This is a genomic window from Microvirga terricola, from assembly GCF_011777495.1.
GTDB classification, from domain to species: Bacteria; Pseudomonadota; Alphaproteobacteria; order Rhizobiales; family Beijerinckiaceae; genus Microvirga; species Microvirga terricola.
This window is the reverse complement of the sequence record NZ_JAATJS010000001.1, coordinates 562,907-618,506: the sequence shown is the minus strand read 5'-3', so window position 1 is coordinate 618,506 and position 55,600 is coordinate 562,907. Positions and strand designations below refer to the sequence as shown.

Annotated in this window: 61 protein-coding genes (1 of these 61 only partly in view); 18 read left to right on the top strand and 43 right to left on the bottom strand. The window is 63.7% G+C overall.

The annotated features are described in order from the left end of the window. The 5 genes from murJ to HB375_RS02985 all read left to right on the top strand — a co-directional run. A protein-coding gene (gene murJ / locus HB375_RS03005) for a murein biosynthesis integral membrane protein MurJ (RefSeq protein ID WP_167671458.1) crosses the window boundary here: on the top strand, positions 1–1,251 show its 3' portion. Its footprint begins 387 nt before the window's first position; the window shows 1,251 of its 1,638 coding nt (coding positions 388–1,638); the start codon falls outside the window, past its left edge; it ends in the stop codon at positions 1,249–1,251. Between the two features lie 69 nt (positions 1,252–1,320). After that, positions 1,321–2,361, top strand: coding sequence for a tryptophan--tRNA ligase (gene trpS, locus HB375_RS03000; RefSeq protein WP_167671457.1), 1,041 nt, complete (start codon positions 1,321–1,323; stop codon positions 2,359–2,361). A 67-nt stretch (positions 2,362–2,428) separates the two neighbouring features. After that, complete coding sequence (locus tag HB375_RS02995; protein ID WP_167671456.1) at positions 2,429–2,944, top strand: universal stress protein; 516 nt, start codon at positions 2,429–2,431, stop codon at positions 2,942–2,944. Between the two features lie 284 nt (positions 2,945–3,228). Next, complete coding sequence (locus HB375_RS02990) at positions 3,229–3,789, top strand: NifU family protein (protein ID WP_167671455.1); 561 nt, start codon at positions 3,229–3,231, stop codon at positions 3,787–3,789. A 65-nt stretch (positions 3,790–3,854) separates the two neighbouring features. Beyond that, positions 3,855–4,442 carry a malonic semialdehyde reductase gene (locus HB375_RS02985; protein ID WP_167671454.1) on the top strand — a complete coding sequence of 196 codons (588 nt, stop codon included), beginning with the start codon at positions 3,855–3,857 and terminating at the stop codon, positions 4,440–4,442. Here HB375_RS02985 and coaA read toward each other — a convergent pair whose 3' ends face one another. The 7 genes from coaA to hisB form a co-directional block, all read right to left on the bottom strand. Further along, entirely contained in the window at positions 4,443–5,420 is a 978-nt protein-coding gene (gene coaA, locus HB375_RS02980; RefSeq protein ID WP_167671453.1) for a type I pantothenate kinase, read from the bottom strand. It abuts the gene before it with no gap. A 47-nt stretch (positions 5,421–5,467) separates the two neighbouring features. Then, positions 5,468–5,788: a phosphoribosyl-ATP diphosphatase gene (locus HB375_RS02975; protein ID WP_167671452.1), complete on the bottom strand. Its 321-nt coding sequence runs from the start codon at positions 5,786–5,788 to the stop codon at positions 5,468–5,470. Between the two features lie 230 nt (positions 5,789–6,018). Then, the gene (hisF, locus tag HB375_RS02970) at positions 6,019–6,804 is read right to left on the bottom strand and encodes an imidazole glycerol phosphate synthase subunit HisF (RefSeq protein WP_167671451.1); all 786 of its coding nucleotides are present in this window, start codon (positions 6,802–6,804) and stop codon (positions 6,019–6,021) included. After that, entirely contained in the window at positions 6,804–7,556 is a 753-nt protein-coding gene (hisA, locus tag HB375_RS02965; protein ID WP_343232339.1) for a 1-(5-phosphoribosyl)-5-[(5-phosphoribosylamino)methylideneamino]imidazole-4-carboxamide isomerase, read from the bottom strand. Before hisA ends, hisF begins: the two co-directional genes overlap by 1 nt. Next, positions 7,544–8,194 (bottom strand): imidazole glycerol phosphate synthase subunit HisH, encoded by a 651-nt coding sequence (gene hisH, locus HB375_RS02960; RefSeq protein WP_167671449.1) that lies wholly within the window; start codon positions 8,192–8,194, stop codon positions 7,544–7,546. The genes hisA and hisH overlap by 13 nt, the downstream gene beginning before the upstream one ends. Further along, entirely contained in the window at positions 8,191–8,670 is a 480-nt protein-coding gene (locus HB375_RS02955; RefSeq protein WP_167671448.1) for a DUF2628 domain-containing protein, read from the bottom strand. Before HB375_RS02955 ends, hisH begins: the two co-directional genes overlap by 4 nt. Positions 8,671–8,730: 60 nt before the next feature. Next, positions 8,731–9,318: an imidazoleglycerol-phosphate dehydratase HisB gene (gene hisB / locus HB375_RS02950; protein WP_167671734.1), complete on the bottom strand. Its 588-nt coding sequence runs from the start codon at positions 9,316–9,318 to the stop codon at positions 8,731–8,733. Positions 9,319–9,500: 182 nt separating this feature from the next. Between hisB and hslV the strand changes: the two genes are divergently transcribed. From hslV to HB375_RS02925, 6 genes are all read left to right on the top strand, one after another. Then, positions 9,501–10,028, top strand: a complete 528-nt coding sequence (gene hslV / locus HB375_RS02945; RefSeq protein ID WP_167671733.1) for an ATP-dependent protease subunit HslV — start codon at positions 9,501–9,503, stop codon at positions 10,026–10,028. Next, positions 10,025–10,210 carry a hypothetical protein gene (locus tag HB375_RS18045; protein ID WP_246728296.1) on the top strand — a complete coding sequence of 62 codons (186 nt, stop codon included), beginning with the start codon at positions 10,025–10,027 and terminating at the stop codon, positions 10,208–10,210. Before hslV ends, HB375_RS18045 begins: the two co-directional genes overlap by 4 nt. Positions 10,211–10,234: 24 nt before the next feature. After that, complete coding sequence (locus tag HB375_RS02940; protein ID WP_246728295.1) at positions 10,235–11,086, top strand: hypothetical protein; 852 nt, start codon at positions 10,235–10,237, stop codon at positions 11,084–11,086. After that, positions 11,083–12,393, top strand: coding sequence for an ATP-dependent protease ATPase subunit HslU (gene hslU, locus HB375_RS02935; protein ID WP_167671447.1), 1,311 nt, complete (start codon positions 11,083–11,085; stop codon positions 12,391–12,393). Before HB375_RS02940 ends, hslU begins: the two co-directional genes overlap by 4 nt. A 241-nt stretch (positions 12,394–12,634) precedes the next feature. Beyond that, the gene (locus HB375_RS02930; protein ID WP_167671446.1) at positions 12,635–13,516 is read left to right on the top strand and encodes a BA14K family protein; all 882 of its coding nucleotides are present in this window, start codon (positions 12,635–12,637) and stop codon (positions 13,514–13,516) included. Positions 13,517–13,622: 106 nt separating this feature from the next. Next, positions 13,623–14,090 (top strand): BA14K family protein, encoded by a 468-nt coding sequence (locus tag HB375_RS02925; protein ID WP_167671445.1) that lies wholly within the window; start codon positions 13,623–13,625, stop codon positions 14,088–14,090. Between the two features lie 113 nt (positions 14,091–14,203). On the opposite strand, the gene HB375_RS02920 is transcribed toward HB375_RS02925, so the two are convergent. The 30 genes from HB375_RS02920 to HB375_RS02775 form a co-directional block, all read right to left on the bottom strand. Beyond that, positions 14,204–14,554 carry a RidA family protein gene (locus HB375_RS02920; RefSeq protein WP_167671444.1) on the bottom strand — a complete coding sequence of 117 codons (351 nt, stop codon included), beginning with the start codon at positions 14,552–14,554 and terminating at the stop codon, positions 14,204–14,206. Positions 14,555–14,640: 86 nt separating this feature from the next. Further along, the gene (locus tag HB375_RS02915; protein ID WP_167671443.1) at positions 14,641–15,252 is read right to left on the bottom strand and encodes a pyridoxamine 5'-phosphate oxidase family protein; all 612 of its coding nucleotides are present in this window, start codon (positions 15,250–15,252) and stop codon (positions 14,641–14,643) included. 79 nt (positions 15,253–15,331) lie between these two features. Continuing rightward, complete coding sequence (locus HB375_RS02910; RefSeq protein ID WP_167671442.1) at positions 15,332–15,733, bottom strand: hypothetical protein; 402 nt, start codon at positions 15,731–15,733, stop codon at positions 15,332–15,334. Between the two features lie 83 nt (positions 15,734–15,816). Continuing rightward, on the bottom strand, positions 15,817–17,979 hold the full coding sequence (pnp, locus tag HB375_RS02905; RefSeq protein WP_167671441.1) for a polyribonucleotide nucleotidyltransferase: 2,163 nt from the start codon (positions 17,977–17,979) through the stop codon (positions 15,817–15,819). A 261-nt stretch (positions 17,980–18,240) separates the two neighbouring features. Then, a complete protein-coding gene (gene rpsO, locus HB375_RS02900; protein ID WP_167671440.1) occupies positions 18,241–18,510 on the bottom strand; it encodes a 30S ribosomal protein S15 in 270 nt (89 codons plus the stop codon). A gap of 244 nt (positions 18,511–18,754) precedes the next feature. Beyond that, the gene (locus tag HB375_RS02895; RefSeq protein ID WP_167671439.1) at positions 18,755–19,189 is read right to left on the bottom strand and encodes a hypothetical protein; all 435 of its coding nucleotides are present in this window, start codon (positions 19,187–19,189) and stop codon (positions 18,755–18,757) included. Positions 19,190–19,200: 11 nt separating this feature from the next. Further along, on the bottom strand, positions 19,201–20,121 hold the full coding sequence (gene truB, locus HB375_RS02890; protein WP_167671438.1) for a tRNA pseudouridine(55) synthase TruB: 921 nt from the start codon (positions 20,119–20,121) through the stop codon (positions 19,201–19,203). A gap of 5 nt (positions 20,122–20,126) precedes the next feature. Continuing rightward, positions 20,127–20,549, bottom strand: coding sequence for a 30S ribosome-binding factor RbfA (rbfA, locus tag HB375_RS02885; protein WP_167671437.1), 423 nt, complete (start codon positions 20,547–20,549; stop codon positions 20,127–20,129). A 158-nt stretch (positions 20,550–20,707) separates the two neighbouring features. Further along, the gene (infB, locus tag HB375_RS02880; RefSeq protein ID WP_167671436.1) at positions 20,708–23,653 is read right to left on the bottom strand and encodes a translation initiation factor IF-2; all 2,946 of its coding nucleotides are present in this window, start codon (positions 23,651–23,653) and stop codon (positions 20,708–20,710) included. Between the two features lie 7 nt (positions 23,654–23,660). Next, on the bottom strand, positions 23,661–24,323 hold the full coding sequence (locus tag HB375_RS02875) for an RNA-binding protein (protein WP_167671435.1): 663 nt from the start codon (positions 24,321–24,323) through the stop codon (positions 23,661–23,663). Between the two features lie 29 nt (positions 24,324–24,352). Continuing rightward, complete coding sequence (nusA, locus tag HB375_RS02870; RefSeq protein WP_167671434.1) at positions 24,353–25,960, bottom strand: transcription termination factor NusA; 1,608 nt, start codon at positions 25,958–25,960, stop codon at positions 24,353–24,355. 12 nt (positions 25,961–25,972) lie between these two features. Next, positions 25,973–26,596 (bottom strand): ribosome maturation factor RimP, encoded by a 624-nt coding sequence (gene rimP / locus HB375_RS02865; protein WP_167671433.1) that lies wholly within the window; start codon positions 26,594–26,596, stop codon positions 25,973–25,975. Positions 26,597–26,769: 173 nt separating this feature from the next. Continuing rightward, a complete protein-coding gene (gene trmB / locus HB375_RS02860) occupies positions 26,770–27,459 on the bottom strand; it encodes a tRNA (guanosine(46)-N7)-methyltransferase TrmB (RefSeq protein ID WP_167671432.1) in 690 nt (229 codons plus the stop codon). Positions 27,460–27,465: 6 nt separating this feature from the next. Beyond that, positions 27,466–28,644, bottom strand: a complete 1,179-nt coding sequence (gene metK, locus HB375_RS02855; RefSeq protein WP_167671431.1) for a methionine adenosyltransferase — start codon at positions 28,642–28,644, stop codon at positions 27,466–27,468. Positions 28,645–28,760: 116 nt separating this feature from the next. Further along, on the bottom strand, positions 28,761–29,162 hold the full coding sequence (locus HB375_RS02850) for a helix-turn-helix domain-containing protein (protein ID WP_167671430.1): 402 nt from the start codon (positions 29,160–29,162) through the stop codon (positions 28,761–28,763). A gap of 50 nt (positions 29,163–29,212) precedes the next feature. Then, a complete protein-coding gene (gene lnt / locus HB375_RS02845) occupies positions 29,213–30,805 on the bottom strand; it encodes an apolipoprotein N-acyltransferase (protein WP_167671429.1) in 1,593 nt (530 codons plus the stop codon). After that, positions 30,805–31,818: a hemolysin family protein gene (locus HB375_RS02840; RefSeq protein WP_167671428.1), complete on the bottom strand. Its 1,014-nt coding sequence runs from the start codon at positions 31,816–31,818 to the stop codon at positions 30,805–30,807. Before HB375_RS02840 ends, lnt begins: the two co-directional genes overlap by 1 nt. Positions 31,819–31,859: 41 nt before the next feature. Further along, positions 31,860–32,318, bottom strand: a complete 459-nt coding sequence (gene ybeY, locus HB375_RS02835; protein WP_167671732.1) for an rRNA maturation RNase YbeY — start codon at positions 32,316–32,318, stop codon at positions 31,860–31,862. A gap of 14 nt (positions 32,319–32,332) precedes the next feature. Beyond that, positions 32,333–33,406, bottom strand: a complete 1,074-nt coding sequence (locus HB375_RS02830) for a PhoH family protein (protein ID WP_167671427.1) — start codon at positions 33,404–33,406, stop codon at positions 32,333–32,335. A 14-nt stretch (positions 33,407–33,420) separates the two neighbouring features. Then, entirely contained in the window at positions 33,421–34,779 is a 1,359-nt protein-coding gene (gene miaB, locus HB375_RS02825) for a tRNA (N6-isopentenyl adenosine(37)-C2)-methylthiotransferase MiaB (RefSeq protein ID WP_167671426.1), read from the bottom strand. Positions 34,780–34,954: 175 nt separating this feature from the next. Continuing rightward, entirely contained in the window at positions 34,955–35,779 is an 825-nt protein-coding gene (locus HB375_RS02820) for a hypothetical protein (protein WP_205800016.1), read from the bottom strand. 150 nt (positions 35,780–35,929) lie between these two features. Next, the gene (gene olsA, locus HB375_RS02815; protein ID WP_167671424.1) at positions 35,930–36,697 is read right to left on the bottom strand and encodes a lyso-ornithine lipid O-acyltransferase; all 768 of its coding nucleotides are present in this window, start codon (positions 36,695–36,697) and stop codon (positions 35,930–35,932) included. Then, complete coding sequence (locus HB375_RS02810; protein WP_281409314.1) at positions 36,694–37,149, bottom strand: Fur family transcriptional regulator; 456 nt, start codon at positions 37,147–37,149, stop codon at positions 36,694–36,696. The genes olsA and HB375_RS02810 overlap by 4 nt, the downstream gene beginning before the upstream one ends. A gap of 48 nt (positions 37,150–37,197) precedes the next feature. Then, entirely contained in the window at positions 37,198–37,683 is a 486-nt protein-coding gene (locus HB375_RS02805; protein WP_167671423.1) for a GNAT family N-acetyltransferase, read from the bottom strand. Next, positions 37,680–38,363, bottom strand: a complete 684-nt coding sequence (gene tsaB, locus HB375_RS02800) for a tRNA (adenosine(37)-N6)-threonylcarbamoyltransferase complex dimerization subunit type 1 TsaB (protein ID WP_167671422.1) — start codon at positions 38,361–38,363, stop codon at positions 37,680–37,682. The genes HB375_RS02805 and tsaB overlap by 4 nt, the downstream gene beginning before the upstream one ends. Before the next feature lie 121 nt (positions 38,364–38,484). Continuing rightward, positions 38,485–39,486: an adenosine kinase gene (locus tag HB375_RS02795; protein ID WP_167671421.1), complete on the bottom strand. Its 1,002-nt coding sequence runs from the start codon at positions 39,484–39,486 to the stop codon at positions 38,485–38,487. 68 nt (positions 39,487–39,554) lie between these two features. Further along, the gene (locus HB375_RS02790; RefSeq protein WP_167671420.1) at positions 39,555–39,932 is read right to left on the bottom strand and encodes a helix-turn-helix domain-containing protein; all 378 of its coding nucleotides are present in this window, start codon (positions 39,930–39,932) and stop codon (positions 39,555–39,557) included. Positions 39,933–39,937: 5 nt separating this feature from the next. After that, positions 39,938–40,489 (bottom strand): Smr/MutS family protein, encoded by a 552-nt coding sequence (locus tag HB375_RS02785; RefSeq protein ID WP_167671419.1) that lies wholly within the window; start codon positions 40,487–40,489, stop codon positions 39,938–39,940. Next, a complete protein-coding gene (mltA, locus tag HB375_RS02780) occupies positions 40,486–41,601 on the bottom strand; it encodes a murein transglycosylase A (RefSeq protein ID WP_246728294.1) in 1,116 nt (371 codons plus the stop codon). Before mltA ends, HB375_RS02785 begins: the two co-directional genes overlap by 4 nt. A gap of 74 nt (positions 41,602–41,675) precedes the next feature. Next, positions 41,676–42,392 carry a Tim44/TimA family putative adaptor protein gene (locus tag HB375_RS02775; RefSeq protein WP_167671417.1) on the bottom strand — a complete coding sequence of 239 codons (717 nt, stop codon included), beginning with the start codon at positions 42,390–42,392 and terminating at the stop codon, positions 41,676–41,678. 266 nt (positions 42,393–42,658) lie between these two features. Between HB375_RS02775 and secB the strand changes: the two genes are divergently transcribed. After that, positions 42,659–43,150: a protein-export chaperone SecB gene (gene secB / locus HB375_RS02770; protein WP_167671416.1), complete on the top strand. Its 492-nt coding sequence runs from the start codon at positions 42,659–42,661 to the stop codon at positions 43,148–43,150. Here secB and dnaQ read toward each other — a convergent pair. Genes dnaQ through HB375_RS02745 form a run of 5 tightly spaced genes read right to left on the bottom strand, consistent with a single transcriptional unit; the run spans position 43,135 to position 46,836 of the window. Beyond that, positions 43,135–43,866, bottom strand: coding sequence for a DNA polymerase III subunit epsilon (gene dnaQ / locus HB375_RS02765; protein WP_167671415.1), 732 nt, complete (start codon positions 43,864–43,866; stop codon positions 43,135–43,137). The genes secB and dnaQ overlap by 16 nt on opposite strands. A 50-nt stretch (positions 43,867–43,916) precedes the next feature. Next, positions 43,917–44,534: a dephospho-CoA kinase gene (coaE, locus tag HB375_RS02760; RefSeq protein ID WP_167671414.1), complete on the bottom strand. Its 618-nt coding sequence runs from the start codon at positions 44,532–44,534 to the stop codon at positions 43,917–43,919. Then, positions 44,531–45,376: a shikimate dehydrogenase gene (locus tag HB375_RS02755; protein WP_167671413.1), complete on the bottom strand. Its 846-nt coding sequence runs from the start codon at positions 45,374–45,376 to the stop codon at positions 44,531–44,533. The genes coaE and HB375_RS02755 overlap by 4 nt, the downstream gene beginning before the upstream one ends. A 12-nt stretch (positions 45,377–45,388) precedes the next feature. Continuing rightward, the gene (locus HB375_RS02750) at positions 45,389–46,009 is read right to left on the bottom strand and encodes a Maf family protein (RefSeq protein ID WP_167671412.1); all 621 of its coding nucleotides are present in this window, start codon (positions 46,007–46,009) and stop codon (positions 45,389–45,391) included. After that, entirely contained in the window at positions 46,006–46,836 is an 831-nt protein-coding gene (locus tag HB375_RS02745) for a pyruvate, phosphate dikinase/phosphoenolpyruvate synthase regulator (protein WP_167671411.1), read from the bottom strand. The genes HB375_RS02750 and HB375_RS02745 overlap by 4 nt, the downstream gene beginning before the upstream one ends. 376 nt (positions 46,837–47,212) lie before the next feature. Here HB375_RS02745 and hemE point away from each other — a divergent pair, with 376 nt between their 5' ends. The 5 genes from hemE (at position 47,213) to HB375_RS02720 (ending at position 52,015) form a co-directional block, all read left to right on the top strand. Next, positions 47,213–48,250, top strand: coding sequence for a uroporphyrinogen decarboxylase (hemE, locus tag HB375_RS02740; protein WP_343232338.1), 1,038 nt, complete (start codon positions 47,213–47,215; stop codon positions 48,248–48,250). A 3-nt stretch (positions 48,251–48,253) separates the two neighbouring features. Then, on the top strand, positions 48,254–48,679 hold the full coding sequence (hemJ, locus tag HB375_RS02735) for a protoporphyrinogen oxidase HemJ (protein WP_167671409.1): 426 nt from the start codon (positions 48,254–48,256) through the stop codon (positions 48,677–48,679). A 10-nt stretch (positions 48,680–48,689) separates the two neighbouring features. Beyond that, the gene (locus HB375_RS02730) at positions 48,690–49,409 is read left to right on the top strand and encodes a hypothetical protein (RefSeq protein ID WP_167671408.1); all 720 of its coding nucleotides are present in this window, start codon (positions 48,690–48,692) and stop codon (positions 49,407–49,409) included. A gap of 225 nt (positions 49,410–49,634) precedes the next feature. Then, complete coding sequence (rho, locus tag HB375_RS02725) at positions 49,635–50,900, top strand: transcription termination factor Rho (RefSeq protein WP_167671407.1); 1,266 nt, start codon at positions 49,635–49,637, stop codon at positions 50,898–50,900. Between the two features lie 239 nt (positions 50,901–51,139). Further along, positions 51,140–52,015 (top strand): NAD(P)-dependent oxidoreductase, encoded by an 876-nt coding sequence (locus HB375_RS02720; RefSeq protein WP_167671406.1) that lies wholly within the window; start codon positions 51,140–51,142, stop codon positions 52,013–52,015. On the opposite strand, the gene HB375_RS02715 is transcribed toward HB375_RS02720, so the two are convergent. Further along, positions 52,016–54,025 (bottom strand): thioredoxin domain-containing protein, encoded by a 2,010-nt coding sequence (locus tag HB375_RS02715; RefSeq protein WP_167671405.1) that lies wholly within the window; start codon positions 54,023–54,025, stop codon positions 52,016–52,018. It abuts the gene before it with no gap. 108 nt (positions 54,026–54,133) lie between these two features. On the opposite strand from HB375_RS02715, the gene mnmE reads away from it, so the two are divergent. After that, positions 54,134–55,444: a tRNA uridine-5-carboxymethylaminomethyl(34) synthesis GTPase MnmE gene (gene mnmE, locus HB375_RS02710; protein ID WP_167671404.1), complete on the top strand. Its 1,311-nt coding sequence runs from the start codon at positions 54,134–54,136 to the stop codon at positions 55,442–55,444. Positions 55,445–55,600: the final 156 nt, after the last annotated feature.

The window sequence follows — 55,600 nt, the reverse complement described above, 5'->3', positions numbered from 1 at the left end:
GGTTTTCCGACCGTGATCGGCGTGACGCTCGCCTCCCTCGGTGCGGCGCTGTTGAACATGCGCGGCCGCTACACCGCCACCGCGCTCGCGCCACTGGCCGTCAATCTCGGGCTCATCGGCGCTATTGTCATTCTGGAGAATGCCAACTCGCTTGGCGTCGAGCGCAAGGCGATCTGGCTCGCGGTGGCCTCGAGCGTCTCCGGCTTCGTGCAGTTGGTCCTTGTGGCCGTCGCCCTCTTTTCCCCTCCCCCTTGTGGGGAGGGCCAGGGTCGGGGTGTGAGCGCCACCCTTTCAAAAAGTGGCGCCGACACCCCCACCTCCAACTCCTCCCCACAAGGGGGAGGAGGGTTGGGACACAGCGGCGGCGACGTCGCGCGATTCCAAAAGCCTCGTCTGTCACCCGCGCTGAAAAGCCTGTTGCTGGCCGGCCTTCCGGCCCTCGTGGCAAGCGGCGCGGCGCAGCTTTTCATTCTCGTCGGCACGCAGATCGCCTCGTTCTTTCCCTCCGGCGTGTCCTGGCTCTATTACGCCGACCGGGTGGTGCAATTGCCCGTCGGCCTCGTGGCGGCTCTGGGAGCAAGCGTGCTCCTGCCCGAAATCGCCCTGCGGCACCGGGGCGGCGACGCCAAGGCCATCATCGCCGCGCAGAACCGGGCGCTTGAAATCGCCCTGCTGCTCGCGCTCCCCGCCTGCGCCGCTCTTGCTATTCTGGCCGAACCCATCGCCGCCGTGCTGTTCGAGCGCGGAGCCTTCACGCCCGCGGATACCAAGGGCACCGCACTCGTCCTCATGGGCTTGAGCCTCGGCCTTCCCTTCGCGACCCTCGGCAAGGTCTTGAGTCAGACCCTTTTCGCGCAAGGTTCTTTACGCGCGACGCTGTTGGCCACCGGCCTCGGGATCATCGTCACTATCGCCGCAGGGCTGCCCCTGGGCGCGGTGTTTGGCATGGCGGGGATTGCCGTCGGCATCAGCCTCGGCTGCCTCGCCCATGCGGCCGCACTCGCCCTGCTTCTGAAGCGGGTCGGCCTCTGGGCCATCGACCGGCCCGCGCTGGCGAAACTTTCCCGAATCGCGGCCTCGACCCTCATCATGAGCCTCGGTCTCGCCGCCGCCCTGACATTCGCGCCCCACGCGAATGCCGCGACGCTGACCGCCCTCTGTCTTGGCGGATTGGCGCTCTATGGGGCATCCGTCTTCCTCACCGGCGCGGTGACACGTGCCGAGATGGCTCTGTTCACGAAAAAACCTTAAGACCGCTTGCATCCGGGCGGGGCCCTGTCATAACCCCCGCCGCGACAGGCGTTTGGAGTTTTGAAGACGATGGCGAAGTTCAAGGAGCTCGTGTTCTCGGGCGTGCAGCCGACGGGCAATCTCCACCTCGGCAACTATCTCGGGGCCATCAAGCGCTTCGTGACCATGCAGGACCTCTACGACTGCATCTATTGCGTCGTCGACATGCACGCGATCACCGTGCCGCAAAACCCCAAGGAACTGCACGACAAGATCCGGGAAGTGACCGCCGCGTATCTCGCCGTCGGCATCGACCCGAAGCGCCACATCGTCTTCAATCAGTCGCAGGTGCCAGAGCACGCGGAACTGGCCTGGGTGTTCAACTGCGTCGCCCGCCTCGGCTGGCTCAACCGCATGACCCAGTTCAAGGACAAGGCCGGCAAGGACCGGGAGAACGCCTCCGTCGGCCTCTACGCCTACCCGAACCTCATGGCCGCCGACATCCTGGTCTATCGCGCCACCCATGTGCCGGTGGGTGAGGACCAAAAGCAGCATCTCGAGCTGACCCGCGACATCGCGCAGAAGTTCAACAACGACTGGGCGGAATCGATTACTGAGAACGGCTTCGGCGATGCCTTCTTCCCGCTCACCGAGCCGCTGATCCAGGGCCCGGCGACGCGCGTCATGTCGCTGCGCGACGGCTCGAAGAAGATGTCGAAGTCGGACCCCTCCGATTATTCGCGCATCAACCTGACGGATGATGCGGACACCATCGCGCAGAAGGTGCGCAAGGCCAAAACCGATCCCGAGCCGCTGCCGAGCGAGGTCGAGGGCCTCAAAACCCGTCCCGAGGCCGAAAACCTCGTGGCGATCTACGCCGCGTTGACCGACACCACGGCGGAGGACGTGCTGCACCAGCATGGCGGCTCACAGTTCTCCGGCTTCAAGGCCGCGCTCGTCGATGTGGCTGTCGCCAAGCTCTCGCCCATCGCGGACGAGATGCGCCGCCTCATGGCCGATCCCGGCCATATCGACGCGGTGCTGGTGGACGGCTCCAACCGCGCCCGCGCCATCGCGTCAACGACCATGGATGCGGTCAAGGACATCGTCGGCTTCGTCCGCGCGCGCTGATTGCCTCAGGTCGAACTTGCGTCCGGTCGGCGGCTGACGCAGCATGGTCTCCTGGATGCAGGAGACCATGCCAGGAGACCATGCTTTGAGCGGCAAGCGTCGATCCTACGAGACGGGTCATCGGCCCAAATTCCTGGTGATCATCGACAAGACGCCGGAATGCGCCCGCGCCATCCATTTCGCCTCCCGGCGTGTGGCGCGCACGGGCGCCACCATGATCATGCTGGCCATCGTCGACCCGCCCGACAATTTCGAGTGGATCGGCGTCGGCGAGGCGATGATCGAAGAAGCTCGTGCCGAGGCCCAGAAGCGGCTCGATGCCGCGGCCCGCGATGCGCGCAGCGCCGCGGGCGTCGAGCCGCAGCAGGTGATTCGCGTCGGCGACCGCGCCGGGGCCATCACCGCGCTCATCAATGAGGACGAGGACATCTCCTTCCTCGTGCTGGCCGCAGGCACCAGCAAGGAAGGCCCCGGCCCGCTCGTCTCGACGCTCGCCGGCAAAGCCTCCTCCACCTTCCCGGTCCCCATCGTCATCGTGCCGGGAAGCCTGTCGGACGAAGAGATCGACGCGCTGGCGGGGTGACGGGCGCGCGCGCTCCCTCCCCCTTGCGGGGAGGGTTGGGGTGGGGGTCGGAAAGTCGGAGCGTCACCGTTCCGAATTCAATCCGCAAGGCCGCTACAGTGGTTCTTCCGGCACCCGCTCACCCAGCGGCACCACCTCCACCCTCAATCCCTCCCCGCAAGGGGGAGGGAGCTCCGAGTCGCCCTTGGAATCGCCAAAAGCGCGATCCACATTGCCTCTTGAACCTGTTAGAACGATTCCATTCGACACCCCGGCCGGCCTTGAACCGGCGCAGAGGACAAAAGATGTTCATTCAGACTGAAGCGACCCCCAATCCCGCGACCTTGAAGTTTTTGCCCGGCCGCATCGTCATGCCGGAGGGCACGTTTGAGGCACGCAACGAAGAAAGCGCGGGCGTCTCGCCGCTCGCTGGCCGCCTGTTCGCCATTCCCGGCGTCACCGGCGTGTTTTTCGGCTACGATTTCATCACCGTCACCAAGGCGGACGGCGAATGGCAGCACCTGAAGCCGGCCATTCTCGGCGGGATCATGGAGCATTTCATGACCGGCGCGCCGCTATTCACCAACGCCGCGCCGCCGGCCGACGAAGACGGCGAGGAATTTTTTGACGAGGCGGATGCTTCTACCGTCGCGACCATCAAAGAGCTGCTCGAAACCCGCATCCGCCCGGCGGTCGCGGGCGATGGCGGCGACATCACTTTCCGCGGCTTCAAGGACGGCATCGTCTATCTCGTCATGAAGGGCGCCTGCTCGGGCTGCCCCTCCTCCACGGCGACGCTGCGCCACGGCATCCAGAACCTTCTGCGCCACTTCCTGCCGGATGTGCGCGAGGTTCAGGCGGTTTGATCCGGATGCCCAACGACTAAAATCACAAGCGCGGTTCCGGCCGCGCTTTTCTTTTGGAGGCTTCCTTGCACGTCCTGTCCGACGACGCTCTCGATCAGCTTTTCCGCGAGGCCCGCACTTTCCGTTACTGGGAGGACAAGCCCGTCAGCGCAGAGATCCTGCGCACGGCGGTCGATCTCGCCAAGCTCGGGCCGACGAGCGGCAATTCCTCGCCCGGCCGGTTCGTCTTCGTGACCTCACCGGCGGCCAAGGAGAAGCTGCGGCCGCATCTCGACGAGGGCAATGTGCGCCAGACCATGGGCGCACCGACCACCGCCATCGTGGCCTACGACACGGAGTTCTACGAGAAACTCCCCTTCCTCAATCCGCATTCGGACGCGCGAAGCTGGTTCGTCGGCCTGCCCGACGTGATCGAGGAAACCGGGTTTCGCAATTCCTCGCTCCAAGGGGCCTATCTCATCCTCGCCCTGCGCGGCCTCGGGCTCGATTGCGGCCCCATGTCCGGCTTCAGCCGCAAGGGTGTGGACAAGGCGTTCTTTCCGGACGGCAAGACCAAGTCGAACTTCTTGGTCAATATTGGCTACGGATTGCGTGAAAAGCTGCATCCGCGCCAACCGCGCCTGTCGTTCGATGAGATGGCGGTGATCGCCTAATTACAGCCTGCGCAGCGCCACCGTCTCGATGCGGTGGCTCGCGCCTTTTTTGAGGATCAGGCTCGCGCGCTGGCGCGTCGGCACGATGTTGTCGCGCAGGTTCACGAGATTGATGCGGTTCCACAGGCCTTCCGCGATGGTGATGGCCTCCGCTTCCGGCAATTCCGCATAGCGGCGGAAGAACGAGAGCGGATCGCGGAACGCTGTGTGGCGCAGGCGCAGGAAGCGGTTGACGTACCAGCGGTGAAGATCGGCCTCTTCCGCATCGATATAGACGGAAAAGTCGAAGAAATCGGACACGAACGGAATCGCCGTGCCGTCCTTCGGCATCCGCGCGGGCTGGAGCACGTTCAACCCCTCGACAATCAAAATGTCCGGCCGGTCGATGACGATCTCTTCGCCCGGCACCACGTCGTAAACCAGGTGCGAATAGAGCGGCGCGCGCACATTGCGCTTGCCGGCCTTGATGTCGGCAAGGAAGCGCAGGAGCGCGCCGGTATCGTAGCTCTCCGGAAAACCTTTTCGCTCCATCAGGCCAAGCCGCGTCAGCTCGGCGTTCGGCAGGAGAAAACCGTCGGTGGTGACGAGGGAGACCTTGGGCGTGTTGGGCCAGCGGGCGAGCAGCGCCTTTAGCACGCGCGCGGTGGTGGATTTGCCGACCGCGACCGAACCTGCGACGCCGATGATGTAGGGCACCTTGCCGTCGTTCTCGGCGAGCAGGAAGCGCTGCGTCGCCTTGAACAACCCCTGCGTCGCCGCGACGTAAAGGGAGAGCAGGCGCGACAATGGCAGGTAGATCGCCGCCACCTCATCGAGCGAGATCGGATCGTTGAGGGATTGCAGCTGCACCACCTCATCGGCGGTGAGCGTCATGGGTGTGTCGGCGCGCAGTTGCGCCCATTCGTCCCGTGAAAAAGTCCGGTAGGGCGAAACCCGGTCGTCCGTCTCCGGGGCCGACACCGCATTCAGCTGGTGCATGAGCGATACCTTTTCAGGTTTGGACACCTTTAGCTGCCCAACAAAGCCTATCGCGGCCGCGCGGCCTTCTCGGCGAGCCCAGATTGCGCGGTGCGGCGTTCGAGTTCCGCCATCACGTCACTTAATGGAATATGGGCGCCCTGCAAGACGACCAAAAGGTGATAGAGGACATCGGCCGCCTCCGCCGTCAGGTTCGCCCGGTCGCCCGAAACGGCGGCGATCACCGCCTCGACCGCCTCCTCGCCCAGCTTTTTCGCGGCCTTGGCAGGCCCCTCCGCCAAAAGCTTCGCCGTATAGGATTCGGACGCCGGCGCTGCAGCGCGCGTGGCGACGATGCGGGCGAGGTCGTCGAGGGTGAAGGCGGTCATGGCTTAAAAACTTCGTTTAGGGGCGCAAACCCATAGCCCAGAATGGCGGCCAAGGGCCAGCTTTTCGGAAAAAAAGCGGGTCGCTGTCTTTTCCTTCATACCTCATCCTGAGGAGCAGCCGAAGGCTGCGTCTCGAAGGATGATCCAGTGCACCCTGGAGACGCCTCGTCCTTCGAGACGGCGCTTCGCGCCCCTCAGGATGAGGCTGCGAGGGAGCATCGAGGTGAAACTCACGCCGCTGGCTTGTCCAACCGCATGTGAAGCCCGGCCTTGGCCATGTAGTCCTTGGCTTCCGCAATCGTGTACGTGCCGAAGTGGAAGATCGAGGCGGCCAACACCGCGCTGGCATGGCCCTCTTTCACACCGTCGACGAGGTGATCGAGGTTGCCGACGCCGCCGGAGGCGATGACGGGCACGGAGACCGCATCCGCAATGGCATGCACGAGCGCGAGATCGTAGCCGCCCTTGGTGCCGTCGCGGTCCATGGAGGTGACCAACAACTCACCTGCCCCGAGATCCGCGACTTTTTTCGCGAATTCAATGGCGTCGATGCCGGTCGACGTGCGGCCACCATGCGTAAAGATTTCCCAGCGCGGCTTCTCGCCTTCGCCCGAGACCTTCTTCGCATCGATGGCGACGACGATGCATTGCGCGCCGAACTTTTCCGAGGCCTCGCGCACGAAATCGGGATTTTTGACCGCAGCGGTGTTGATCGACACCTTGTCCGCGCCCGCGAGCAGAAGCTTGCGGATATCGTCGACCGTACGCACGCCGCCGCCGACAGTGAGCGGCATGAAGCAGGCCTCCGCCGTGCGCTTCACCACATCGAGCAAGATGCCGCGCGCCTCGTGGCTCGCGGTGATGTCGAGAAAACACAATTCGTCAGCGCCCGCCGCGTCATAGGCCTTCGCGGCTTCCACCGGATCGCCCGCATCGACGAGATCGACGAACTGCACGCCCTTCACGACGCGGCCATCCTTCACGTCGAGGCAGGGGATGAGACGGACTTTGAGCATCACGCCTTCTCCCGCCGCGCGGTGCGCAAGAGCGCCAGCGCCTGATCCGGATCGATGCGCCCGTCATAGAGCGCGCGGCCCGAGATCGCGCCGCCGAGAATCGCGCAATCGGCTTCTGTGAGCCGCTCGATATCCGCCATCGAGGCGAGGCCGCCCGACGCGATGACGGGGATCGAGACCGCCTTGGCGAGCGCGAGCGTCATCGGGATGTTGAGGCCCTTCAAAATGCCGTCGCGGGCGATGTCGGTGTAGATGATTGCCGCAACGCCGGCATCTTCGAAGCGGCGGCCGAGTTCTTCCGCCGTCAGCGTCGAGGTCTGCGCCCAGCCTTCGACGGCGACAAGCCCGTCCTTGGCGTCGATGCCGACCGCGATCTTGCCCGGATGAAGCCGCGCGGCTTCCCGCACGAAGGCCGGATCGCGCACCGCCGCCGTGCCGATGATGACGCGGGCGACGCCCTTGGCGAGCCAACCCTCCACCGTCTTCATGTCGCGGATACCGCCGCCGAGCTGCACGGGGATTTTAATGCGCTTCAGAATGGCTTCGACGGCGGCGGCGTTCATCGGCTTGCCGGCGAACGCGCCGTCGAGATCGACCACGTGCAGCCACTCAAAACCCTGCTGCTCGAAAGCGGCGGCTTGCGCTGCCGGATCGTCGTTGAACACAGTCGCCTGGTCCATGTCGCCCTGAATCAGACGGACGCAGCGGCCTTCTTTCAGGTCGATGGCGGGAAAGAGGATCACGGACGCCACCTCAGGAAATTGGCGATGAGCTTGAGACCGAGGGCCTGGCTCTTCTCAGGATGAAATTGGGTGCCGGCGATGTTGTCGCGCGCCACCATGGCGGTGACGGGACCACCATAGGACGTGGTGGCGACGACGTCATGATCGTCGGCGGGCGACAGCGCATAGGAATGCACGAAATAGGCGTGTAGGCCGTCGGGCCCCGTCTCGATGCCGGAAAGAAGCGGATGCGCGTGGCGCACCTGCAAGGTGTTCCAGCCCATATGCGGGATTTTCAACGACGGATCGTCCGGCACGATGGCTTTGACATCGCCGTGAATCCAGTCGAGCCCTTCGGACACCACGTATTCCAGGCCGCGTGTCGCCATGAGTTGCATGCCGACGCAGATGCCGAGGAAGGGATGGCCCTTTTCACGCACGACACGGTTCAGCGCCTCGACCATGCCGGGAACGGCATCGAGCCCGCGCCGGCAGTCGGCGAAGGCGCCGACGCCCGGCAGCACGATCCGGTCGGCCTTTTCGACGACCGCGGGGTCGGAGGTGACAGTGATGGAATCCGACAGTCCCGCCTCGCGCGCCGCGCGCTCAAAAGCCTTCGCGGCGGAGTGCAGGTTGCCGGAGCCGTAATCGACGATTGCTACGCTCACCGGAGACGCTCCGCATCAGGAAAAAGGCCAAGCACCGGCTCGGACCCGCGAAGGGCGCGGGCCGGAACCGTGGGACGGGTGACGGGCGCGGTACGCTCTAGCCAGCGGGCGATGGCTTTCGCTTCCGCTTCGTCTCGGTCGGCGGCGGTCACCACATCGACGGCCGGGCGGCCGTTGCGGGCGAGCGTCCAGCGCCGCAGGCTGTTCGCCTCAAGCCCGATCAGGGCGGAGAACAAGATGTTCGCCGCAAAAGATGCCGCCGGGTGCACCTTGAGCACGTCCAAAGCCCCCTGAAACGCGACGAGGGCCAGAAGGACGGCAAGACCGGCGATCCAAAGCCGGTGGAAGAAGAACCACAGGACCGTGAAGAAGAAGGCCCCCCAGGAGAAGGCATCCTTCACGACTTCGGCGCTGTCCAATGCCGCCGGATCACCCGGCCGCGCATCGCGCGCGAGATGCAGGGTATAGGTCGCCATGACGTTGTTCCTTAAAGGCATCCGCTGCGAAAGCAGATAGATGCCGTCTGACGCAGCGCTTTAAAGGGTGCCCTTGGTCGAGGGAACACGCCCGCCTTCCCGCGGGTCCACGGCAACCGCCTGACGCAAGGCCCGTGCCACGCCCTTGAAGCAGCTCTCAGCGATGTGGTGGCTGTTCTCGCCGTAGAGCGTTTCCACGTGGAGCGTCAGCCCGGAATTCATCGCGAAGGCCTGGAAGAACTCGCGCACCAGCTCGGTGTCGAACACGCCGATCTTTTCGGTCGGGAACGTGGTCCTGAACACCAGGAAGGGGCGGCCGGAAATATCCAGCGCGACACGCGTCAGGGTTTCGTCCATCGGCAGATGGATGTCCGCGTAGCGGAAAATGCCCTTTTTGTCGCCAAGCGTCTTCAGGATGGCCTGGCCCAGCGCAATGCCCGTGTCCTCGGTGGTATGATGCTGGTCCACATGCAGGTCGCCGGTCACCTTCACGGTCAGGTCGAACAGACCGTGTCGGGCGAACAGTTCGAGCATATGGTCCAGAAAGCCGACGCCCGTGGCGATCTCGGCCTTGCCGGTGCCATCGAGGGCAATCGACACGGCCACATCGGTCTCGGCGGTGCGGCGGCTGACGCTCGCGGAGCGCATCATGACAATCCTTAAGGCTTAAGGAGCTGAGGAGGAGGGCGTTCTACCAAGCTGCGGCGCGAAACGCTACCCGCGTTGCTTTTGCATGATGAATGCTTAATTCAAGGCTTGAGCGGCCCGCCCGCTCGCCGCCCTTCCCGCCCCCGGAGTTCCCCTTGTCCGAAGACGCTGCTCCCCGCTCCATGCACGCCACCACGATTCTCATGGTCCGCAAAGGCGGCCGCGTCGTCATCGGCGGCGACGGGCAGGTCAGCCTCGGCCAGACCATCGTCAAGGGTAACGCGCGAAAAGTCCGCCGCCTGACCAAGGGCAACGTCATCGGCGGCTTCGCCGGCTCGACGGCGGATGCCTTCACCCTGTTCGAGCGGCTGGAAGGCAAGCTCGAGCAATATCCCGGCCAGCTCACCCGCGCCTGCGTCGAGCTGACGAAGGACTGGCGCACCGACCGCTATCTTCGCCGTCTGGAGGCGATGATGCTCGTCGCCGACAAGGATGTGGGCCTGCTGCTCTCCGGCGGCGGCGACATGCTCGAACCCGAAGGCGGCATCATGGCCATCGGCTCCGGCGGCAACTACGCGCTGGCCGCCGCCCGCGCGCTCGCCGACAGCGACATGGATGCGGAAGCCATCGTGCGCCGGTCGCTGGCGATTGCTGCCGAAATATGCGTCTATACCAATAGTAATATTGTTATAGAGAGCCTCGACACATGATCAGCGACAACGTCCTCGACGCGGGAATCGCCCGGGGAATCATTACGCCGGAGCAGGTGGACAACCTGCGCACGCTGGCACGCGAAATCACCACCGCCGTCCCAGAGCCGGAGGACGACGAGAAGCTGCGGTTTCTGACCGGATTCAGCGATATCTTCGTCACCTTGGGGCTCGGGCTGTGAGCGCTCGGCTATTTCGCCAATCAGGTGGCCGCAGGCGCTGCCACCTGGGCCGTGCTCGCCCTCGCCTCATGGCTTCTCGCAGAATTCTTCACGCGCCGCCGCCGCATGGCCTTTCCCAGCATCGTCCTCCTTTGCCTCTACGCGCTTTCCGCATTCAAGGTCGCGGACCATCTTCTCGCCCTCACGGCGCATGAAGCTGCGAAGAAGAGCTTCAACGCGTTGCTCGGCATTGCATCCCCATCGATGGGCCTTGTCGCAATCGCCGCTTTGGCGGCAAGCGCGATGGTTGCTCTGCATTACCTGCGCTTCCGGGTTCCAATCACCATCGCGGCCGTAGCGGCGGCCCTTGTGATGGCGGTCATCACGGGTCTGCTGTCGGCTTTCGACATTCCCGAATGGGTCCTGCGAGTTCTCGACGGCGCCATGGGTCTTGCGATCTTCGCGCTGGCAATGCGCTTCGACCTGTCGGATCCTGAACGGGAAACACGGCGCACGGACATCGCTTTCTGGCTGCACATGCTTGCAGCGCCACTGGTCGCCAACACCCTAATCGGCGGAATCGCTGCGATGAGCGCGCCCTCAGGAACGCACGCGGTGGCAATCCTCGCGCTCTTCGTCCTTCTGGGCGTCGTCGCCGTCATAATCGATCGGCGGGCGATCCTCGTCTCCGGTCTTTCTTATGCGGGCTTTGCCTTCTACATCCTGGTGCACGACGCTGGTTTCGAAGGCAAGATCCTGCCACTGACCCTCCTCGTGCTCGGCGCGTTCGTGCTCCTGCTCAGCGCGGGCTGGCGTCCGGTGCGCACGGCCCTTTTAAGACTTCTTCCCGCTCACCTTGCGCAACGATTGCCACACCCCATTCTCTCATCGTCATGACCACATTCTCCCCCCGCGAAATCGTCTCCGAACTCGACCGCTTTATCGTCGGCCAGCATGATGCGAAGCGCGCCGTCGCGATTGCCCTGCGCAACCGCTGGCGGCGGCAGCAGCTGGACGGCGCGCTACGCGAAGAAGTGGCGCCGAAGAACATCTTGATGATCGGCCCTACGGGCTGCGGCAAGACCGAGATTTCGCGGCGGCTCGCGCGGCTCGCGGGCGCGCCTTTCATCAAGGTGGAAGCGACGAAGTTCACGGAGGTCGGCTATGTCGGCCGCGACGTGGAGCAGATCGTGCGCGATCTTGTCGAGGTCGGCATCGGCCTCGTGAAGGAGGAGCGCCGCAAGCAGGTTCAGGCAAAGGCCCATATCGCGGCGGAAGAGCGCGTGCTCGATGCGCTGGTCGGCGCGACGGCAAGTGCCGCGACGCGCGACAGCTTCCGCCGCAAGTTGCGCGCGAACGAACTCGACGACAAGGAAATCGAGATCGAACTGCAGCCGAGCGGACAGCAGGGCCTGCCGATGTTCGAAATCCCTGGCATGCCGGGCGCATCGGTCGGCGCGATCAATATCTCCGACATGTTCGGCAAGGCTTTTGGCGGGCGCACGAAGACGCGGCGCACCACCGTGCGCGAGGCCTATGATCCGCTGGTGACGGAGGAAGCCGACAAGATGCTCGACCAGGATGTGATCGTGCAGGACGCGATCCGCCAGGTGGAGGAAAACGGCATCGTCTTTCTCGACGAGATCGACAAGATCTGCGCCCGTGAAGGCCGCATGGGCGGGGACGTGTCCCGCGAGGGCGTGCAGCGCGATCTGCTGCCGCTGATCGAGGGCACCATCGTGTCAACGAAATACGGGCCAGTGAAGACCGATCACATCCTCTTCATAGCGTCGGGCGCGTTCCACGTGTCAAAACCCTCCGACCTGCTGCCCGAATTGCAAGGCCGCCTGCCGATCCGCGTGGAGCTGTCGCCGCTGACAGTCGAGGACTTCAAGCGCATCCTCACCGAGACCGAGGCGAGCCTGATCAAGCAATCGGTCGCGCTGATGCGCACCGAGGGCGTAGAGCTTGTCTTCACTGACGACGCCATCGACGCGCTGGCGCAAGTGGCGGTGGAGGTGAACAACACGGTCGAGAATATCGGCGCGCGCCGTCTGCAAACGGTGCTGGAGCGCGTGCTCGACGATGTGTCGTTCACCGCGCCCGACCGGTCCGGCGAAACCATGACCATCGACGCGACCTATGTTCGCGGCGAAGTTGAAAGCTTAGCTAAGAATACAGACCTTAGCCGGTTTATTCTCTGAGCTAATTTTCAGGTCATAGTGACGCATACAAGCGTAAATTCTCAGTCCTTGACGAAGGTCAACAACACGAAAAGGCTAAGCGCCAAAGTTTCTTAGACGCGCGGAACTTGCCGTTGCGATCCGCCTCAGACGAGTCATCGAGGATGATGCTGGAGCGATGATCATCGGAACACGGCTCGTGGAACGGAACTGCGCTCCGAGGGAGACATTACCCCTCCCGTACAGTCTAAGGAGACTTCTCATGCGCAAAGCCCTCCTCACAACTTTGGCGGCAGCGGCGCTCGGCAGTGTATCCGTGCTCGCCGCGACCGCCGCCGTGCAAGCGCAACCGCTGTCATCGGATGACCTGTCGGCCCTTCTGAAGACAGCCACTTACACGCAATCGACAGCTACCACCCCGGAATCGGCGAGGGCCACACAAGCCACCACGAAACGCCGCGTCGTTTATCATCGCCGCGTTGCAGTTCACCGCCGGCCTGTCGTGATGCATACCGCCGCCATACGCCGTCACGTCGTCATGCATCCGGCCGTCGTGCACCGCCGCGTGGCGATGCGTGGGCGTTTCGTCACCTATCGCCGCGTGGTCGTTGGGCCTCGCGGACGAGTCTTTGTCGCCAGGAGAGTCTGGCTTGGTCCGCGTTTCGCGGCAGTCGGCGCCAGCTCGTGGCGTTGGCGTTACCCCTACTACTACGCGGCCGCCGCGGCTCCGCGTTACTGGTATCCTGGATACAACGTGACCAGCACGGGTAGCATCGCGACCGCGCCGGTCGTCGTGACGCGCCCGGTCAGGCGGGCCCGGATCCTGACCACCGGCAGCATCGCGGAAACCCCGCGGCAATACTTCAGCCCGATGAACCAGCTCGGATATAATTACGGATTCAATCCGGGCCTGGGCTATCTCAACACTAGCCTCCGGCCGGACGTCACCGGGAGCATCGGGGCAACGACGGGCGCCGTCGCCCTTGGGCCGTCGCCTGTCGGCTTCGCCACGCCGATGTTCAGCTCGTTCCCCGAATATGCGGGTCAGACCTGGATCGCCTACTGCTCGCACCGGTTCCCCACCTATAATCGGTGGTCGAACACCTTCTGGGGTCCCGACGGTCTGCAGCATGAGTGCTTCTGATTGAAATGACCGATGGGCCCTTCGGGGCCCATCGCCTTTCCCAACAAGAACGCGCCCGACGGGCACTCGCCATCGTGCAATTTTTACATCAGGAAGGTGCGGTTTCATGCGACCATTCATCATCGCGGCGCTGGCCGCTGCCGTGTTGACGCCGGCGGCTTTCTCATCGGCTAAAGCCTCGCCCACGACGTTCAAGCAGTTGATCCGGCAGGACCGGCTGGCGACTGATTACGCGGCCTATCGGAGGCCCGTCGCGAGGGGCGGCTATGCCTATCGCGGGTACAGAGGCGGCGTCGCTTATCGCCGGGGCGCCTATGGCGGACGCTACGCCACTGTGGGGCGTCCCGCTTATCGCGGTGGATACTATCACTATGGCCGCACCTATCCCTACGGTGCAGCGGCAGCGGGCCTGGCTGCAGGCGCGCTCGTCGGCGGCGCCGTCGCCTCGCAGCCGGTCGTGACGGGAAGCGTCGTTCCTGCGGGCGCGAATTACTGCGCGCAGCGCTACAAATCCTACAACCCGGCGACCGGCACCTATACCGGCTATGACGGGCTGCAGCATCCCTGCCCGTAACGGGCGCTATCGATGACAATAAAAAAGGGCCCTCAAGAGGGCCCTTTTTTCTTAGTGCCGCATGATCTGGGCGAACAACCGGTGTCCACTTGTTCTGATCATGCTCTAAAGTCTTACTTCGCCGCGATGACGGCGATCTCGACCTTGTATTGCGGCGCGGCGAGCTTCGCCTCGACGGTGGCGCGGGCCGGGGCGTTGCCCTGCGCGACCCACGAGTCCCACACGGCGTTCATTTCCTGGAACGTCGCCATGTCGGTCAGCCAGATATTCGTCATCAGGATCTTGGTCTTGTCGGTACCGGCTTCGGCGAGGAGACCGTCGATGATCGACAGAATTTCCTGCGTCTGCTCGCCGACGCTCTTGCCGGCGGTGGCATTGGCGACCTGACCGGCGAGATAAACCGTGTTGCCGTGAACGACCGCGCCGCTCATGCGGGGGCCGGGCTTGATGCGCTGGATGGTCATGGGACGTCCCTTCAATTCTCAAGAAAACGAGGCTTGCTTTGTCGATGCCCTTGCCCGCTAGGTCAAGGCACCATGAGAAGCGATTCTCAGTACAAAGTTGTTTTCACCCGCTCCGGCAGCGCCTTGTCATAAGATTCGCCGCCGATGCGGTTTTCGCTCAGTGCCGCGAGCATCTCGCCCGGGCTCGGCACCGCCTTGCGCGACACGCGCTTGTCGGGGTTCCACAGATCGGCACGCACGATGGCGCGCGAACATTGAAAATAGACCGCCTCGACATGAATCACGAGCACAGTCTTGGGCGCCTTGCCGTCGACAACGAAGCTGTCCAGAAGCGCCGGATCGACCGAAATGTCGGCGCGCCCGTTGACACGCAAAGTCTCGCCGATGCCGGGGATCAGGAACAACAGCGCGACCTGCGGATCGCGCACGATGTTGCGTAGTGAATCGATGCGGTTGTTGCCGCGCCGGTCGGGCAGAAGCAGTGTTTTCTCGTCCTGCACGCGAATGAAGCCCGGCCCATCGCCACGCGGCGAGCAATCCAGCCCCTCCGGCCCGCGCGTCGCCAAAGCCGCGAAGGGCGAGGCCTCGATGAAGGCGCGATAGACCGGCACGACCCGGTCGGTTTCCTTGGCAATCGAGGCTTCGCCGACCTCGCCGTAGAGGGTTTCGAGGTCTTGGACGGTGGTGATTGTAGTCATGGACCGATTTGACGCGACTTTGACCGCGCGATCAACTGGGTTTCCCGGGGGGTCAGGATGACTTGCTTCGTCGGCCCTCTCAAAGCTCCTTCAGTCGCTTCAACGACTCCTCTCGCTTTGTGCGAAACTCTTCGATGATGAAGGAATCGCAAGCCTGCTTGGGGCCAGCGCATCGGGCTTCCATCCGAAATGAAGGTGCGCCCTGATACTCGACGGGAATTTGGCACGCAGCGCCAGGTGCTGCGGGATGGCTGGGCTTCAGGAAAGTCCACATGACGCGCCCCTGACGATCGGCAAGCACGGCCAAAGTGTCGTTGTCCACCAAAATACGGGATTGTGGCAGGCGACTGAGTTCTGAACGGAGCTGTTCAGGGGATTCGAACGTCCGCCCGCATAGCGTATCGGCCCTTGCTGTGTCCGCGCAAACCATCAGTCCGAAGGCAAAGACGACGTTCGTCGCGATGAGCAGCCTACGCATCATGTTCCGGCACCCGTTGACGGTCATGCAACAAAAAAGCCCCACACCGTCGGCGTGGGGCTTGGCATTGTCAATTTGCCGTAACGTTACTCGCCGGCGGCCTGCTTGGCCTTTTCGGCTTCGCGTTCGGCCTTCAGCTTTTCGGTGATGTCTTCGCCGGTCTCCTGGTCGACGACCTTCATGGAGAGACGGACCTTGCCGCGCTCGTCCATGCCGAGGAACTTGACCTTCACCTTGTCGCCTTCCTTCACGACGTCGGTGACCTTCGCGACGCGGTTCTTGGCGAGCTCCGAGATGTGGACGAGGCCGTCGCGCGAACCGAAGAAGTTCACGAACGCGCCGAATTCCATCACCTTCACGACCGTGCCTTCGTAGATCACATTGACCTCGGGCTCGGCGACGATGGAGCGGATCCAGTTATAGGCCGCCTTGATCGACTTGCCGTCGGCGGACGCGATCTTGATGAGGCCGTCGTCGTTGATGTCGATCTTCGCGCCGGTCTTCTCCACGATCTCGCGGATGACCTTGCCGCCCGAACCGATGACTTCGCGGATCTTGTCGACCGGGATCTGCATGGTCTCGATGCGCGGAGCATGCTCGCCGAGTTCGGCGCGCGGCGCAGTGAGCGCCTTGTTCATCTCGTTCAAGATGTGGGCGCGGCCGTCCTTGGCCTGATCGAGGGCGACCTTCATGATCTCCTCGGTGATGCCGGCGATCTTGATGTCCATCTGGAGCGAGGTGATGCCCTGATCCGTGCCGGCCACCTTGAAGTCCATGTCGCCGAGATGATCCTCGTCGCCGAGAATGTCGGACAGGACCGCGAAGCGCTCACCCTCGAGGATGAGGCCCATGGCAATGCCCGCCACCGGACGGCGAAGCGGAACGCCCGCATCCATCAGCGCCAGCGAACCGCCGCAGACGGAGGCCATCGACGACGAGCCGTTCGACTCGGTGATCTCCGACACGACGCGGATCGTGTAGGGGAACTCGTGGGACGGCGGCAACATCGGGTGGATGGCGCGCCAGGCGAGCTTGCCGTGGCCGATTTCGCGGCGGCCGGGCGAGCCCATGCGGCCCGTCTCACCCACCGAGTAGGGCGGGAAATTGTAGTGCAGCAGGAAGGTTTCCTTGCGGGTGCCTTCCAGCTCGTCGATGAACTGCTCGTCCTCGCCGGTGCCGAGCGTGGTCACGACCAGCGCCTGAGTCTCGCCGCGGGTGAACACGGCCGAGCCGTGCGTGCGGGGCAGAACGCCAACTTCCGATAGAATCGGACGAACGGTCTTCAGATCACGGCCGTCGATGCGCAGGCCGGTGTCCAGAATGTTCCAGCGCACGACCTTGGCCTGCGCTTCCTTGAACACGGCCTTGACCTTCTCCGGCTCGAACTTGGCTTCGCCGTCGGCAGGCACGAGCGTCTCGAACACCTTCGCCTTCACGGCGTCGATGGCGGCGTAGCGGTCCTGCTTCTTGGTGAGCTTGTAGGCTTCGCGCAGGTCCTTCTCGGCGATGTCGAGAACAGCCTTTTCCACGTCGGAGACATCGGCCGGCTGGTAGTCGCGCGGCTCCTTGGCAGCCTTTTCAGCGAGACGGATGATGGCTTCGATCACCGGCTGGAAGTGCTTGTGGCCGAACATCACCGCGCCGAGCATCACGTCTTCGGCGAGTTCCTTGGCTTCCGATTCCACCATCAGAACCGCGTCGGCCGTACCGGCGACGACGAGGTCGAGGGAGGTCTGCTCCATCTCCTGGAGCGGCGGGTTCAGCTTGTATTGGCCACCGATATAGGCGACGCGGGCGGCGCCCACCGGGCCCATGAAGGGCACGCCGGAGATCGTGAGCGCAGCGGAGGCCGCGACCATGGCGACGATGTCCGGATCGTTTTCGAGATCGTGCGAGAGCACGGTCACGACGACCTGGGTGTCGTTCTTATAGCCGTCGAGGAAGAGCGGGCGGATCGGGCGGTCGATGAGGCGGGAGACCAGGGTCTCCTTCTCGGTCGGACGGCCTTCGCGCTTGAAATAGCCGCCCGGAATGCGGCCGGCGGCGTAGGTGCGCTCCTGATAGTTCACCGTGAGCGGGAAGAAATCGATGCCGGCCTTCGGCTCCTTGGCCGAGACGACGGTGGCGAGCACGGTGGTCTCACCGTAGGTGGCGACGACGGCGCCGTCGGCCTGGCGGGCCATCTTGCCCGTTTCGAGCGTGAGCTTGCGCCCACCCCAGATCAGTTCTTCGCGTTGAATGTCGAACATTGGTTGATGTCTTTCATGACAGGGCGGGGCTCGATGCCATGAGCAAGACGGCAAGGGGCTCCACGGCGGGCGACAGCGCCTTCCGTATAAGCCCCTTGCGATCCTGCCATGGTCATCGCGTCATCCGCCTCCTTTGAGGACGCCGGGAACGAAGTCTCTTCGGCGTCGAGAGGCCGTCCGGAGCCGTGCTCCGGACGGAAGTTATCGCATGATCTTACCAGAAAAACGGATGTGACGTTTCCCAAGATCATGCGCTGAAGCTTAACGGCGAATGCCGAGCTTCTCGATCAGGGTCTTGTAGCGGCTCTCGTCCTTCTTCTTGAGGTAATCAAGAAGCGAACGGCGCTGCGAGACGAGCTTCAGGAGGCCACGACGGGAGTGGTTGTCCTTCGTGTGGGTCTTGAAGTGACCGGTGAGGTTGGTGATCCGCTCGGTCAGGATGGCGACCTGCACCTCGGGGGAGCCGGTGTCGCCAGACTTCTGGGCGAATTCCTTCACGAGCGCGGTCTTGCGCTCAGCCGTAATCGACATCGCATGTCCTTTCGGTTTGCATTTTAAGAGATGACCCGCCCTTGGGGGGTCGGTTCTCGCCGGAGGCGGCCGGGCCGGGATGTCGTCCAGCGCGGTCGGATCATCCGACGAAATCCCGCAAGCAACGCCTACGGGAAGTGGCCGCACCATACACGAAAACGATACAAGTTCCAGAGATTTCGTTTTTGCCAGGCGGAGCAAGGGGATGGGGCTTCCGCGGCGAAGCTCTTTGACAATGGCAAAGCTACAGGCCTTGCAGGAAAGCCTCTCCTTCACCGCCTAAGACGCTGTCTAGTGACTTTTGGAATTCGTTGATCGCCCAGTATTCGGTCAGAAAGCGAGTCGTAAGCTGTTGCAAAAGTTCGGTATTGGAAGTGCTCCAGACCTCGGATGCCAACTCCACCACGACAAGTAATTTTCCCGAAGAGGAATAGGGTTGAATGGTGAGGCCAACGTGAATTTGGTTCAACGCTTCACCTGGAGAGCCAATGCCGCCCTCAATTTTAGGAGGATCCTCTTCCGCGAGAGGATAACCTTTAAGCCTTTCAGAAAACTCCCTCATTGCCTCAAGAGAGAAATATGCCGATCCACTACCTGAAAAGGAAGAGGTTTGAGCAACAACTTCGACCTCTCCATGCCACTCGTCTTCGGGCCTATATTTGAGACGTATATGGCTCATAGGTTTGTGACTCACGCCCCCAGATTGAATACCCGGTGCGGCACGAGTTCGCCCTGCTCCACATCGCCCACGGCAACCAGAACGCCGTTGCAGGTGGCATAAACCTTCCCCGCAATCGGCGCGTCGCGGCCGCGCAAAATGATCGATTGGCCGCGCATCAGGCGCGCGGCCATGTCGCGGCTGACGGGGATCGAGGGCAGCTCGCTCAGGGCCGTTTCGACCGGCCGCAAAGCCGCCGGATCGGTCGCAAGATCATCGACCGTGACCGCATCGGCTTCCGTGAACGGCCCGACCCGCGTGCGCCGGAGCGCCGCGATATGGCCGAGGCACCCGAGCGCCCGGCCGAGATCGCGGGCGATGGCGCGCACGTAAGTTCCCTTGCCACAATCGGCCTCGAGCACCGAACGGTCGCCCTCGTGATGGATGAGCGCGAGCCGGTCGATCTCCACGGTGCGGGCCTGCAATTCGACCACCTCGCCGTCGCGGGCGAGATCATAGGCGCGCTCGCCCTGGATCTTGATGGCGGAAAAGCGCGGCGGCACCTGCTGCACCTGGCCGATGAAACGCGGCAGCAGCGCTTCGATCTCAGCGGGCGTCGGCAGCTTGTCCGTGCGCTCGGCGATTTCGCCCTCGGAGTCATCCGTGGTCGTCTCCGCGCCCCAGGCGACAGTGAAGACATAGGATTTGCGCCCGTCCATGATGAACGGCACGGTTTTCGTCGCTTCGCCGAGTGCAATCGGCAGGATGCCGGAGGCGAGCGGATCGAGCGTGCCCGCGTGCCCAGCCTTCTTGGCCGAGAGCCCGCGCTTGACCACCGCCACTGCATGGGTGGAGGTCATGCCGACGCCCTTGTCCAGAATGATCCAGCCGTTGACGTCGCGCTTCTTCGGGCGCTCGCCCTGGGGACGCCGCTGCGGTCTTTCTTCGGTCATTCAACTCACTCGTCGTTGTCGTCGGCGTCAGACGCGGGCTTGGCGGTGTCGCGCTGGACTTTTTCCGTGCGCAGCAGCGCGTCGATGCGCGCGGCCTCGTCAAAGCTCTCGTCGCGGCGGAAGCGCAGGTCGGGAGCGAATTTCAAATTCACCCGGCGGGCGACTTCCTGGCGCAGAACTTTTTTGTTTTTGTCGAGCGCCTTGATTACCGCATCTTCGTCCTTGCCACCGAGCGGCATGACATAAGCCGTCGCGAGCTTGAGGTCCGGCGACATGCGCACTTCGGGGATCGTGATGACGTGGCGCGCCAGCACGTCGTCCTGCAAGTCGCCGCGCGAGAGCACCTCGGCGAGCGCATGGCGGATCAGTTCGGCCACGCGCTGCTGACGCTGCGAGGGACCGGCGGTTTGTTCGAAACGTTTAGCCATTTTTCAGCCTCCGGGATTGGACCGGATGATTCATGACGATGTCGTGGTCGGTTCGCTCCGGCCATCTCGATCTGTCGGGTGAGGTACACTTAAAAGCGAGATCACCGGGACAAGCCCGGTGATGACGTATTGTTTAGGAGCGTGTGTGAAGCGCCGCCTTAAAGCGTCCGCTTCACCTCTTCCACGCGATAGCACTCGATGAGGTCGCCCTGACGCATGTCCTGGTAGTTCTCGAAGGCCATGCCGCATTCCTGGCCCGCCGTGACTTCGCGCGCATCGTCCTTGAAGCGCTTGAGCTGGGACAGCTTGCCTTCGTGGATGACCACGTTGTCGCGGATAAGGCGGACATGAGCACCGCGCTGAACCACGCCGTCGAGGACGCGGCAGCCCGCGATCTTGCCGACCTTGGACACGTTGAACACTTCGAGGATCTGCGCTTCGCCGAGGCGCTCTTCGCGCAGCGTCGGAGCGAGAAGACCCGACATCGCCGCCTTCACGTCATCCACGAGGTCGTAGATGATGTTGTAGTAGCGGATCTCGATGCCCGCGCGTTCGGCCGCCTCGCGCGCTTCCTTGTGGGCGCGCACGTTGAAGCCGAGGATGATCGCGCCGGAAGCTTCCGCCAGCGTGACGTCGGATTCCGAGATGCCGCCGACACCCGCCTGGATGATGCGGGCCGCGACTTCGTCGTTACCCACCTTCTCCAGAGCGCCGACGATGGCTTCCGCCGAACCCTGCACGTCCGCACGGACGACGAGCGGGAATTCCTTGCGGCCCGCGCCGGCCTTGAGATCGCGCATCATGTCGGCGAGCGTACGCCCGGCCGAACCCATGCGGGCCGCCTGACGCTCGCGCTTCTGGCGGGTGCGGTATTCGGTGACTTCGCGAGCGCGAGCTTCCGATTCCACCACCGCGACGCGGTCGCCTGCTTCCGGAGTACCGTTGAAGCCCAGCACCTCGACCGGAACCGAAGGACCAGCCTCCTTCACGGTCGCGCCGAGATCGTTGATGAGCGCACGCACGCGACCCCACTCGGCACCGGCGACCACGATGTCGCCCGTGTGCAGGGTGCCGCGCTGGACGAGAACCGTGGCAACGGGACCGCGGCCGCGATCGAGCTTCGCCTCGATCACAGTGCCTTCCGCCGAACGCTCGGCATTGGCCTTGAGAACGAGAATTTCGGCTTGCAGCGACAGACCTTCGAGCAGGCTGTCGAGGCCCTGGCCGGTCTTGGCCGACACTTCGAACTCGAGCGTCTCGCCACCCATCGACTCGACGACGATGGAGTGCTGCAACAGCTCGGTGCGCACCCGCTGCGGGTTGGCGTCGGGCTTGTCGACCTTGTTGATCGCCACAATCAGCGGCACGCCGGCCGCCTGCGCGTGGGTGATCGCTTCCACCGTCTGCGGCATGACGCCGTCATCGGCGGCGACGACCAGCACGACGATGTCCGTCACCTTCGCGCCGCGGGCGCGCATGGCGGTGAACGCCGCGTGGCCGGGCGTGTCGATGAAGGTGATCTTGCCGCCGAGCGGCGAGGTCACCTGATACGCGCCGATATGCTGCGTGATGCCGCCGGCTTCGCCGGACACCACGTTGGTCTTGCGGATCGCATCGAGCAGCGACGTCTTGCCGTGGTCGACGTGGCCCATGATGGTCACGACCGGCGGACGGGCGGTGAGGTTCTCGTCCGTGTCCGGCGTGTCGAACAGGCCTTCCTCGACGTCCGATTCCGCGACGCGCTTCACCGTGTGGCCGAGCTCTTCCGCGACGAGCTGCGCGGTATCGGCATCGATCACGTCGGTGATCTTGTGCATCTGTCCCTGCTTCATCAGGAACTTGATCACGTCCACGGCGCGCTCCGACATGCGGTTGGCGAGCTCCTGGATGGTGATGGTTTCCGGAATCGTCACCTCGCGGGCGATCTTTTCCTTCTGCTCCACCTGGCGGTGGCCCATCAGACGCTGGTTGCGGCGACGGAAAGCTGCGAGCGAGCGTGTGCGCTCTTCTTCGCCGGACGTCGCGGTGGCAAGCGTCAGGCGGCCACGGCGGCGTTCGTCGCCCGGAGCAGCCTTCGGCGCCTTGGTCGGAACTGCAGGCTTGGCCGGCGAACCGGGACGGCGAACCGTGCGCGGACCGTCCTCGTCCTCGATAACGACGGCGCGGGTTGCCACGGGGGCCGCGGTGCGGGTGTTCGGCTTGGCCGTTGACGGATCCGGCGCGACAGGCGCGGCCGGGCGAGCCATGTGGTTGAGGCTCGGCGGACGACCACCGGTCGTGCCTCCGCCGCTGCGGGGGCCACCGAACCCGCCTGGACGCGGACCCGCGCCACCTGGGCGGGGACCTCGATCACCGAACCGCTCGCCACCCGGACGATCTCCACTGGGGCGAGGGCGATCGCCGAAGCTGCGCTCACCGCCGGGACGGTCTCCGCTGGGACGGGGACGATCGCCATAGCCGCGCTCGCCACCAGAACGGTCGCCACTGGGACGGGGGCGGTCGCCATAGCTGCGCTCGCCGTGCGGTGCGCCCGCGCTGGACCGGGGAGCCGGAGCGGGAGCCGCTTCCTCGCCGAGACGGCGGCGGGCCTGATCGGCGGCAACCCGCTTATGTTCTTCTTCCTGCCGGCGGCGCTCGTCGTCCTCGCGCTTGCGCGTTTCTGCCGCAGCGCGCTCCTGGGCCTCGGCGGCTTCGCGCTCGGTGCGGCGCTTGGCCTCTTCTTCCTGGTACTTGCGGTCCTCTTCCTCGCGACGGCGGGCATCGGCCAGCGCGCTGGCGCGGGCGTCGCGCTCTTGGTCGGAGAGGGTGCGCAGCACCACGCCGGAACGCGGTGCGTTCGACGCGGGCGCGCCGGAGCGTTGCGGACGACCCTGAGGCGCCACCTTCGGGGTAGGCGCAGCCGGAGCGGGGGCCTGCGGCGGCGCGGCCTTCTGTTCCGGCGCTCCACCCGGTCCGCGACGCTTCACCGTCTCGACCACGACCGCCTTCGAACGGCCATGGGAGAAGCTTTGACGCACCACGCCCTGTTCGACGGGTCGCTTCAATGAAAGCGTCTTGGACGACACATGCAGCGTCTTGTCGCCCGGGTTTTTCGTATCTGTCATTCCGCTCTCAGTATCCTGCGGGTTTCAAAATCGTGGGTTCGCCGGTCTCAAGCGCGAGGCCAGCCTGATCGGCATCGGCGCCGCAATAGGTGCGGTAACGATGCCAGGAGTTCAGAAAGCCGTCGCTTCCAGCGCCCGCGACGAGGGCAGCATGTATCACATGTGACCGGCCTAATGCCAAATCCAATTCGTCATTTGACAGTTCTTGGACGACCGGAACGCTTGATATTGCCTCGCCGAGGCGTTTACGCAACTGATTCGCGATCTTTCGCCGCCCATCTTCGGCCGCCTCTGCGGCATGAATAAGGGCCGCGAGCGGCTTTTCAAGGATCGCCGACTCGACTTTTCCGAAGCCGGTCACCACCCTGCCTGCCTTGTTGGCCAGCGCGAGGCTCTGGCGCATATCGGTCCGCAGCACCCGCTCGATATCGGCGGCGAGCGTCGCGGACACCTTCACCTCGGCCTTGAAGGCGCGCGCGAAGAGGCGGCGCTTGACCGCCTCCTCCACCAGGCCGGAACGGGCCGTGACCCAGACACCCCGGCCAGGAAGCTTGTGTTTCAGGTCGAAGACGACCTGATGGTCAGGCGACAGAACGAACCGGATCAGCCCCGCCGACGGCTGGGCCGTGCGGGTCACGATGCAGGTGCGCTCCGGTTCATGCCGCGGCACGGGTTCTGTCCTCGCCTGACCATGGTTCTTTACGACGCGTCGGCCGCGGTCTCGGCCTCATCGGCCGATTCCTCGGTCTCCACCGGCGCTTCGATCCAGCCCGCCTTGACGCGGGCGGCCATGATCATCCCCTCCGCATCGGTGCGGGAGATGTCGAAGCCGTCGAGCGCGCCCTTGTGGCGAACTGCCTCAGCGCCGCGACCTTCCGTCCAGCCAGCCAGATCGTCGGTGGCGCAGCCGGCGAGATCCTCGACGCTCTTGATGTCGTTCTCGCCAAAGGCGACCAGCATGGCGGTGGTGACACCGTCGATGTCCTTCAATTCGTCGGCGACGCCGAGTTCGACGCGGCGGGCCTCGTTCTCCGCCTCGATGCGGGCAAGGTATTCCTGCGCACGGGTCTGGATCTCGCTGGCCGTATCCTCATCGAAGCCCTCGATGGAGGAAACTTCCGACGCATCGACGTAAGCGATTTCTTCCACCGAGCGGAAGCCTTCCGAGGCGAGAAGCTGGCCCACCACCTCGTCCACGTCGAGCGCGTTCATGAACAATTCGGTGCGCTCGGCGAATTCCTTCTGACGGCGTTCGGATTCTTCCGCTTCGGTCAGGATGTCGATGTCCCAGCCGGTGAGCTGCGAGGCGAGACGCACGTTCTGGCCGCGACGGCCAATGGCGAGCGAGAGCTGATCGTCCGGCACCACCACTTCAATGCGGTCCGCATCCTCATCGAGCACGACCTTGACCACTTCGGCAGGCTGAAGCGCGTTGACGATGAAGGTCGCCTGATCCTGCGACCACGGAATGATGTCGATCTTCTCGCCCTGCAATTCGCCGACCACCGCCTGCACGCGCGAGCCGCGCATACCGACGCAGGCGCCGACCGGATCGATGGACGAGTCACGCGAGGTGACGGCGATCTTGGCGCGCGAGCCCGGATCGCGGGCGACCGCCTGGATGGAAACGATGCCGTCGTAGATTTCCGGCACTTCCTGCGCAAACAGCTTCGCCATGAATTGCGGATGCGTGCGCGACAGGAAAATCTGCGGCCCGCGCGCTTCGCGGCGCACGTCGAAGAGATAGGCGCGGATGCGATCACCGGGGCGGAACGTCTCGCGCGGGATCAATTCGTCGCGACGCACGATGGCCTCGCCACGGCCGAGATCGACGATCACATTGCCGTATTCGACGCGCTTGACGGCACCGTTCACGACCTCGCCGATGCGGTCCTTGTATTCCTGATACTGCCGGTCACGCTCGGCATCGCGCACCTTCTGCACGATCACCTGCTTGGCCGATTGCGCCGCGATGCGGCCGAAATCGAAGGGCGGCAGCGTTTCGGAGATGGCATCGCCGACCTGCGCCGCCGGGTTGCGCTTGCGCGCTTCCGAGAGTGCGATTTCGCGCGAGTCGTTCTCGAGCGTGGCGTCGTCGACCACGAGGAGGTGGCGCGACAGGCGCAGCTCACCGGTCTTCGGGTTGATCTCGGCGTGGATGTCCGTCTCGGCGCCGTAGCGCGAGCGTGCCGCCTTGGCGATGGCGTCCGCCATCGCGTCGAGCACGATCTGCTTGTCGATCACCTTTTCGCGCGCGACCGCATCGGCGATCTGCAAGAGTTCAAGCCTGTTGGCGCTGATTGCCATCGAGGTCGCTCCTTAGTGAGTTTTCTTTTTCTGCGGGCCGCGCGGTTCGGGCGCGGGCCTCACTTCCGTTTCGTCGTCCAATTCGTCCGTCGTCGGCGCCGTGCCCCGGCGCAGCGACTCGCGGATCAGGTCATCGGTCAGGACCAGATGCGCCTCGCCGAGATCGTTCAGAGTGAGGCGCACGATCCGCTCCTCGCCCTCCTTCACGTCCGGCAGTTCGACGGCGACCGTCCCATCTTCCACACCGCGCAAGAAGCCGCGGAAGCGCTTGCGGCCCGCGACCGGCACGGCCATCTCGATCTTCGCGTCGTACCCGGTCCAGCGCTCGAAATCGCTCGCGCGCACCAGCGGACGGTCGATCCCCGGCGAGGAGATTTCGAGATAATACGCCGTCGCAATCGGGTCTTCGAGGTCGAGAACCGGCGAAATGGCGCGGCTCACCGTCTCGCAATCGTCGACCGACATGGTGCCGTCCGGCCGTTCGGCCATGATCTGCACCGTGCAGCCATTGGTGCCCGTGACCTTTGCGCGCACGAGATTGAAGCCCAGATCCTCGATCACAGGCTCGACAATCGCCGCCACCCGGGCGGCCACGCCGTTTTCCGTAATGAGACGCTTGTCGCGTGCGTTCGTCATGGCTCTCCGTGTCAGTCCCGGCTTTCGAGCAATAAAAAAGAGCGGACCCGGCGGGGCCCACTCTGACAAGCAGCTTTGAGGCTGCAACCAGAACTGACTGAAAGGGATATAGCGCTATAACCCCACGAATGCAAGGACCAGCCGGCCATGACCGGCGCGGGAAGCAGGTCGCGTTAAACCCGCACGAAGGTCAGATAGCTCGGCACGCGGCCTTCGCGGATCGCCTTGGCCTCGTAGCGGGTGCCGGGCCAGCCCTCATAGGGCTTGCGCCAATCGTCGGCGCGGGTCGCCGTCCAGCGGAAATCCGAGGAGCGCAGCAGGCGGGCCAGGACCCAGCCGATGTAATCGTCGATGTCGCTGGCGAAGCGCAGCTCCGCGCCGGGCTTCATGACCCGCGCGAGCATGGTCAGCATCTCGTCGGAAACGAGGCGGCGCTTGCGCTGGCGGCGCTTCGGCCAGGGGTCGGGATAGAGGATATAGACCCGGTCGAGACAGGCCTCGGGAAAGGTCGGCAGGAGGTCCGTGACATCGTCGTCCCAGACGCGGACGTTGCCGAGTTCTTCCTCGTCGATCACGGCCAAAAGCTTGGCCATGCCGTTCACGAACGGCTCACAGCCGATGAAGTCGATGTCGCGATGGGCGCGAGCCTGATGGGCGAGGTGCTCGCCGCCGCCGAAGCCGATTTCAAGCCAAGTCGGCCGCGCCGCGTCGGCTGGCTTCGCAAAAAGCTCCGCCGGGCCGACGCCCGGCGTAACACGAATAGAGGGCAGGAGATTGCGGACGAGATCGTCCTGTCCAGCGCGAAGCTTCTTTCCCTTCCGGCGCCCGAAGAAGGCGCCGGACCGTTCCAAAACTTCGCTCATCAGGGATTAGCTCAGTGCCGACTTGAGGGAGTCGGCGAGGTCCGTGCGCTCCCACGAGAAGCCGCCCTGCGCGTCCGGCTTGCGGCCGAAATGGCCGTAGGCCGAGGTGCGGGCGTAGATCGGCTTGTTGAGGCCGAGATGGGTGCGGATGCCGCGCGGCGACAGGTCCATCGCGTCCATGAGGACGGTTTCGAGCTTCGCCTCGTCGACCTTTCCGGTGCCGTGCAGGTCGACATAGATCGACAGCGGCTTGGCGACGCCGATGGCATAGGAGAGCTGGAGTGTGCAGCGGTCAGCGAGGCCTGCGGCCACCACGTTCTTGGCGAGGTAGCGCGCGGCGTAAGCGGCCGAACGGTCCACCTTGGTCGGATCCTTGCCCGAGAACGCGCCGCCGCCGTGCGGAGCCGCACCGCCATAGGTGTCCACGATGATCTTACGGCCCGTGAGGCCGCAATCGCCGTCGGGACCGCCGATGACGAACTTGCCGGTGGGGTTCACGTGCCAGATGGTTTCCGGCGACACCCAGCCGGCGGGAAGGGTCTTGCGGATATAGGGCTCGACGATTTCGCGCACGTCCTCGGAGGACAGGTTCGCGTCGAGGTGCTGGGTCGAGAGCACGATCTGCGTCACGCCGACGGGCTTGCCATTCTCATAGCGGACGGTGACCTGGCTCTTGGCGTCCGGGCCGAGGACGGCCGCGCCATTGGCCTTGGTCTTGCGCGCATGGGTGAGGTCTTCGAGGATCTTGTGGGCGTAGAAGATCGGGGCCGGCATCAGCTCCGGCGTCTCGTTGCAGGCATAACCGAACATGATGCCCTGGTCGCCCGCGCCTTCATCCTTGTTGCCGGCGGCGTCGACGCCCTGCGCGATATGCGCCGACTGGGCGTGGAGATAAACGTCGACCTCGGCCTTCTGCCAGTGGAAGCCTTCCTGCTCGTAGCCGATGTCCTTGATGGCCTCGCGGGCGAGCTGGATGATCCGGTCCTTGGTGATCGATTCGGGGCCGCGGACTTCGCCCGCGATCACGACGCGGTTGGTCGTGGCGAGCGTTTCGCAGGCCACGCGGGCCTCCGGCTCGGCACCCAGATAAGCATCGACGACCGCGTCCGAAATCCGGTCGCAAACCTTGTCCGGATGACCTTCAGAAACGGACTCGCTCGTAAAAAGATAGCTCGAACGGGGCACGACGGGGATTCCCTCAAATATGGCAAAGAAGACGCGCCCGCGTTGGCAGGCTTCCATTCCTCGTCATGCCGCAGGCCGAAGGAAAGGTCAAGCGAACGCGTTCTTTTTGCCGAACGTTATTGATCGTCCTGAGAAGCCAAAGCGGCGACAAGCTGGACAATACTCTTGCGAACCTTCGGATTCTTGATGCCGGTGAAGGTCCGGATCAGCTGCAGCCCCTCCGGAGTCGACATGACCTCCGAGATATAGGGGGGCGATTCTTCCTCGGCAAACCCGGCATCGAGCTTGCCGCTCTTGATGCCGTTGAAGAAAAAGTGAATGTCGACGCCGAGGATCTTGGCAATGTCGACAAGGCGGCCGACGCTGATGCGGTTGGTGCCTTTCTCATATTTCTGGACCTGCTGAAATGTCAGGCCAAGCATATCGCCAAGCTTTTCTTGGCTCATGCCCACCGAGATACGGCGCATGCGCACCCTGCTGCCGATTTCCTTATCGATCGAGCCGGTCGACTTCTTCATTGGCTCACGATTCCTTGTCAGATCTGCCCCAAAGGAATGTCTCTGTTTTTCTATATAGGAGACACCCGCCGCCTATGGCGTGCGATGGAGGCCATTAAGCAGATCACAAGCGTGGCCGTCAAAACAAACCTTCCGTATTGAGCGGAAACGGGCGCCAAAATCGCCGCCGGAAGGTCCGAATCGAGCACGCCCTCCGTGCCGAGCGGCAGACTTGCAACCACACGTCCATAAGGATCGACGATCGCCGAGATTCCGGTGTTGGCGGCGCGAATAAGAGGTAGCCCCTCTTCCAAAGCCCGCAAACGCGCCTGCGCGAAGTGCTGATAGGGTCCCGGCGTCTGTCCAAACCACGCATCGTTGGTCACGTTCAGGATGAGATCAGGGCGGGGACCTTCGGGCAAAACCTCACCCGGAAAGATCGCCTCGTAGCAGATTGTCGCAGCCACCGCCGGGAGGCCCGGAACGGTCAGCGTGGCACGCGTCGCGCTGGGTTCGAACCCGCCCGGAATATGCACGAACTGACGAAGGCCCACCGCGCGGATCAGCGCATCGAAGAATTTCGGCACGTATTCGCCGAAAGGAACGAGATGCACCTTGTCGTAGGAACTTAAGATCGAGCCCCGGCCGTCAATGACCTGAATAGCGTTGAAGAACTTGCCGACCTGTTCGCCCGGCAGCGGCTGATCCATGCGCGCCGCGCCGGTGATGAGAAGCGCGTTGCGTCCGACAAGCGCGCCGATCTGCGCGAGCGAGGCCGGATCGCGATGAAGCAGGAAGGGGAAAGCGGATTCCGGCCAGACGATATGGGTCGGCGGCCGTCCATCGTGATCGGCGCTGCTGATCGAAAGATAGCGCCGCATGATCGCTTCGCGGTTCGCCGGATTGAACTTGGCGTCCTGCGGCAGGTTGGGCTGCATGAGGCGCAGACGCACCTTGTCGATCGTGGCCACCGGCCCATCCGGCACACGCAAAGCTCCGAACACCACCATCGCAGCGAGCGCGACGAGCGCGAAGGCGGGCGCGGTCCAGCGTTCGCGAGCGGTTTTGCCGGTGCCGATGACGGCGAAAGCGGAAGCCATGGCGACGGCCAAAAAGGTCAGGCCATAGAGGCCGACGAGCGAAGCAGTCTGCATCAGCCAGAGGTTCTGACCCAGCGCCATGCCGGGATTGTTCCAGGGAAAGCCGGTAAACACATGGCCGCGCAGCCATTCGCTGATTGTCAGGCCGAGCGTGAAGGTGATGACGCGCCAGGAATCCGGCGTCCATAACAGGCGGGCGAGGGCGAAGCCGAAGGCGGGAAAGAAGGCGAGACCTGCGGGGAGGCCGAAAACCCCGAAGGGCAACGCCCAGGCGAATTGATCGGCCTCGACCAAAAAGGCCGCGCCGAGCCACCAGAGCCCGGCGACGAAATAACCGAAACCCCAGAGCCAGCCGATGAAGGCCGCTTCTTTCAGCGCGCCCGCGCGAGAGGGGCTTTTCCAGGTGCCGTCAAGCAGCCAGACGGCCGGCGTGAGCGAGAGCGCGAGGGCCGGAAAAACGCCGAAAGGCGGCATCGCCAGCGCCCCGATCGCACCCGCGACAAGGGCGATAAAAGCCCGGCGCCAACCGCGGGCGAGAGCGACACGGTCGGCAAGCACCATCATCAGGCCGCGGCGCTTTCCGAAGAAGAGGGCTCCGCATCCGACGCGGGCGGCACGTCGCGGCGATGGATGCGCAGCCGCTTCACCCGGCGCGGATCGGCGTCGAGCACCTCGAATTCCAGATTGCCGGGCGCGAGGATCAGCTCGTTGCGCGAAGGCACGCGCCCCGCAAGCGTGACGATGAAGCCGCCGATGGTGTCGATGTCCTCGGCGCTGTCCTCGTCGGAAAGGTCGACACCGAGGCTTTCCTTGATGTCGTCGAGGCTGGCGCGCGCATCCACGATGAAGGTGCCGTCAGGGTTCGGCACGATCATCATCTCGGTCGCGTCGTCATGCTCGTCCTCGATGTCGCCGACCACCATCTCCACCAGGTCCTCGATGGAGACGAGGCCGTCGGTGCCGCCGTATTCGTCGATCACGAGGGCCATGTGGGTGCGGGTGGCCTGCATGCGTACCAGAAGGTCGATGGCGGGCATGGAGCGCGGCACGAACAACACGGGACGGAGAATGTTTGCGGAAGCGAGGCTCTGCGACAGGTCGATCTGCCCGAGGCTCGGCGGCGGCGTGTCGTCACCCGCGCCGGATTCGGAGGCGCCCGCATCGGCACGCATGGCGATGAAGTCCAAAAAGTCGCGGATATGGACCATGCCCTTGGGGTCGTCGAGGGTGTCCCCATAGACCGGCAGGCGCGAATGGCCGGCGGAGCGGAAGAGGTTGAGCAGGTCGCCGAGGCTGGTGTCGATGGCCACCGCCACGATGTCGGCGCGAGGCACCATGACATCGTCCACCCGGATGCGGTGGAAGCTCAGCACGTTTTTGAGCATCGCCCGTTCTTTGGGCGAAAAGTCCGGATCCTCGGTGGTTTCGGACAGGGCGTCTTCGAGATCCTCGCGAATGGAATCGCGGGTCTTCAGGCCTAAGCGGATCAGCAACCGGTCATACCAGTGATCGCGCAAGCCCTCAGGGTCCGGAGAGGTCCGAACCGGAGTGTCGTTACGACTTCGATCTTCGTTCATAGCTTTTGAGTTTCAGCCCTTTTGCGGATAACGCCCCGCATTCAAGCTGCCATATCGCGATAGGGATCGGCGATGCCAAGGGTGGCGAGCGCCTTCACCTCGAGACCTTCCATGAGCTCCGCCTCCTCCTCGACCTCGTGGTCGTAGCCGAGAAGATGCAGCACCCCGTGGACGATCAGATGGGCGAAGTGGTGCGACAGGTCCTTGGATTCATCCTCGGATTCCCGCACCAACGTTTCGTAAGCTAGTGCAATATCGCCCAAATGGCGAGGCCCCGTCGCGCCGGGCTGTTCCGGGGCCGGGAAGGAAAGGACATTCGTCGGCTTGTCTTTGCCGCGCCAGGTGCGGTTCAGCTCTTGGATGGCCGCATCATCGGTCAGCAGCACACTGATCTCGAAGTCCTCGTCCGCCTCGTCAGCGACCTTGGCCGCGGCTTCGGCCGCACGTTGGGCGAGCCCTTCCACGTCGTCGAGGCGGGCCCAATCGCCCCCCTCGATCATGATGTCGAGTTCGATCACCGGTTTCGATCCTGCGGCAGTGGTTCCTGCCTGCCAGCCTCGTCATAAGCCGTCACGATGCGCCGCACCAGATCGTGGCGCACCACGTCCTGCTCCTTGAAGGTGACGCGGGCGATGCCCTCGACCCCATCGAGAATCCGCACGGCTTCGATCAGCCCGGATTTCTGACCGGGCGGCAGGTCGATCTGCGTCGGATCGCCGTTGATGATCATGCGCGAGTTTTCGCCAAGCCGCGTCAGGAACATCTTCATCTGCATCGACGTAGTGTTCTGCGCTTCATCGAGCAGCACGACCGAATTGGTGAGCGTGCGTCCGCGCATGAAGGCGAGCGGCGCGATCTCGATCATGCCGGTCTGAAGGCCCCGGTCCACATGTCGCGCTTCCATGAAGTCATAGAGCGCGTCGTAGATCGGGCGGAGATAGGGATCGACCTTTTCGCGCATGTCGCCGGGCAAAAAGCCCAGCCGCTCGCCCGCCTCGACGGCGGGGCGGGAGAGGATGAGGCGGTCCACCTGTCCCGCTTCGAGCAGAGACACGGCATAGCCCACGGCGAGCCATGTCTTGCCGGTGCCGGCGGGTCCTTCGGCGAAGACCAGCTCATGCTGCTTCAAGGCCTTGATATAGGCGTTCTGCGCCGCGTTGCGGGCGCGCACCGGGCCGCGTCTGCGGGTTGCGATCTGGTCGAAGGCGGTAAGGCCGGGAGTGGGCGCTTCCGCCGTCGGGAACAGGCTGCCCTGGAGGCTGCTCTCCTGAATCGCCCCATCCACATCGCCGGGAGCCAACGTCACGCCCTGGCGGGCGCGCTCATAGAGTCCCTCGAGAACCCGGCGGCCGAGTTCGGAGGCCTCTGGCGTGCCCTTGACGGTGACGCGGTTGCCGTTGGCGATGGCGGTGACGTTCAGCCGCCGCTCCAGATGGGCGAGATTTTGGTCGTACTGGCCGAAAACAAGGCTGGCGAGGCGGTTGTCGTCGAAGGTGAGGATGATCTCAGCCTCTTCCTCGACGCCTGGATGCAGATTGGGGCTTCTGCCCTTTTGCGCTCTTGCGGTCACGCTGTCCGCTGGCCTCAAATGCCTCTCCTTCGTTAGGCCGCAGCCTTGTCGCCGGGCCCGATCAACTCTCCGAACAGGCTGTTGGAGCCTGCCCGGACGATCCGCACCGTCACGATCTCGCCGATGCGGTGGGCATCGGTTTCGAACTGCACCGGCTGCAGATAGGGGGACTTGCCCGCCATCTGGCCCGGGTGACGGCCCGGCTTCTCCAAGAGAACGTCAAGAGTCTGACCGACAGTTCCGTGATTGAAAGCCTGTCTTTGGGTTTCCAACAGGTTTTGCAGCCGCGCCAGCCGCTCGGACTTCACTTCTTCGGGAAGCTGCGCGTCGCTCTCGGCCGCAGGCGTGCCGGGGCGGGGGCTGTATTTGAACGAAAAGGAGCTCGCAAAGCCCACATCGGCGACAAGCCGCATCGTGTCTTCGAAATCCGCGTCCGTCTCACCGGGGAAGCCGACGATGAAATCGGAAGAAAGCGCGAGGTTCGGCTGCACCTTGCGAATGCGCTCGATCAGACGCCGATATTCGTCGCCCGTGTGCTTGCGGTTCATGGCATCGAGAATCCGGTCCGAGCCGGATTGCACGGGCAGATGCAGGTAAGGCATGAGCGCGGGCAAATCACCATGCGCCAAAATTAGCTCGTCATCCATGTCACGCGGATGACTAGTGGTGTAGCGCAATCGCGCGATGGCCGGCACCTCCGCAAGACGCCGCAGCAGGCGGCCCAGGCTCCAGGTTTGTCCGTCCGGCCCTTCGCCGTGATAGGCATTCACGTTCTGGCCGATGAGGGTCAATTCGCGCACGCCCGCATCGGCGAGGCGCATCGCCTCGTCCAAAATCTTGGCGACCGGCCGCGAGACTTCCGCGCCGCGCGTATAAGGCACCACACAGAAGGTGCAGAACTTGTCGCAGCCTTCCTGAATGGTGAGGAACGCCGTGACACCGCGCGTCTGAATACGGCTTTTCTCGAGCCTTGGCAGATGATCGAACTTATCCTCGATGGGGAATTCGGTGTCGACTGGACGCTCGGATTTCGCGCGCTTCAACAGGTCGGGCAGGTGGTGATAATTTTGCGGGCCGACGACCACGTCGACCGCCGATTGCCGGCGCAAGATCTCCTTGCCTTCGGCCTGCGCGACGCAGCCCGCGACCACGATCTTGGTCTCGTGGCCTTGCGCCTCGCGCTCCTGCTTCAATTCGCGTACGCGGCCGAGTTCGGAATAGACCTTTTCAGCGGCCTTCTCACGAATGTGGCACGTGTTGAGGATGACGAGATCCGCCTCCTCCATCGCCTTGGTTTCGCTATACCCCTCGGCCGCCAACATGTCCGTCATGCGCTCGGCGTCATAGACGTTCATCTGGCAACCATAGGATTTGACGAAGACTTTTTTCACGCGCGCGGCCTGCTTCTTGATCGTTTGGAATGAAGCGTTCTTACGCTTTTTGAGAGCGCAAGAGAATAGCGGGCTTTGGCTGTCCTTGACATCTCGGGTGCGACCCGCGCTGAGGGATGACACAAATGACAGGGTTAAGGGGGCGAGGCTCGCTCAATCGTTACGTCAGAGATGTTCAAGGCGGGTCTGAAGGCTCGAAAGGGCTCGCGCCTTCTTGCTCATGGCCCTTTTTTCGCTGACCCGCAGCTAATCGGGCAAGTGTTTGTTGTAATGTGGCGTCGTCGCCATCCCACATCGCTATAACAGCTCTGTTCAGCTCATCTACTGTGTCCGCCCTTTCGCGAGCGGCCTTGGCCGTGCCGCGGAGATCGTTGGCGGACAACCCCGGCAGTTGCCTCTTGTCCATTCTCTCTTCAAAGCGCTGAACATCCAGGAAAGGAGACGCTAACCTAGCGTGAGGTCTGTTGTTCACGACGACGGTGATTGGAGCACCGTGGGCGATAGAATTTCTTGCCTCTTTGAGGCGACTAATTGCGCCGAGGGTTGTTTTCCAAAATGGAACGAGGGGCCTTAGATTAGGCTGCTCTTTTGCGGTACGCGCAAAAGCAACATCGACGACTTTCAGCCGCCCGTCGAGGCTTGCGATTGCAAAGTAAATTGCATGGGCAACGTGGCTGTTTCGCTGGTTCAGAAGTGCGTAAAAAAGAGCGCAAAGGGCATTCTCAAGATCTGACCACACCATAAAGGTAGCCAGCATCCCGTCCCTAATTTCCTCGTGCTCCTTATTGACTTTCTCGTACCTTTGATTCAACCGCTGCATCTCTTCGAACGTTAGCGGTTCGACTGTCGGCACCGGGTGAGTGGCACGAAACGCAAGTACTTCAGGGTCATCGTCAGGTAGCGGATCGGGCTCGGTGAGGCAGGTGCCGTTTGGCTGCGGCTGGGGAAGCGCATATAGTCCAACTATCTGGCCCTTATGGTTGCGTTGGACATACGGCATAGCTGTTACCGATCAAGACAAGGAACTGACTCGAGATAGCGGGGCGGCGTGAAGCGAATGCTCGCTGCCAAGCCGCGCCGAAGCAGTCAAAGCCTAAAGCCTAGCTTCCTTTTGCGCTAGCGCGGGAATCGATTCGGCCCGCACACCACTTCACGCCACTTGCAGCGCCCGGCGAATCTCGGCCTCCGCCGCCGCTGTCGCCTGTTTGCGATCGCCGGTGAAGACAACCGGTTCGCCCCAGGTCACGACCGCGTCGATGGGACCGTCGTTGAGAAAGAAATTGAGATGAGGCGCCAGCTCCATGTCGCCATACCACGCGATGAAGGGGCGCTCGCGGCGGGTCACCGGCAGGCCGTTGCGGCGGGTGTAGGAGATCGCGAGCGGCTGGAGATAAACGCGCTCGACGCTATCATCCATCAGCGCCGTCTGTGCCGCGCCGACGAGGGACGTGCGGAAGGGCAGAAGTCGGTTGCCGTCGCCCGTCGTGCCCTCGGCGAAAAGCACCATCACTTCGCCCTTCACGAGGCGATGGGCGAGCGCGTGGCGGACTTCCGCCGTCGCCTTCCTGCGCTGCCGTTCGATGAAGACCGAGCGCTGGAGTTTTGCGAAAAGGCCGACGACGGGCCAGGTCTCCACCTCCGACTTCGCGATGAAGGAGAGAGGATGAACCGAGCCGATAACCGGAATGTCGAGCCAGGAGACGTGGTTGGCGAGAACGAGCGTCGCATCCTCGCCCGGCGGCGTGCCCTTCTCGATCACGCGCACGCTGAAAAGCTTCAAGAAGATGCGATGAAACCACATCGGCGCGACGTGCATCACGGACCAACCGAAACGCATCGCCAGCATCTGCAGCGGAATGAGGAATGCGCTGCAAAGGGCCAGAATGAACAGCTTCAATCCGATGCAGAGCCGCTTCACGTTTCATCCTTCGCGAGCGGCACCGCATAAAGCTCGAGCCGGTGATAGACGACCTTGTAGCCGAGCCTTTTGGCGATCTCGTTCTGCAAGGCTTCGATCTCGTCCGACTGGAATTCGATCACCGCGCCGGTTTCGAGATTGATCAGATGATCGTGGTGCTCGCGCGCGGCCTGCTCGTAACGCGAGCGGCCATCGCGGAAATCGAGCCGCTCGATGATGCCCTGCGTCTCCAGAAGCTTCACGGTCCGATAGACGGTCGACAGCGAGATGCGCTCGTCCACTGCCGCCGCGCGGCGATGCAGCTCCACCACATCCGGATGATCTGCCGCGTCATCGAGAATACGCGCGATAACCCGGCGCTGGCCGGTCATGCGCAGGCCCTTCTCGCGGCAGGCCCGCTCGATGGCATCCGACCGGCGCGGCTTGATCGGTTTGGTGTTGCGTAGTGCCAAAGTCACCCACTCCTCGCGGATGCTTATAGGGGACGAAGCAAGGCGGGGCTATAGGTCGACCGCCATGGTCAGCGCCGCAGCCCGCGTTCCATCGGCCTTGAGATAATAACCCGCCCGACGTCCAACCTCCTTGAAGCCGAGGCGGCGATAGAGGGCGAGCGCGGGCGTGTTACCCTCCTCGACCTCCAGATGGACCTTAGCGACGCCTTTTCGCGAGAGCCCATCGAGATGCTGAGTCAGAAGCGGACGGGAATGCCCCCGACCACGCGCCTCGCGCGCAATGGCGATGGTCAAAATCTCAGCCTCATCGAGCACGATCCGCGACAGGGCAAAGCCGGACGGCCGCTTCTCCCGCCCGAGATAAAGCCCGTCGCCGATCACGCCGCGCTCGCCGAGCAAATGTTCGAATTCGAGTGTGCTCCACGGCCGCGCGAAACCGGAGGCATGGATAGCCGCCAACTGCGCCGCCGCTTCGGTTCCGACCGGCTCGATGCGCGCTCCTGCGGGGCGGAAGATCCGGTCGAAAAGGCTCATCGCCGGGCGATTCGCGCGCCGTCCTGTGGCTTGGCATCAGGGTCGCGCAGATAGAGCGGCTTTGGGAGGGCCTGCGCCGGGTCGGCAATGGCGCCGAGTCGCGCGACCCAGGCGATGTCGGGAGCGTGCGGCGTGTCGCTGACGATGGCCTCGATGCCGTTCGCGCGGGCCTCCGCCGCCAGGATCGGCGCCGCCGATCCGGTAATCAGGAGCGGACCGGAGCCGAGAAGGCGCAAAGCATCGCGATAATTCATCAGGCTCGGCGGAATGATGGTGCGCCCGCCGAACGCGATGGCCTGGATGTACATGTGCCCATGCTTGGCATCAATGGCGGCGGTAAAAAGCCCGCGCTGGTTGCCGGCCATGAGCGGCGCGAGATAGGCCGAGAGCGTTGCAACGCCGATGACCGGAATGCCGAGCGCCAGGCCGATGCCGCGCGCGGCCGAGATGCCGACGCGAAGCCCCGTATAGCTGCCGGGCCCCACCGTCACCGCCACACGGCCAAGGCTGTCGAACCCGCCCTCGACCTTCGAGGAGAGCCGGTCGAGCAGCGGCAGCAAAGCCTCGGCGTGGCCGCGCTCCATGGCGATGGATTCGCTGGCCAGCGGCTCGGTTTCGCCCACCTGGAAAATGCAGGCCGAGCAGGCGCCGAGGGCGGTATCGATGGCAAGGACGCGCAAACTTCGTCTCCGACTGATCCTGTTTCTTAGAGCATGATCAGAATAAGTGGAAACCGGTTGTTCGCCCGGATCATGCGGCCAAGAAAACCCGAAACATGATCAGAACAAGTGGAAACCGGGCTTAAGGCAAAAGACCTTCCTGTCGCGCGAGATCGCGCAGATCGGCCTGCGGCCGCGCGCCGAGATGGCTGATGATCTCTGCGGCCGCGAGGCCGCCGAGGCGGGCGCATTCGACGAGGTCGAGTTCCTGCGTGAGACCGGCAAGGAATCCGGCGGCGAAAAGATCGCCCGCGCCGGTCGTATCGATCACCCGGTCGACGGGGAACGCCTTGACCGCGCGGGTTTCGCCGCGGCTCACGACCATCGCACCATCCGCCGAGCGGGTCACGACGCCCAAGAGCTTCTCGTCGCGGAGCGCGGCGAGCGCGCTGTCCGGATCGGATGTGCCGTAGAGGCTCTGCAATTCATGGATATTGGCGAAGAGAATGTCGAGGCTGCCGTCGCGCATGAGGCCCAGAAACTCGTCACGATAACGGTCGACGCAGAAGGCGTCGGAGAGCGTGAGCGCGACCTTGTTGCCGGCCTGGTGGGCGACCTTCACCGCCTTGCGGAAAGCTTCCTTTGCCGCCGGCGGATCCCAGAGATAACCCTCGAGATAGACGATGGAAGACGCGCGGATGGTCGCTTCGTTGATGTCGTCGGGCGTAAGGTTCTGGCACGCGCCGAGATAGGTGTTCATGGTGCGCTCGCCGTCCGGCGTCACCAGAATGAAGCTGCGCGCGGTGGCGGGGCCGTCCTCGGCGAAGGCCACGTCGTAATGCACGTCGATGTTTTTCAGATCGTGCGCGAAGAGACGGCCGGTCTCGTCGTTCTTCACCTTGCCGATGAAGCCTGCCTTCACGCCGAGCGAGGCGACGCCGGCCGCGGTGTTCGCCGCCGAGCCGCCGGAGACGATGGTGGCCTGGCCCATGTCGCCATAAAGCTCCTCGGCCCGCGCCTCATCGATGAGCTGCATGGCGCCCTTGTGCACCTTCTTGGCGACGAGGAAGGCTTCATCCGTATGGGCGAGCACGTCAACGATGGCGTTGCCGAGCGTGAGCACGTCGATGCGATTCTGGGACATGGGAAACCGGGTTTTGAAACAAAGGGGCGCTTTCGCATCCGCCGCGCGGGCGGTCAAGGTGCCGTCTCTTACTCAGACCGCCGCGTCCGCTCCTGCGCCACGTCGAGGATGGAGAGAATCCTATCGAGATCGTCGCCGGACAGGTTGCGGATTTCGCGGGCGAGGCGGTTGGCGAGCAGGGTCGCGCGGGCATCCGCGCCTGCCGTATCGATCTTGACGCGCGGATCGGAGAGATCGGCAAGGCGCGTCAGCTCGTCGGCCTCGTCCCAGATGATGTGGAAGTATTGCAGCACGCCCTGGATCATCGTCCAGGTCGGCTTGCCGCGGTCGCCACGTTCGAGCGCCGAGAGATAGGCGCTCGACACACCCAAATGCGCGGCCATGTCCTTCAACATCAATCCGCGCTCGCGGCGAAGCTGCCGTACCTTTTCGCCAAAGGGGGTCATCAAAGTCATCCCGCGCCGCGCCGGCGGCGCAGCCGGACATAGAGTGCCCCGGAACCGCCATGCTGGGGAGAGGCCTCCTCGAAGCCGATCACCACGGCGCGCAATTCCGGCAGACGCAGCCAATGCGGCACCATGCGGCGCAGCACGCCGCGCTCATCGAAGGGGGAGGCGGAGACGCCGCCCTTGCCGGTGATGACGAGGACGATGCCCTGGCCCGAGGTCTGCGCCCGGTGAAGGAAGCCGAAGAGCGCCATATGAGCCTCGCTCTGGCGCATACCGTGCAGGTCGATGACGCTGTCCACGGCCTTCGTGCCACGCCGCAGGGCCTGAAGCGTCTTGCGCTCGACAGGCGCGAGGGGCGGCATGGCGGGCTTGACCGGCGCGGCGCGCGGCGGAGAGGACGGCAATACGATGTCGGGAGCGGGTGCGGTGGCAGGTTTTTCCTCCGGCTCGGGCTCCGGCGGCAGGGTCCTGCCCTTCATCGGCTTGACCTCGCGTGCCACATGGGCCCAGAGGCGACGCTCCTCCGGCGAGAGCTGGCGGCGGCGCTTCGTCATGTGCGAGATTTGGGCTGGAGCACCACGAAGCGGGTGGGGTGGCGCAGCAGGCCCGCCCGCGTTCCCGCCGCTTCGCCGCTGCCGAAAAAGAAGTCGCCCCGCGCCGGGCCGACAATGGCAGAACCCGTATCCTGCGCGATCATGAGCCGCTGCAGCGGCTCGGCGGTGTCGAGACTGAGCGGCAATTGCCCGTCGAGCCAGAAGGGCAGGCCATAGGCCCAGAGCGAGCGGTCCACCGCAAGACTCCGGCCCGGAACGAGCGGAATACCCGCCCCGCCGATGGGTCCCTGCTCCGGCGACAGCTCATCCGCCTCGCGGAAGAAGATGTAGGAGCGGTTCTGGCGCATCAGCGCGCGGGCCGGTTCGGGATTGTCCTTCAGCCAGCCCATGAGCTTTTCGAGTGTCATGGATTCGAGATCCATGACCCCCTGCGCCACCAACAGCTTGCCGATAGAGGTGTAAGGGTGGCCGTTGCGCCCGGCATAGGCGAGGCGCATGACGGAACCGTCGATCAGCCGGATACGGGTGGAACCCTGCACATGGATGATGAAAGCCTCTGCCGGCTCGCGCAGGTAGACGAGGGGCTTCGCTTTCGATCCTAGGGCTCCATCCTCGATGGCAGCACGGTCGGAGTAGGGCTCGTAACCGTTGCGCGTTCGACGGGCGGCCTGAAGCCCCGCTTGCAACCCCGGCAGGGTTTCGCCTTGTGCAATCGTGACGAGATCGTCCGGGCGGGCGAGGAGCGGCACGGAGTAAATCGCCGTCTTTTCCCGGGAGCCCCAGAATTCAGGTTCGTAATAACCGGTCAGAAAACCCTCGCCCGTGACCGGGATGACGGAAAAGGGCTGAAAATGGGTGTCGAAGAACCGCCGGGCTTCGTCCCGGGTGAGGGAAGCCCCCGCATCGAGCGCCTTGCGGCAAACTTTGAGCAAATCGGCTTTCGGTTTTTGCGCGGGCCGAAGCGCCGGATCCTGCGTGGTAAGCGAGCGGCAAGAGAGCAAAAAGGCCTGGAAAGCCGCGGCGTGATCATCCTGTTCCCAGCCCGACAGGGCCGAGAAGGGCACAGGTTCAAGGCGCGCCTTGCCCGTGAGCGAGGAAGCGTCGGCGGACATGGTCAGGCCCCAAGCGAAACAACCAGCGACGCAACCGACCGCGAGGCTGCTGAGAACGCCCCGTCCGACATGCCTCATTGCCCCGATTCGGTCGCGACGAGCTGCCAGTTGGGATCGCGGCTGCCGAGCGAGCGGGCGAAGGTCCACACATCGGTCACGTCGGCGACCGTATCCGGGCTGCCGTCCACGACGGCGCCGGAGGCGTCGCGCGTCGCGGTGATCAGCTTGGAGAGGAACCGCACCACGATCTGGGCGGTCTTGCCGGACATCTCGGTTCCGGCGATCTCGGCCTTGTCGATGGACACGAAGGTGGTTTCCACCTTCTCGCCCCGGCGTTCGCGCTCGGTGATGGCGCGCTCGAATCCGTCATAGACGTCCTTGGAGAGGAGATCCTTGAGCGTCCGGCGGTCGCCTTGCGCGAAAGCCGTGACGATCATTTCATAGGCCGCCTTCGCGCCCTCCAGGAAGACGTTGGCGTCGAAAGAAGGCTCCAGGCGCGCGATCTCGTCGAGATTGCGGGCCATTGCCGTTCCAGGCTCGGCAATGCCCTTCCAGCGCTCGGCGGCAGGAACCTCTGCAGCGGCGGGGCCGCCGTTCATCCCAGGCAGGGGCACCACATTGTCCTGCTCGGCGGAGACGTTGCCGGGGCGGAAGGCGTCGCGTCGCGGCAAGGAATCGAAAGGATTCTGCTCGCCCCCGGTCTTCTGGCCCAGCACCGACCGCAGGCGCCAGATCACGAAAATCGCGAGAACAATGAAAATGAGGGTCGTGATGTCGAAGGAATCCTGCATCGTCGATCCGTTATCGGCCTGCCCTTGCCCGGCTCATGATCGGCCAGGCTCCGCCCGCCCATGCGAAAGGAGTGATGTCTCGCATATGGGGTTCGAGGGTCGTAACATCCACCTTCCGGCTCGACAAGGCGAGGGAGAGGCCCAAATCTTGCCTCGTGGGACGGAAGCGTGGTAGCGCGGAGGTCCACGGCCCGTTGCCGATCCCGCGCCTTTCCCAAAGCGTGCTGCCCGGGCTCGACCGATTTTATTCACTTCGGAGCATGAACATGGCCGACAACCCGGCAAACAACGGAGCGCAGGACGGCAGCATGCCCGCGCTGAACGCCCTTGCGCAATACTGCAAGGATTTCTCGTTCGAGAACCCCAACGCCCCCCGCTCCCTGCAGCCGCAGGCCGAAGGCCCGCAAATCAGCCTGCAGGTCAACGTGAACGCCAAGCAGCTCGCCGAGACCGATTTCGAGGTCGACCTGACGCTGGAAGGCAAGGCCGAGATCGGCGGCAAGGACGTTCTCTTCGCTTTCGAGTTGACCTATTCGGGCGTCTTCCGCGTCCAGAACATCCCGGCCGATCAGATTCACCCCGTCGTGATGATCGAATGCCCGCGCCTGCTCTTCCCGTTCGCCCGTCAGATCGTGGCGGATGCGGTGCGCAACGGCGGCTTCCCGCCCCTCTACATCGACCCGATCGATTTCGTCGCGCTCTATCGCCAGCGCGCTGCCGAAATGCAGCAGTCGAGCGCCGGTCAGACGCTTTCCTGATCCGGCGTTCTCTCGGCGATATACTCGCGCCAGAGAGCGTTGGGACCGAGCGCTTCGACGAACGCCTGATGGGCTTCTCTCTCAGCCTCGGTCAAACGTGACAGAATGGTTCGCGGCCGCACCTCCCGGGGTGCGGCCGCATCCGTTTGAAGAACCGGGCCGCCGCGAGCGGAAGGCTTCATCGCGAGATCGAAACCGACCTGCTTGCCGCCGATGAGCTCAATATAGACCTCGGCGAGAATTTCCGCGTCCAACAACGCGCCGTGCTTGGTGCGCTTGGAATTGTCGATGCCATAGCGCGAGCAGAGCGCATCGAGATTGTTCGCAGCACCCGGATGCTTGCGCCGCGCCATCGAGAGCGTGTCGACCACATCGTTAAGCGCGATTGGCGGATGGCCGGTGCGGGCGAATTCCGCATTGATGAAGCCTACGTCGAACGCCGCGTTGTGAATGACGAGCCGCCCGCCGCTGATGAATTCGAAGAACTCCTCGACGATGGCGGAAAAGACCGGCTTGTCCGCCAAGAATTCGTCGCTCAACCCGTGCACCGCAAGAGCGCCGGCAGAGACCGCTCGCTGCGGATTGATGTAGACGTGATAGAACTTGCCCGTCGGGATGTGGTTGAGAAGCTCGACACAACCGATTTCGATGATCCGGTCGCCGGAGGCGTGTTCGGTGCCGGTGGTTTCGGTATCGAGAACAATTTCGCGCAGCATTTCTAACGACACCCCCGTCGCATCCCTTATCGGCAGAGCCGCAGGATGCCTTAAACCTTGTTCACCTTGTGCCGGACTCGTCCCGGACGGGCCGCGAGACAGGCAAGGATCGATCTCACCTGCTCCTCGGCGGAAAAGAAATCGCGACTCGTATCCACGAGGAAATGAGATCTCGCTCGTTTTTCGGCGTCCGGCATCTGCTTGTCCAGAATGACTGCGAACTTTTCCTCAGTCATGCCGGGCCGCCGCATGACTCTTTCGCGTTGCAGGAAGGCCGGTGCCGTCACCACCAGCACTGCATCGCAGCGTTTTTCGGCGCCTGTTTCGAACAGCAGCGGAATGTCGAGCACCGCCACGGAGGCAAGGGCGGAGGCATGGTCGAGAAACGCCTCTTCCTCCTCTCGCACCAGCGGGTGGACGATAGCTTCGAGTTTTTTCAACTGCTCGGGATTTCCGAGCACGGCAGCGCCAAGCCTGCCCCGGTCGACGACGCCATCGGTCACCGTTCCCGGAAAGGCCTTTTCGATGAGCGGCGCGGCGCGGCCCGAATAGAGCTTGTGAACGGCGGCATCCGCATCGTGAACCGGAACCCCGAGTCGCCGGAAGGCATTCGCCGTCGCCGACTTGCCCATACCGATCGAGCCCGTGAGTCCCAGAATGAAGGTCATGATCGGCCCTCGATATTCGCCACGATCAAGGCACGTAAGCTCGGCGTCACCTGCGGTGTGACACCGAACCAGCGGGCAAAGCCGGGCACCGCCTGATGCAACAACATGCCAAGCCCGTCGACGGTTCTTAAATTGCGCTCCTTCGCCGCCGCGAGAAGGGGGGTCGTCAGCGGAACGTAGACGATATCCGCGACGATGGCGTCCGCGCGGGCGTTTGCGAGATTGAGAACAAGCGGCGGCTGGCCGGTCATGCCGAGCGACGTGGTGTTGACGACGAGGCCAGCGGCCTCGACCGCGGAAGAGAGATCGTCCCACGGCAGCGCCTCGAGGCGCGCGCCGGGTCCTTCAAGATCGCGCACGAGTTCCGCGGCCTTCGACGCGGTGCGGTTGGCGATGAGGATGCGGCGGATCGGACGCTCCTGCAGCCCCGCCACGACAGCGCGTGCCGCGCCGCCGGCGCCGATGACGAGGGCGGTATCCACATCTTGCTCCCAACCTGTCCCCAGGCTTTGATCCAGATGGGCCATGAATCCGACAACATCCGTGTTGTCGCCCCACAGCACGCCGTTTTCCACCCAAAGCGTGTTAACGGCCTTCAATCGCTCCGCCCGCTCCGTTCGCCGGTCGACACCGAGAAAGGCTGCTTCCTTATGCGGGATCGTGACGTTGCCGCCGGCAAAGCCCTGAGCGGCGAAGGTTTTCAGAAAGGCGGGAAAATCGGCAGGAGCGACATCGATCCGCTCATAGGAGCCTTCAAGCCCATGTGTTTTAAGCCAATGGCCGTGGATCAACGGCGAGCGGGAATGCTTGATCGGGTGGCCGACGACGAAGGCCTTTTTCATGCGGAAAGGTCCTTAGAAAGCAAGATAACCAAGCCGCCGCAACGCGGCGACAAGCGGCAGGAGCGGAAGGCCCAAAATGGTCGAATGATCGCCCTCGACCCGCTCGAAGAGATGAACGCCGAGGCCTTCGTAATGATAGACGCCGACGCTGTTCAAAACCTCGGGGCCGGCAAGATCGAGATAGAGATTGATGGCGTCGTCATCCAACGCGCGCATGGTCAGATGCGCGATGACGGCGAAACCCGCGACGATCTCGCCGCCCTTCGCCAGTGCACCGGCAGAATGCAGCCGGTGAGTCCGCCCGCTCAGCGCTTGTAGCTGACGACGCGCGGCGGCGCGGTCGACGGGTTTGTGAAAGACCTTATCCCCGCAATCCAGAACCTGATCGGCCCCGAGCACAATCCGCTCCGGATGAGCGCGGCTGACGGCGAGCGATTTCTCGGAGGCAAGCCGGCGGGCAAGGTCGAGGGGCGGCAAATCCATCGCTGCCGCTTCCACGGCGCGCTCGTCGATTCCGGGTGATTGCGTCTCAATGGGAATCCCCGCGCTCTCGAGAAGCGCGCGGCGGGTACGGCTCGTCGAGGCGAGAAGAAGCGGCGCGCCGCCGATCCAGAGCGAGGTCATGCCGGTCATTCCGCGATGAAGCGCAGGCGATGGTCGCGATAGAGATCGAGGATCGCCGCCGCCGTTTCCTCGATGGAGCGCCGGGTCACGTCAATGATTGGCCAGTTGTGACGCGCAAAGAGTCGCCGCGAAGCGGCGATTTCTTCGGCCACCGCGTCGCGGTCCACATAGGATGTGTCGTCGTCGGCATTCAGGCTCAACAGCCGATTCTGACGGATCTGAACGATGCGCTCCGGGGTCGCAACGAGCCCGACGATCAGCGCGCGTCGCGTCGTTTCCAGAACGGATGGCGGCGGAACGCCGGGAACGAGCGGAATATTGGCGGTCTTCATGCCGCGATGGGCGAGATAGATCGCGGTCGGCGTCTTCGAGGTACGGCTGACGCCGACGAGAATCACATCCGCGTCGTCCATGTCCTGGGGCAGGTGCCCGTCGTCATGGAGAAGCGTGAAATTCATCGCGTCGATGCGCTTAAAATATTCCGCGTTCAGCATGTGCTGCGCACCGGGCCGGGCCGTGGAGGCGGCACCGAGATAGGATTGCAGCAAGGTATGCACCGGCTCGAGCACCGAGAGATAAGGCGAGCCCGTGTTGCGACAGACTTCCTCCAGCCTTTCCGCCAGATCGCGTTCGACAAGAGTATAGAGCACGATGCCGGGCGCGGCCTCGATTTCGCTCAACACGCGGTCGAGCTGCGTCGGGGAGCGCACCAGCGGATAGACATGTTCGATGGCCGCAATCCCCTCGTATTGCGCGACGACGGCGCGGGCGACGGTGATCAGGGTCTCGCCGGTCGAGTCCGAGACGAGATGGAGATGGAAGTAGCTGCGCCCCACGAGGGTTCTCCCGGACAAGGAGTCGATGAATGTGGATAGTTGGCTTCCAAGCCGAGGTCCAGAGAGGGGGGCCTGTGGACTCCCCGGCCGGCGATCAACAGGGCTCGTCTGTGTGGGGTCACGGAATCGTCACGCTGGGAAAATCCGGCACGAATCGACTCCCCAAATGTGACCGAAATCTGTCAAGCTCGCGTTAACGATCTGTTAAACTTTAAGAATTTGGAAAGGATTAAGGCAGGCGCGACACATTCCCTAACGAATGGTAAGCAGCCGAGCGATGTGGACCGGCTGTGGACGGGGTTGCGGCTTTGCGATTCACGGCCCAAGAGAAACAACAGATTCTAGATTCAAAGAATTTAAGTTTAAGAGAGGGCCTGTGAGCGAACGTCCCACCAAAGCGATCCTACGTGTGCTGAACGGCGAGCCGGTCTGGCCGCTTCCGATCTGGATCATGCGTCAGGCCGGACGTTATCTGCCGGAATACCGGGCAACGCGCGCTCAAGCCGGTTCGTTTCTGGATCTCTGCTACAACCCAAGGCTTGCCGAGGAAGTAACGCTTCAGCCGATCCGCCGCTTCGGCTTCGATGCAGCGATCCTCTTCTCCGACATTCTCGTCATCCCGCATGCGTTGGGCCAGGAGGTCCGCTTCGTCGAGAACGAGGGACCGAAGCTCGATCCGATTACCTCTCTTGCCGATCTCAAGCAGCTCAAGGACGAGATCCCGCTGGAGCATCTCGATCCGGTTTTCGAGACCCTCGACCGGCTGAGCACCTCGCTCCCGCGTGAAACGACGCTTCTCGGCTTCTGCGGTGCACCCTGGACGGTCGCGAGCTACATGATCGCGGGCAAGGGCACGCCGGACCAGGCTCCCGCCCGGCTGACCGCTTATCGCGATCCGGCCTTCATGGCCGCTCTCATCGACCGGCTGGTTAAGGCCTCGACCGCCTATCTCATTCGCCAGATCGATGCCGGCGCCGAAGCCGTCCAGATTTTCGAGAGCTTTGGCGCGGCCTTGCCGCCCGCGCTCTTCGATACCCTGTCGCTCGATCCGATCCGGCGGATCGTGTCCGGCCTCAAGGCGGCGCGGCCGCAGGCGAAGGCGATTGTTTTCGTGCGGGGAGGCGGATCGCATCTCGCGCGCTTTGCCGCCGCAGGGGTGGGCGATGCGCTCGCTCTTGACTGGACCCTCGATCCGGCCCAGGTGCTGCCGACGCTTCCCAAGACCGTTGCGACGCAGGGCAATCTCGATCCGCTGGCGTTGATTGCAGGCGGCGAAGCTCTAACGAACGGTATCGACCGCATCCTGTCCGCCGTGCGCGGACGTCCGCATATCTTCAATCTCGGCCACGGCATCCTGCCGGAAACGCCGACGGATCACGTGGCGCAGCTGATCGCCCGCGTGAGGGGGGCCTAAAAAATGCTCTATCTCTGGATCAAGGCGTTCCACGTCATCGCGGTCATCGCCTGGATGGCAGGTATGCTCTATCTGCCGCGGCTCTTCGTCTATCATTGCGACACGCCGAAAGGCTCAATCCAGTCCGAAACCTTCAAGGTCATGGAGCGGCGGCTCCTGAAGGCCATCATCAACCCTGCCATGATCGCGACCTGGGTTTTGGGTCTCATTCTGATCTGGCAGGGCGGCTGGATCTCGTCCGGCTGGCTCCACGCCAAAATCCTGCTCGTGCTGATCCTCTCCGGCGTGCACGGATCTCTCTCGAAGACCGTGAAAGTTTTCGCTGCCGATGCGAACGTCCGGCCGGCGAAATTCTATCGGATGCTCAACGAGGTCCCGACGGTGCTGATGATCGGCATCGTCATCCTCGTGATCGTGAAGCCGTTCTGACGCGCCAATAATGCACGACCGCACCGCAGCCGCCGCGCGCAATAACGCCCTGTGGTGCGATGCGGTGTGTCGGGCTCACGGCAAACCGGGCGAATTTCACTCCGCGATCTGGCTCAACCGGCACGGCACGCCGCCCTTCTATCCCGATGCGGTAACGCTCGAGCCCGGCGATGCGCTAGGGCAGGTCGACCGCATCGCCGATCTCATCGGCCAGAACGGTGATCGCGGCTTTGCGGTAAAGGACAGCTTTTGCGCCCTCGATCTGTCGCCGTCGGGATTTAAGACGCTGTTCGAAGCGCGCTGGCTTTTTCGCGATCCTCTGTTCGCCAAGGACGCCACCAAAAACTCCCTCTCCATCGTGAAAAGCGAGGAGGAATTGGCTGCGTGGGAAAAGGCGTGGGCCGGGCCGGACTCGCACCTGCTCCTGCGGCTGTTCGACCCACTGCTTCTACGCGAGCCCGATATCGCCTTCGCCTTCTCAGTGCGCGACGGCGTGATGATGAGCGGCGGCATTTTGAATCGCGGGGCAGGGGTCGTCGGCCTCTCGAACATCTTCGCGCCGCCTTCAGAAAACGAAGGAATACGGCTGGAATTGGCGCGGCTTGCCGCCCATGTCTTTCCCGGATGTCCGCTTGTCGGATACGAGCGCGGCGAGGATCTGATCGCCTCATGCGGGGCCGGATTGACGCCCATTGGCGATCTCAGGGTCTGGGTCCGTCCGGCAAGCTGAGCCGAAAGGCGTAATCCCCAATCCCGGCGGTGGGGCCTTGAGACTCACCTTAGAAAGAGCTAGAAGGGTCTTCCCTTCCTCAAAGAACAGGTTGCGCCGCACGGGTCGTTCCCGTGTCCTCCAAGTCACACCTCGTGAACTGGGTGGCCCTGTCCAACGTTCCCCTTGACCTCCCCGCGATCAGTTCTCCTTCCTGCCCGCGAACCTACCCGAGAGTGTTCCCCGATGAGGGAAATCAAACTTCAAGACCTGAAATCCAAGACGCCGACCGAACTCATCGCTTTCGCCGAAGAGCTGGAGGTCGAGAACGCGAGCACGATGCGCAAGCAGGAGCTCATGTTCGCCATCCTCAAGCAGCTTGCCGCCCGCGAGGTGGAGATCATCGGCGCCGGCGTCGTCGAGGTGCTGCAGGACGGCTTTGGCTTTCTCCGCTCGGCCGATTCCAACTACCTGCCCGGCCCGGACGACATCTACGTTTCCCCGAGCCAGATCCGCAAATTCGGCCTGCGCACCGGCGACACGGTGGACGGCCCGATCCGCGGGCCGAAGGAGGGCGAGCGCTACTTCGCCCTGCTCAAAGTCAACACCATCAATTTCGAAGACCCGGAGAAGATCCGGCACAAGGTTCATTTCGACAACCTGACGCCGCTCTTCCCGACCGAGCGTTTCAAGCTCGAAATCGACGACCCGACGAAGAAGGATTATTCGCCGCGCGTCATCGACATCGTGTCGCCCATCGGCAAGGGCCAGCGCGCACTGATCGTCGCGCCGCCGCGCACCGGTAAGACCGTGCTGATGCAGAACGTGGCGCAGTCGATCACCACCAATCACCCGGAATGCTACCTCATCGTGCTGCTCATCGACGAGCGCCCGGAAGAGGTGACCGACATGCAGCGCTCGGTGAAGGGCGAGGTCGTGGCCTCCACCTTCGACGAGCCGGCCTCGCGCCACGTGCAGGTCGCCGAAATGGTGATCGAAAAGGCCAAGCGCCTCGTGGAGCATGGCCGCGACGTGGTCATCCTGCTCGACTCGATCACCCGCCTCGGCCGCGCCTACAACACCGTCGTGCCGTCATCCGGCAAGGTGCTGACCGGCGGTGTCGACGCCAACGCCCTGCAGCGTCCGAAACGTTTCTTCGGTGCCGCGCGCAACATCGAGGAGGGCGGTTCGCTCACCATCATCGCGACCGCGCTGATCGATACCGGCTCGCGCATGGACGAAGTGATCTTCGAAGAGTTCAAGGGCACCGGTAACTCGGAAATCATTCTCGACCGCAAGGTCGCCGACAAGCGCACCTTCCCGGCCATCGACATCACCCGCTCCGGCACCCGCAAGGAAGAGCTGCTGGTGGCGTCCGACACGCTCAAGAAGATGTACGTGCTGCGCCGCATCCTCAACCCGATGGGCACGGTGGACGCCATCGAGTTCCTGCTCGACAAGCTGCGCCAGACCAAGTCGAACGCCGAGTTCTTCGATTCGATGAACACCTAACGGCCGAAACATCCGGTTCCGACATTCAGCCCCATCCTCCATGCGGAGGGTGGGGTTTTTTCATGTGTGAAAGACGCCCATCAGCCACAGCACGATCAGCGTCAGGACTGCCGAGATCAACAAAGATCCGAGACATCCCACGCGGTTCGAGAAGAAGAGGAACATGTCTGCGTCTCCACGCATGACATGAAGGTCGGAGACGGTCAGGCGTTCCGCACCCTGTGTCGGGAGAGCGAACCATGGATGTGGGTTTCATCGGGATTGGGGCTATGGGCGAGGGCATGGCGCGACGTCTCTTGGAGGCCCGACATCGCCTCGTCGTCTATAACCGCACACGCAGCAAGGCGTCAGTGCTCGTGGCGGAGGGCGCGGCGGTGGCGGACAAACCCGGCGATGCTTGCGGGGGCGATGTAGTCGTCACCATGCTCGCGGACGATCGGGCGGTCGAAGATCTCTTTGTCGGAGGCGATCTTCTTTCCGCTTTCCGGCCTGACACTGTCCACATCTCCATGAGCACGATCAGCGTGGCGCTGTCCGAACGCTTGACCGCGATGCACGACGAGGCCGGCCGCGCCTTTCTCGCCGCGCCGGTTTTCGGACGCCCGGATGCGGCGGCCGCAGGAAAATTATTCGTCATGGCGGCGGGACCGGAAAACCTCATCACCCGCAGCCAACCGCTCTTCGATGCGATGGGGCAAAGGACTTTTGTCGTCGGCGAGAAGCAGCCTCAGGCGAACGTGGTGAAGCTCGCCGGTAATTTCCTGATTGCCTCCGTGCTGGAGAGTCTAGGCGAGGCTTTTGCGCTGATCCGCAAATCGGACGTCGACGTCCATCGCTTTCTTGAGATCCTCACCGAAACACTCTTCTCCGCCCCGATCTACAAGACCTACGGCACGCTGATCGCGGATGAAAAATACGAGCCCGCCGGTTTCAAAATGTCCCTTGGGCTGAAGGACATTCGCCTCGCTCTCGCAGCGGCGGAGGCGAAGACGGTGCCCATGCCTGTCGCCAGTCTCGTGAAAGACAACTTGTTGGCCGGGATCGCGCAAGGCGAGGGCGATTCCGATTGGTCGGCCCTGGCACGCGTGATCGCGCGAAATGCCGGCTTAGCCTGACTATCGGGCCGCGAGCATCTCGGCCGCCCGCACCTTGAACGCTGCCGGATCGTCCACGGGAAGCGAGCAATGCATCCCGGCGCAGATGAGGGCTTGGGGTTCGTGGGTGGCAGCGGCGAGCGCCTTCGCCGGATGGTTCGTGTCCAGCAATTCGCCCTCGCGTAGCCAGCGCGCGCTGCGATCGAGATAGGGGAGGCGGAGCGCGGCCTCATGCAAAGCTTCGGCGTTGTTTCCCGTGACCAGAATGCTCAAGCCCCGCAGATGGAGATCGAGCGCATTGAGGATCGCGGTATGGCCAAGCGGTGCCGCGCCGGCGATGGCGCTCAAATGCGTCAGCATGTTTTCAGCACGGATGCGGTCCTCCTTCGCACCGGTCAGCTGTGCGAGGCGCACGAGGGCCTCGGCGAAAACGCTGTTGGCGTTCGGCACTGCATCATCATGGGTCGGCTGCGGGCGGACCACCAGCGGGTCGGCGTCGCGCGCGGTCATGGCCAGAAGGCCAGTGTCTTCGACGAGGAAGGCGTCAAGCAGCACATCGCGCCAGGCTTTGGCATCCCGCAGATAGGCCTCATCCCCCGTCGCCTCATAGAGGGCGAGGCCTGCGCGCATCATGGCGGCGTGGTCGAGGGCGAAGCCTGGATAGATCAGCGCGCCGCCGCGCCAGGAATGGCCGAGCCGACCGTCGCGTGTCATCGATTCGGCGATGAAACGATAGGCCTTTTGAGCGAGGCCGATCCATGCCGGTCGGTCGAGGAGCAGGGCGGCACGGACAAGGCCTGAGATCATCAGCCCGTTCCAGTCCGCCAGAACCTTGTCGTCGAGACCGGGGCGGATGCGCGTAGCACGGCGCCCCAGAAGTTTTTGCCGCGGCCCGGCGAGACGCGCCTCGGTCTCCGGATCCGCCTCTCCCGAGAGAAGCCGGTTCGGGATGTTCGTCTCCTCCCAATTCCCTTCGCCGGTGATGTCATAGAACTTGGCAAAGAACGCGGCGTCCTCGTCACCCAAAACCTCGACGATCTCGGCCAGGCTCCAGACATAGAACTTGCCCTCGACGCCTTCGGAATCCGCATCGAGGCTTGCAGCGAAGGCACCACCCGGAAGGGTCATCTCCCGTTTGAGCCAGGTGACGATGCCCTCGGCCGCGTCGCGGAAGAGGGGGCGGCCGGTCTCGGTGAAAGCGAGAGCAAAAAGCTCGAGAAGCTGCGCGTTGTCGTAGAGCATCTTTTCGAAGTGCGGCACGAGCCAGCGCTCATCCACCGCATAGCGCGCAAAGCCACCGCCGAGGTGATCGTGAATGCCGCCGAGCGCCATCCGTTCCATGGTCAGAAGAAAGCGCGAGCGGGCAAGCTCATCGCCGGTGCGGCGGGCATAGCGCAGCAGACATTCGAGGATCGGTGGGTTCGGGAATTTGGGCGCGCCCTGCAGGCCGCCGTTCTGCGGGTCCATGACCGTGGTGAGCTTTTGGCCGAGGGTATCGAGGTCGTCCAAGCCAAGGCTTCCGCCCTCGCCGCGGGCGGTTTTGGCGAGGTGATGCTTTAGCGCTTCGGTGTTCTTGGTGATCCTCTCCGGCTCGGCGCGGTAAATGCGGGCGATCTCGCGCAGCACGGCGACGAAGCCGGGGCGTCCGAAGCGGGGCTCCTTCGGAAAGTAAGTGCCGCCCCAGAACGGCTCGCCTTCGGGCGTCAGGAACATGGTGAGCGGCCAGCCGCCCTGCTCGCCCAAGAGGTGGAGCGCGGTCATGTAGACATGGTCCACGTCGGGGCGCTCTTCCCGGTCGACCTTGATATTGACGAAGAGCTCGTTCATGACCGCGGCCACGCCCGGGTCCTCGAAACTCTCATGGGCCATCACGTGGCACCAATGGCAGGCCGCGTAGCCGATGGAGATGAAGATCGGGCGGTTCGTACGCTCGGCCTCGGCCAAAGCCTCCGGGCCCCATTCCCACCACTCGACGGGATTGTCCCTGTGCTGGAGCAGGTAGGGGGAGGAGGCGTGTTCGAGGCGATTCATGGTTCGCTCCGAGGCTCGGGCTGTCTTCGATCACGAACGACTCGGATCTGAACCGATCGTTAAGCCGCTTTGCGTTAAAGTATTCTCAACCCGTTTAGGTTCATGCTCATGCGTTCGGATGACACCATCTTCGCCATCGCGTCCGGTTATGGCCGGGCGGCGGTTTCGATCGTCAGGCTCAGTGGCGCAAGAAGTCGGTTCATCCTCGAGACGATGGCCGGATCGGTGCCCGATTCCCGGCGCGCTTCTGTTCGTCTTCTGCGGGACCCGGCCTCCGGCGAACCGCTCGATCAGGCTCTCGTGCTGTGGATGCCGGGGCCGCACAGCTTTACCGGCGAGGATCAGGCCGAGCTTCATATCCATGGTGGACTGGCGACCCGCGCCGCGGTGCTGCGCGTCCTCGGGTCGCTCAACGGCTGCCGCGCGGCGGAGGCCGGGGAGTTCACCCGCCGGGCCTTTCTCAACGGACGGATGGACCTCAGCCGGGTCGAGGGGCTCGCCGACCTCATCGACGCCGAGACCGAGGGGCAGCGTCGTCAGGCCCTGCTCCAGCTCGAAGGTCGCCTCGGCAACGCGGCCGAGGGCTGGCGTGAGGACATTCTGCAAGTACTCGCCCTGATCGAAGCGAGCCTCGACTTTTCCGATGAGGGCGATGTGCCCGAGGGTCTGGAGGCCGACATCCTGCGCCGCCTCAAGGTGCTGGGGGAAGAGCTGGGCCGGGTGCTGGCGAACCGCTCCGGTGAGCGCCTGCGCGAAGGTCTGACCGTCGTTCTCGCCGGTGCGCCGAATGCGGGGAAGTCGACCTTGCTCAATATGCTGGCCAAGCGCGACGTCGCCATCGTCTCCCCGATTGCCGGCACGACCCGCGACGTGATCGAGGTCCATTGCGACCTCAACGGCCTGCCGGTAGTCATCGTGGATACGGCCGGGCTTCGCGAGAGCGGAGATGTGATCGAGCAGGAGGGCGTCGCCCGCGCCCGGGCTCGGGCCGAGGCGGCGGACGTGGTGCTCTGGCTCCTGCCGCCCGAGGGTGGGGCCGGTGAGCCGCCATCGGCGCGCCGACTCCTGCGGGTTGGGACCAAAGCGGATTTGAATCTGGTCCGACACGATTGCGATCTTGTCGTCTCCGCCGCCACAGGGGAGGGGCTGCCGGAGCTGATCGGTCTTCTGGAGAAGGAGGCCGAGGCGGCGTTAGGGCAGGGCGAGGCCCTGCTCACCCGGGAGCGCCATCGCCGGGCGCTGGAGCGGGCCCATGCCTCCGTGATCCGGGCGATGGAGATGTTGGAATTCGACGAACCTGCCGAACTGATCGCCGAGGAAGTGCGCCTCGCCTCCCGCGCGGTCGGTGCGATTACGGGACGGGTCGATGTGGAAGATATGCTCGACCGCCTGTTTTCGAGTTTCTGTATCGGGAAATAGGCGGCGAACCGGCTGTGCCTATCTCTGTTCGCAAGGGTGGGAGAGGGAGTCGATAAGCAGCGGAGAGGATGTGGACAGGATGTGCAGAACGCGCCCGCGACCGGCGATGTTTCACGTGAAACATTTTGCCCTTTTGACCGCGACCCCGACAGGCCC

Coding starts and splice junctions, on each gene's coding strand:
- trpS (WP_167671457.1), top strand. CDS start 1,321: ATGGCGAAGTTCAAGGAGCTCGTGTTCTCGGGCGTGCAGCCGACGGGC.
- HB375_RS02995 (WP_167671456.1), top strand. CDS start 2,429: ATGCCAGGAGACCATGCTTTGAGCGGCAAGCGTCGATCCTACGAGACG.
- HB375_RS02990 (WP_167671455.1), top strand. CDS start 3,229: ATGTTCATTCAGACTGAAGCGACCCCCAATCCCGCGACCTTGAAGTTT.
- coaA (WP_167671453.1), bottom strand. CDS start 5,420: ATGCACCAGCTGAATGCGGTGTCGGCCCCGGAGACGGACGACCGGGTT.
- HB375_RS02975 (WP_167671452.1), bottom strand. CDS start 5,788: ATGACCGCCTTCACCCTCGACGACCTCGCCCGCATCGTCGCCACGCGC.
- hisF (WP_167671451.1), bottom strand. CDS start 6,804: ATGCTCAAAGTCCGTCTCATCCCCTGCCTCGACGTGAAGGATGGCCGC.
- HB375_RS02955 (WP_167671448.1), bottom strand. CDS start 8,670: ATGGCGACCTATACCCTGCATCTCGCGCGCGATGCGCGGCCGGGTGAT.
- hisB (WP_167671734.1), bottom strand. CDS start 9,318: ATGCGCTCCGCGAGCGTCAGCCGCCGCACCGCCGAGACCGATGTGGCC.
- hslV (WP_167671733.1), top strand. CDS start 9,501: ATGCACGCCACCACGATTCTCATGGTCCGCAAAGGCGGCCGCGTCGTC.
- HB375_RS18045 (WP_246728296.1), top strand. CDS start 10,025: ATGATCAGCGACAACGTCCTCGACGCGGGAATCGCCCGGGGAATCATT.
- hslU (WP_167671447.1), top strand. CDS start 11,083: ATGACCACATTCTCCCCCCGCGAAATCGTCTCCGAACTCGACCGCTTT.
- HB375_RS02930 (WP_167671446.1), top strand. CDS start 12,635: ATGCGCAAAGCCCTCCTCACAACTTTGGCGGCAGCGGCGCTCGGCAGT.
- HB375_RS02925 (WP_167671445.1), top strand. CDS start 13,623: ATGCGACCATTCATCATCGCGGCGCTGGCCGCTGCCGTGTTGACGCCG.
- HB375_RS02920 (WP_167671444.1), bottom strand. CDS start 14,554: ATGACCATCCAGCGCATCAAGCCCGGCCCCCGCATGAGCGGCGCGGTC.
- HB375_RS02915 (WP_167671443.1), bottom strand. CDS start 15,252: ATGACTACAATCACCACCGTCCAAGACCTCGAAACCCTCTACGGCGAG.
- HB375_RS02910 (WP_167671442.1), bottom strand. CDS start 15,733: ATGATGCGTAGGCTGCTCATCGCGACGAACGTCGTCTTTGCCTTCGGA.
- pnp (WP_167671441.1), bottom strand. CDS start 17,979: ATGTTCGACATTCAACGCGAAGAACTGATCTGGGGTGGGCGCAAGCTC.
- rpsO (WP_167671440.1), bottom strand. CDS start 18,510: ATGTCGATTACGGCTGAGCGCAAGACCGCGCTCGTGAAGGAATTCGCC.
- HB375_RS02895 (WP_167671439.1), bottom strand. CDS start 19,189: ATGAGCCATATACGTCTCAAATATAGGCCCGAAGACGAGTGGCATGGA.
- truB (WP_167671438.1), bottom strand. CDS start 20,121: ATGACCGAAGAAAGACCGCAGCGGCGTCCCCAGGGCGAGCGCCCGAAG.
- rbfA (WP_167671437.1), bottom strand. CDS start 20,549: ATGGCTAAACGTTTCGAACAAACCGCCGGTCCCTCGCAGCGTCAGCAG.
- infB (WP_167671436.1), bottom strand. CDS start 23,653: ATGACAGATACGAAAAACCCGGGCGACAAGACGCTGCATGTGTCGTCC.
- nusA (WP_167671434.1), bottom strand. CDS start 25,960: ATGGCAATCAGCGCCAACAGGCTTGAACTCTTGCAGATCGCCGATGCG.
- rimP (WP_167671433.1), bottom strand. CDS start 26,596: ATGACGAACGCACGCGACAAGCGTCTCATTACGGAAAACGGCGTGGCC.
- trmB (WP_167671432.1), bottom strand. CDS start 27,459: ATGAGCGAAGTTTTGGAACGGTCCGGCGCCTTCTTCGGGCGCCGGAAG.
- HB375_RS02850 (WP_167671430.1), bottom strand. CDS start 29,162: ATGAAGAAGTCGACCGGCTCGATCGATAAGGAAATCGGCAGCAGGGTG.
- lnt (WP_167671429.1), bottom strand. CDS start 30,805: ATGATGGTGCTTGCCGACCGTGTCGCTCTCGCCCGCGGTTGGCGCCGG.
- HB375_RS02840 (WP_167671428.1), bottom strand. CDS start 31,818: ATGAACGAAGATCGAAGTCGTAACGACACTCCGGTTCGGACCTCTCCG.
- ybeY (WP_167671732.1), bottom strand. CDS start 32,318: ATGATCGAGGGGGGCGATTGGGCCCGCCTCGACGACGTGGAAGGGCTC.
- HB375_RS02820 (WP_205800016.1), bottom strand. CDS start 35,779: ATGCCGTATGTCCAACGCAACCATAAGGGCCAGATAGTTGGACTATAT.
- HB375_RS02805 (WP_167671423.1), bottom strand. CDS start 37,683: ATGAGCCTTTTCGACCGGATCTTCCGCCCCGCAGGAGCGCGCATCGAG.
- HB375_RS02795 (WP_167671421.1), bottom strand. CDS start 39,486: ATGTCCCAGAATCGCATCGACGTGCTCACGCTCGGCAACGCCATCGTT.
- HB375_RS02790 (WP_167671420.1), bottom strand. CDS start 39,932: ATGACCCCCTTTGGCGAAAAGGTACGGCAGCTTCGCCGCGAGCGCGGA.
- HB375_RS02785 (WP_167671419.1), bottom strand. CDS start 40,489: ATGACGAAGCGCCGCCGCCAGCTCTCGCCGGAGGAGCGTCGCCTCTGG.
- mltA (WP_246728294.1), bottom strand. CDS start 41,601: ATGTCCGCCGACGCTTCCTCGCTCACGGGCAAGGCGCGCCTTGAACCT.
- HB375_RS02775 (WP_167671417.1), bottom strand. CDS start 42,392: ATGCAGGATTCCTTCGACATCACGACCCTCATTTTCATTGTTCTCGCG.
- secB (WP_167671416.1), top strand. CDS start 42,659: ATGGCCGACAACCCGGCAAACAACGGAGCGCAGGACGGCAGCATGCCC.
- dnaQ (WP_167671415.1), bottom strand. CDS start 43,866: ATGCTGCGCGAAATTGTTCTCGATACCGAAACCACCGGCACCGAACAC.
- coaE (WP_167671414.1), bottom strand. CDS start 44,534: ATGACCTTCATTCTGGGACTCACGGGCTCGATCGGTATGGGCAAGTCG.
- HB375_RS02755 (WP_167671413.1), bottom strand. CDS start 45,376: ATGAAAAAGGCCTTCGTCGTCGGCCACCCGATCAAGCATTCCCGCTCG.
- HB375_RS02750 (WP_167671412.1), bottom strand. CDS start 46,009: ATGACCGGCATGACCTCGCTCTGGATCGGCGGCGCGCCGCTTCTTCTC.
- hemJ (WP_167671409.1), top strand. CDS start 48,254: ATGCTCTATCTCTGGATCAAGGCGTTCCACGTCATCGCGGTCATCGCC.
- HB375_RS02730 (WP_167671408.1), top strand. CDS start 48,690: ATGCACGACCGCACCGCAGCCGCCGCGCGCAATAACGCCCTGTGGTGC.
- rho (WP_167671407.1), top strand. CDS start 49,635: ATGAGGGAAATCAAACTTCAAGACCTGAAATCCAAGACGCCGACCGAA.
- HB375_RS02720 (WP_167671406.1), top strand. CDS start 51,140: ATGGATGTGGGTTTCATCGGGATTGGGGCTATGGGCGAGGGCATGGCG.
- HB375_RS02715 (WP_167671405.1), bottom strand. CDS start 54,025: ATGAATCGCCTCGAACACGCCTCCTCCCCCTACCTGCTCCAGCACAGG.
- mnmE (WP_167671404.1), top strand. CDS start 54,134: ATGCGTTCGGATGACACCATCTTCGCCATCGCGTCCGGTTATGGCCGG.